We start from the raw sequence: 57,671 nt of genomic DNA, 5'->3' as shown, positions 1-57,671 counted from the left end.
ACACACATTGCTGTTGCGACGGTTGGTGTTGTTACTTTCTTTTGGACAGCGAAGAGGATAAAAAGCAAATCGATTGAACTTGGTGTAACACGAAGTCGTGAAGCTGGTCGTCTTTTTTCGGAAGGCTCGATTTTGCTACATGCTCCACATAATGACAAAAAATATGTCGGCCTTTCTTATCTGAATATGATTGCTGGCCAAAGTGGGGGGCCGCTTCAGAAAGAAGCCATTCGTTTAATGAAAGACTTTATTTTAAGCGCAAACGACGTCACAACCGCTAACAAACCGAGATTACGCACTATGGAGTATTTGAGTGACCGTTTGAAGGCCGATTTTTTGGATGATGACATTGATGAGCTTATTAAATTATCGTCAAGCGAGTTGACTGAAAGTAACGTGAATTATTGTTTTTCTCAGTTGAACGTTGTCTATGAAAATTTTAATTTTTCTAATGATAAAAAATATTTGCGATATCTACCACGTGAAGAAGAGAAAAATATCACGAAAAAAGATGAGAGCATGAAGAGGCTCATTGCTTATAGTAATTGTAATTTTGAAAATTTTTCCGGGCAAAATGGCATTGAAGAAATAATACAGATTTATGCCAACAATTGTCATTTCAAAAACTGTAAGATCGGTATTGTCAAAGGTTATTCAAAAAAATCGAAAACATTGCAGAACGTTGGTCAAAAAGGTGAATTCACCCCATCAAACAACAAATTTGAACAATGCGATTTTAGTGATTCTGACGGTTGGAATATTTTGCGCCCGTCCAACCGAATGGAAGGGGAAATAGCGGAAAATGAATTCGTTAACTGCTATTATTATTGGGGGCGTGAGCCCAGGGGTTTCGTTAAAGAACGTGACGGAGCGTTATTGACGGAAATAACTTCAAAAGAACAATTTGAAGAGTTGATCGGCAGTTCAACGTTTATGCATTATTTATCTCCTAACTTGTTTACTGTTCTCCGCCAGATGACAAAAATGATTTTTAAGAAAAAGTTTAATTTCTTAAAGCAATAGAACGAACTGTGACTATAGGTGCACGTCTTTTCTTAAAGTTGTTGTACTTCAAACAATTCACGGTGAACCCCACCGAAAATAGGCGGAGTGAATCTCCGTAAATTTTTTGCGTCGAAACAGATAACTTCCCTCATTAGAGACGAATAATTGTTATGTCACTGAATGCCATGAAAGCGGTTTCTATTTTTGTAGAAAAAAATTAAATGGGAAATTGAAAAATTTTTTTGTAAAAACCAGCGCGGCTTTTTCCCCGCTGCGTTCTAAGCTTTTCGCCTGCACCCGCACAACTATTCAAATAGTGATAGAGAATATGAAATTAAAAGAACTCAAGAGAATGCGTGCTTTTTCCTGCACTTTATTTTTTTAGCCTTCCTTTCGAGATTCATCTATTACCACTGAACTCCGTTTTTGCCGCTTTCCTCATTTTCGCGGAAGCTCGCAACAATAGACAAGCAAACACATCACACAAATAGCGGTTGCAAAAAGGGGAAAAACACATCCTATCATTGCTTTTGTTCGAGTTTTTGGCATAAATCGCTAGGGTGAGAGAGTGGGAAAAAGCGGAAAATGCCTTCAAATATCAATACCGATAAACAGATCGATAATCTTGAACAAACAAGTAAAGCAGATGAAAAATTCATTGCCTTTAAAAAGCGCATGTTCCGGCTTGGTGTTTTCTTTTTAATTGCAGCAATAGTTCTCTCGCTCCCGATTTATTTTTTTCTCGGAACTGCTGACAACATTCTTGGAGCGGTTATTTTCTTATTCGTTGTTTTGGCGGACATACTGATCTTGCTTCCCGCAATCATTACGAAAGAAACAAGCTGGCCTGCGCTTCTTGTCTCGACTATTTTATGTGTTGTTTTCCTCTGTCTATCGGTTTTTTATCCATTTCAGGACTTTCAATATAGATTGAAAGTTATCTCTCTTGTTGGCATTGTCGCAACGCTTTTATTCGTGATTTTGAATGGCTGGATTAATGCTGCCTTTTTCCCGTCGAAAAATGCCGATATTCGCCAAAGTGTCGATTTTGCCAGCAACCGTTTTGCGGTTGATGTTTTAAACGTTACTTTAATTCTTGGCACTTTGTTCGGGACAATTGCGTTTCTCTATTTTTATCCGGATAAAGACAATTCAACCTTTTTCGGTGGCATTGATATTAAAAATGTAGCGCTCGCCACTGCCGGCCTTGTTACCTTTTTCTGGGCTGCCAAAGCAACAAAAAACAAATCAATCGACCTTGAGCAAAAGAAAAGAGAGTTTGTACAAAGAAAGCAAGAATTTGAACAAAAGAAGCTTGAGTTTGAAGAAAAGAAGCGGGATGGTAAACGTCATGACGACGAAATTGCCATGGCAAAACAGCGTGATATCGCCCAGCTTATTGCAGAAGCATCGAAACTTTTAAGCAGTGAAAGCGATGCGCAAAAATATGCAGGTCTTTCCTTTTTGAATGCAGTTGCAAGTGACCCCGAAGGATCTCTCAGAAAAGAAGCATTTGATTTGATAGCAGATTTTATTTTGACCGCCAGTGACGTCAAAATAACGAATAAAGTTCGAATGCGAGCGATTCATTATGCGGATGATCTAGTCGGAAATAATCCTGATAAATTTCAAATCAATGAATTTATACAGATATCAAGTCTGCATAATAGAAAGGATATTTTAGATTCTATTGAAATTAAAAATTTATATGTTGTATATATCGGATTTGTAATTGTATCGTCATTATTTCAAAATGAAAATAAATTAAAGAGACCTTATCAATTTGCATTTATTGAATGTATCTTTAATGGAGCAACAGTTGTTATTTTTAATCGACGTTCTGGGGACATAGATGTTAAGGTTGATGGAGAACACATCTTAGAACTAAATAATATTTCAGTCTGGAATTGTGAAATTAACCGTTGTAAGATTAGACGACTTAATGTATCACATCTTGTTCGGATAAAGGAATATTCTACCAATAAAGTCCGTATTTTAAATTATGTACCTGAAAAGTATCGGTCGATTGATGGCCCTCAAGTTAGTACATTTCGTGTATGTGATTTTAGCGATTATCGAGATTTTAGTCTGTTTTTATTTGTAGAACGGAATTTTGATAAAAAAGAGATCTTTAAAAATTGCTATTATTATTCGGGTCATGAACCGGAAATTATCAATCAAGAAAGACTAAATGCTTTATTGATCGAACTTACTTCAAAAGAACAATTTGAAGAGCTTATCAAAAAGGATTACCTACAATATTCTCTACGGAAAAGAAGCAAACAAAAACAATCGCGTGCGCGTAAAAATAATTGAATTTCCGGTAAAGTTTAAATCTCTTCTATCTCTATCAACTCAAGTCGGGTGGTTATCTTGTCTATTCGTTTGGATTAAAAAGGCAGGTCGTTATTTTCCCTTTTTGTTCGGCGTAAAGAAGGTGGGCGAGGGGCGATTGATCGCTCTGCGAAGTCGGTAGTCTCGAAGCCGGAATTTGCAGAGCCGGTATTGGCGAAGACGCTCGTCCCTAAGCGGATATTTCCCGAAGCTGATGTTCTGGAATCTTGTGTCTGCGAAACCGCTTCCACCGCGCTGATGCTTTCCCGAACGCTATCTGCCCACTTCTGGTGATTTATCTGTTCTCCGGCTTTGAGTAAATGGCTATGGGCACCAAGCTGCCCTTTATCCTTGGTCTCATCGAGTGCAGCAACATAGGTCTTGCCTTCAAATTCACTACTGATAGGTTCGATCTTGCCGTTGTAAATTGTGTAGGCTAAATGGTGCTTTTTAAAGAGTTTCTTTAACTCAAATTCTATATCATTATTTTCATCGTCAGGGTCATGTGTTTCGAAATGTTCAGGGTTCTTCATCAGTTCTTCTAATAAATCAAATAATTTAAAAAATTCACAATTATCAATAAAACGAAAAAGAAATTTATTTACAAAACTCTTTTTTAATAAAAAATCATCATTGTTTACGTAATACTCCTGATAACTACCTCCGCAAATATTTATGAAAATATCTTTAAACATGTCTGTGCTGGAAATATCAATACTTTCATCGCCATAATCCGGAATAACCCAGTCCAGAAGTTCTTTTAACTCTTCTTTAAAAGCCTTTGGTATTTCTCCCAAAGCAAGCTGTTGAATAATCGGCATATAGCCATAGCGTTGGGAAAACGGAAGGTCGTCAGTAGAATTGCTCATAATTAAATTGTTATATGCTCTTTTGAATAGTGGAAATGTAATGCTACAGAAACACCCGAATATTAACCGATTCTGTGTGTCAAAAAATAGTTTTATTTTTTATTACTTCATAAAATCGACTACTTTTGTCTTGCGCTTAAACGACATTCTAAACGGAAACGACAATTCCGGCTTTGACCATAAGAAACTCATGCCACGAAATAATACCATAAATAGCCGTTAGTTATTCCCTTCCTCATTTTCGCGAAAGCTTGAAACAATAGACAAGCAAACACATCACACAAATAGGGGTTGCAAAATGGGGAAAACCACATCCTATCATTGCTTTTTTCAGCGTTTTTGGCATAAATCGCTAGGGTGAGAGAAGGGGAAAAAGCGGAAAATGCCTTCAAATTTGGATATTGATAAACAGAACGATAACTCACAAAAAAAGAGTGAAGCCGAAAAAAAATTTAAAATAATAAAAAAACGCATTCTTTTGTGCGGTATTATTTGTCTACTTACCGCAATATCTGTTTATGCAATAGCTTATTTTTTCTATCCATTTGATTCACTAACGATTAGGCTAATTATTTTTGTTTCCATTGTTCTGGCGGACATGTCGCTTTGGTTCTATTCAATGATGACGATGGACACCAACCGAGTTTTGTTTGTCAGTTTGTCCATTGCCCTTTTCGGGTTATTCCTTGTTTCTACTTTTTATCCCTATCAAGGCCTTCAAAAAAATCTGAACATCATTGCAGTTGTGGTATTGTCTGCCGCTGTTCTCTTTGTTCTGCTGTTTATCTTTATAAATGAATCCTTTTTCTCTTCAAAAAGCCCGGATATTCGCCAAAGCGTTGATTTTGTCAGTAACCGTTTTGCTGTTATTGTTTTGACCGTCACTTTAATTCTCGGTACCTTGTTCGGGACGATCGCTTTTCTCGGTTTTTATCCGGATAAAGACAATTCAACTTTTTTCGGTGGTATTGATATTAAAAATGTAGCCCTTGCCACTGCCGGTCTTGTTACCTTTTTCTGGGCTGCCAAAGCAACAAAAATCAAATCAATCGAGCTTGAAGAAAAGAAGCAGGATGGCAAGCGCCACGATAACGAAATCAAAATGGCAAAACAGCGAGATACCGCCCAGCTTATCGCAGAAGCATCAAAACTTTTAAGCAGCGAAAATGACGCGCAAAAATATGCAGGTCTTTCCTTTTTGAATGCAGTCGCAAGTGATCCTAAAGGTCCTCTCAGAAAAGAAGCATTTGATATTTTAACGGATTTTATCATAAATGCCAGCGATGTCACAACGGCGAATGAAGTGCGAATGCGAGCAATTCATTATGCGGATGATCTTGTCGGAAATAATTCCGATGAACTTTTTTCTAATGAATATATATACATATCGAACGCACATTCAGAACTGAATTATTTTACGCCTATTAAAACTAAAAATTTATATGTGGTATATATCGGATTTAAAATTGACGAGTCATCATTGTTAGAAAACGTTCAATTAAGAAAAACTAATCAATTTGCGTTCATTGAATGTTTCTTTAATGGATTAAAATACGACCGAAATACAGTTGAAATAGACAATATTTCAGTGTGGAAATGCACATTAAAATACTGTAAAATTAAAAGTGCTAACCCATCTCGTCTTATTCCTTTGCAAGATCCATCAGCGGAAAGTTCTTGGATTATAGATTATGTACCAGAAAAGTATTCGGATAATGGTGTTTCCAATTTCAATAGCTTCGAGAAATGTGATTTTAGCGATTGTTTATCGTGGCTTCCCATTAAAGGTTGCTTGACCGTTGAAAATGGGATGAAAGAGGCCTTTGACAGGAGCTATTATTATACAGGTCACGAACCCTTAGGTTTCGATAAAGAACAAGATGGTGCTTTATTAATCGAAATTACGTCAAAAGAACAATTTGAAGAGCTTTTCAAAGAAGAACGATTACCTTATTCCCCACCGCACGATAAAAAATAAGCGCAACCGTCGCGTGCGCGTAAAGATAATTGAATTTCCGGTAAAGTTTGATCTTTGTCATCTCTATCAACTAAAGGTAGGTCGTTACCTCACCTGTTTTCGCTTATCCCTATCATTGTAGAGTGATAAATTGTGCAAGGTATTTAAAAAGGCAGGGGAGTGCCTGCCTTTTAGAAATAGAGTTGGAAGTCGGGATAAAAAGGCGGGGTGGACTTCCGATTTGACGGGCGCCGCCCCGCATAAGTTACAAGCCAAGTTTGCTTTTTCAGGCTGTAATCTTTGCTAAAAATAGGTTTTTTACAAAAATAGTCTTTCCGGCCGAACAACAAATAGCAACAAAATCATAAAATTTCATTTGCACTATAAATTTCCTGCCTCCCAAGAAAATCCCTTTGCAAAATAGAATTCCCGTTGCGCCATCAAGGTCATTAAAAATTTAATGACCTTTATTGGCAAGAAAAAAATGCCGGTTTAGCGCATTGAGTACAAGCCTTGTTGCGCCGACAAGGTGCGGCAATTCGAGATCTTCCAGCACGATATATTGCAAGGCGGCATAAAGGTTATCAATTCTGTTATCGAATTGCGCTTCCTGAATGGCTTCTCTCGCGGCAAGATATTGCTTTTTTGCGCGCTTGCAAAACGCTTCATAAAGTTCGGGATTAGGCGTGCTGTTAAAATCATCGTAATAGGCGGCAGGCGAAAGCAGTGCCTTTTTATAATTGTTATCCACCTCGATAAATTTCAGCGCGGCATTGTACTGGTCTTCGCTAATGCCGCCGCATTCGGGGCCGGCCAAAAAAAGCCTGCCGATATAGGTGGAAGCGCGCGGGTCTTTTGCCTGTTTTTCGGAAAGGCCGGTGTGCTTTGCACGCATCAAAATAGCAAGACGGTCAATCGCCTCGCGCGGTTTTTTTGCGCGGCTGCGCCTGCCATTCGGTTCGCGCGCAATACCTTCGATACGTGGCCTTCCGCGCCCGCGCTTGAGCCGGAGTTTGCCCGCCTTTGAACGGGCTTTCAATCTGATAATTTCAATTTCCTGCATTGTTAAAGCCTTTCATGATTGCTTTTTATCGGGTTGTCGTTTGAAGTCTTGAGTTTGAAGTGTTGTTGTTTGAAATCTTGTGGTTCTTGCGCTTTTGAAAAAAACATTGGGCTTTTCACAGATGTTCCATATCGTCCCATATCGTCCCGCATTGTCCCGTATTGTCTCTTGCTGTCCCATTCCGTTTCATTCAGCTTCATTGAACGCGCATTTGTTTTGCGGGCGGAAAACTTGCCGCCCTGTTTTATGTTCTGTTGTGTTGTTTTCGCTTGCGGTCGTGGTTTTGTGGTCACAAGCCGGTTTTTCTTCCCGCGCTTCTGGAATTAAAACGTCGTTTTGTTCTTCTTCACCGGCTCTTAGAAGCCGCTCCACAGTGTCGATTTTCAACCATTCGGTTTTTTCGATATGTTCGCAAAAAGCGGCGAGTTCCGGCGCTGTCGGCATGAAGGTTTTGTTGAAGCCTTCCGCTTTGCCGCGAATAATCAAAAGCACCGATTGCATAATGGCAAAGCTGGAAAAGCCGGAAAGCGCAATCATATAGGATTTGGCCGCACTTTCCCCGTCTAAATCACGGGGCAGCCGCATACCGCCCGAAAGCAGCAAAAACTGTTCCATGATTTCGTCGCTTCGGGCCTTTTTTAAAAGTGTGTTTTTTGCTTCCTCAAGCGTGTGCCGGATTGTTGCGATTTGGACGTTTGTCGGTTTCTTTCCCGCCTTGAAGCGGGGCGGAAAGCCTTCACCTGTTGTGAGGGAAACGAGTTTGGCAAGCGTCAAATCGAGGTGCGAGACGGGCCATCGCATCGGTAACTTTTCTGGCTGTCGATCTTTTATCATATCCGAATTTTGCATTTTTTCGCTCCAGAACGGGGGCAGGTTGGTCATTCCAGCGTTCCTGATTGAGAAACGTTGTCGGGTTAAGCCAGGGGCGGTCGGGCGGCTTGTCTGCGATATAGCGTTGAAGCCCCGCCATAATGGCGGCAAGACTGTCTTTTTTGCGCGCTTTCAAAAACGCCGTTAGTGCTTTCGGCTTGCCGCATTTGTTGGGGAAAGACGGCCAGAAAATTTCATGAAATTCGGCTTCAAAATCACGTTTGTCGGGGCGGCTTATTGCAAGCTCTGGAACTTCGTTTTTTCCAAAATTCCGGCTTCCAAAAATTCCCGAAGGTGAAGGCAAAAGCGGCACGCCCGCGCTTTCACCGGAAGCTGAAATTGCGCCGGAAGCCTCGTCCTTTTCAGCCGCAGACAACGTTCCGATGCTTGCTGAAAGTGGAGCACTTTCCGCTTGCGGAAAAGCGGAATTTTCAGAAAAGGAACAAGCCTTGTCCTTGGGCAAACTCACGGCAAAAGAACAAGTTTTGTTCTGCTCGCACCCCGCGGGAAGTTCCGGTAAATTTCTATTTTGGCAAAGGGGAAAACCATGCCCGCCTTTTTCGTCTGTTGGCTCTTCGACAAGCGCATCAGAAGACGTTTCAGAGAAAGCGGGAAAGGGGTTATTTTCTTTAAGGGGGTGTGGGGGAACCTTTCTTTTAGGGGAAAGGGGTAATGTTTCCTTGCCGTTACAATTTTCCTCTTGTAACGTTACATTGTTTTTCCGTGTCAGCCTGAAACGGCGCACACGCTCGCGTGTACGGGCACGGCGCTGGTCTTCCCGCTCGTCTATATCGGCAAGAAGTTCAAGAATAGCCGACATTTGTTCGGTAGAAAGGTTCAAACCGGCAAGGCGGCGTAGTGTTGACGAATCCATTTTATAAAACTCTCTTCTCTGCCTTGGAAAATGTTGGTTGGCCGCACAATTGACGCGCAAAAAATTCCAATAATTCTGGAGAAAAACCGGCTTCAAAAACGCTTCCGCCATGAAGTGCCAACGCCTTGCTTTTTCGTGTCACATCTTTGATTTTTTCGTTTACGCTTTTTGCGGACAAGCAGACTTTTGTTGCGCTCGAAACACTGCTTTTGAAAATTCGGTTTGATTTTTGTTGTCCCGCACGGGCAAAAAAAGGTGCGCTCAAACAAAGCCTTTTCCCGAAAGCGGTAAGGCTCACCGGTTTAAAAATGGCGATTGCTATTGCCTTGATAAAAACAACAAGTTGTTTAACTATTTCATCAAGTGATTGATGAAAGACAAAGGAAAAAGAATGCCCGTTATTAACCCGATAAGATCTGCAACTGTCAATGCAGCAGCCACACCGGAAGAAGTCGCATTCCGTTTGTTCAGTATTATTGCCGGTGCTTCTGAAAATACGATTGATAGCAAGGATGTTCTGCCGCTTTTCGCCAAATGTATGATCGCTGTCGGCAAACCGGAAAATTTCCTTGCCGAGCCGCAGAAATATGATGTGACACTCGAAAATACCAATGCCAGAAAGGCTTCCGCAGAAGGTGCAGGCTCGCCGGATGATAGTGCTTCCGACAGAGCCAAAGCCGAATAAGCATAATTTGCTTTTTTTGGGAAAAAATCGGGCTAAAGAAGATGGGCTGCATAAAAACGTTCGGCATAATGAACGGGGCGCAAGCACCTTCTGCCCGCAACAGGTGCTTCCACCAGCATTTTCAAACAGGTTTTGGAAACTGCCGGAAGAAGGCGTAGCGCAAAAGTGGTATTTCAAGACCTGTGCGCTTTGTAAAATGCTTTTTAATGCGCCTTTATTATCTGCTGCTGGTATTTCGGTTGAAGCTTCTAAAGGCCAAGTCAACAGTGCAGGCTTGCGGTTAAAGCAGGTCAACGGTTGTATTTCATGCAAAACATCAGTGTCGAATAATCGTGACACGCCAATATCTGACAACACGCCAACATCTGACAACACGCCAATATCTGACAACACGCCAATATCTGATTTGTCCATTTGTTCCACCCCGAAACATGGCAAATACGCCGTCTAATAAACCTTGCAGGAAAACACACGCCGCACCTTCCTCAACTTTTTCGCCACCATTAAACATTTATCATGTTGTAATTCGCGTTATAATAGCGACAGGTTGTATAACAACATCATTTTACACCTATTGTCAACATGATTTATGTTTATTATTCTGACATAATCTATGTTATGGACACGATGGGACAAAGATTACGCGAGGCACGGCTGAAAGCGGGCTTTTCATCTGCAACGAAAGCTGCGGATGCAATTGGTGTGAGCCATTCGACCTATCGGGCGCACGAAAACGGGCAGAATGAATTCGGGCCTGAAGAGGCTGCCATTTATGGCCGCAAATTCGGCGTGAGCGCCTCTTATCTTTTGACGGGCGAGAATGGCGCAAAACGCAAGATGGTATCGAGTTTCGATCCCGATATTCCTGACCGGATTGATAGCGATGTCAAAACAAGGTCGCAATTGAAAGACGGCGAAATACCCGAAATTGATGTCAAGGCGGGCATGGGCGCCGGCGGGGAAATTATGATCGTGAACGGTGCCAAAAATGCTGTTCAGATTTCGACAGAAGTAATACGGGATTTTTGGCGTTTACCCGAAAGCCTCTTGGCAAAACTCAATGTTGTAGCGTCCAATGTTGCCGTTCTTCCCGCTTATGGGGATAGCATGTCGCCCACCATTCATGATGGCGATGCGGTGTTTATCGACATATCGCACCGTGTTCCGTCACCTCCGGGAATTTATGCGCTGGCTGACGAGCTTGGCGGGGTTATCATCAAGCGGTTGGAAATCGTCTCTCGCCCCGGTGCCGATGAAATCGAGGTCGAGGTCATATCGGATAATCCCCACCACAAACCGCGCATTCTGAATTTGAGCGAAATCACCATTCTTGGCCGCTATATCGGCCGTTTTACCCGTTAAAACCGGAACATTTTACAAGACATTGGCATATCGGATGTGCCGACATGTTGCAAAATGTTTCAATCGGTAGATTTTTGCGGCAAATCATTTTCGCAACCCGATCGACCGAATAAAGATGTGTTGGTGCTTCAGTTGTAAACAGCAACAACAATTGTGCGGGCTGATCTGATGAAACCGGATTTGCGCTGACCAATTTTCGCAAATTATATTGCTTGGCAGGTGATTTATTCAGTATCCGATGCACTTCAAACCAACCTGCTATTGCGGGATTTTTTATGCCAAAGGTGGGCGGGGCTTATCCTTGGCGCCCGAATATTGAACGCCGAATGGTTTAATAATTGAATAGTCTAACATTCGATACTTGCATGGTTTAGCACGTGAGTTACCGGTGTGCGAAACACTTTTGCCGGTTGAGGAGAAGCGCTATTCTTATCGCCGCTTTCGCTTTGTCAGCCGCCTTTTCATTTCTTACCGCATGACGTTTGTTTATAGAAATTCACCCAATTAACGCCGACAAAAACATTTAAAATTCTTCATAAAAGGCAATAAAACAATTTAAAATTTTTGTTATTTTATCGTTTTTGTTTTAAATTTTTAAAATCATAAAGAGGCTTTTCAGTCGCTACTTTTCTGAACCGAACATTCGTCCGGTTTTAAATAGAAGTGATAAATCATTTTCGGAAAATCTTAAAAAAACAACATGTCGTCTAGGTCAAACGATTCGTTTGATGAAGAAGTCTAATAATTTTCAACATAAAAAATGTTGACATTAATCATGTCATTTTTTTACGATTCCCCCGTTAAACGTGTTGAAGCTTATGACGTTTCTTTTTTAAACAGCGCGGGGTAGGCGGGATGAAAAAGACTAAAAATCTTGGGAAAACTTTAAAGCCGAAAGCCGGATTCCTTCGCCAAGCTGATGACCAAAAAGACCAGCCGGAGAATAGTTCACGTTTTTATCAAAAAACACAACCGCCTTCCGGTAAAGCCGATGGGCGTAGCAAAAAAACAGGTCGCGCAGAAATAGATCAAGAGCAAAGTAAATCTGCCAATGTAACAAGTAAAACTTTGGATAGCCAAAAATCCGAAGGGCTACATCAAAAAAAACCGGTTAGCCAAGCCGACAATGCAGGAAAAAAACAACAGGAAAAAGAACACTTCTCGTGGGGCGATATAAAGCCTTTTTTGAAAAGTTTAGAGCACCATTCGCGGGCAGAAAAAGTTGTGGCATTGACTTGGAAACTTTATCGTTCAAGCCCGATGACGGATGAGACATTCGAGCCTTTGCGATTTGCCCTTTTCATGCGCACGGCTCAGGCAGAAGTGGAGCACGAAAACGACCCGCCAATCACTATGAGCCGTGAAGAAATCCTCTTTATCGGTTCTGATTGCGCCACCAGACCGGACGAACATTAACGGGTAGCGCCTTTCGTTTCTATAGATATATTCGATTAAGATCATTACTTTATTTATTCATCTGCAAAAAAATAAAATAAAACCCTCAATGTTATAAGAACAACTTGTCAAAAAATTGGATTCAACGTTGCATACCTATAGCTATTCCCGCTATTACAATTTTAACGAGAACGATTCCGGCGCATTGTTATTGATATGTAGGGAGAGAGATATGACTGTATGTGTAGGTTTAGCTGTCAACGATTGTCTTGTTTTCGCCGCCGACAGCGCCTCAAGCATTGTTCAAACTACCGTTGATTCAGAAGGTAATAGAACTACCGGCGTTATAAATGTCTATGAAAATGGCGACAAGGTGTACAATCTCTACAGAGGCCTGCCAATTTGTGCGATGACTTGTGGTATGGGCAATATAGGCTCTGCTTCAATAGGCACGTTAGTAAAGAAACTCCGTAAATCACTTGAAACGAATAGCTGCTCTGATTTTGATAAGGAAAACTATAACCTTGAGGGCGTAGCAAAATTGACCCGGGATTTCTTTTGGGATACGTATCAAAAAGCTGACAATCGCAGTCCAGATTCATCCTTTGAATTTTGGGTTGGGGGCTATTCATCGGATGAAAATTCGTCGCACGAGGTTTGGAAAATTAAGATTGAAAACGATTCATGCGACGATAACCCAGAAAAAATAACAGATAATGGAAGCGCAAGTCTATTCTTTGGCGGGCAACCCTTACCCATACATCGGCTTATTTTTGGGGTTGACCCCAACTTTGAAGCCTATCTTTGTTCAATTGGTTTCAAAAAAGAGGATGCATATCGCCTTGGTACTGACATACGGAACCATTTTAGTTCGGAACTATTTATTAATTCCATGCCCGTAAAAGATGCTATAGATCTTGCGACATATCTTGTAGACTTAACAAAAAGTTACTTTCGATTTTCACCCGGTGCCGATATAGTGGGAGGCGAAACCGATGTAGCTGTTGTAACAAGGTATGAAGGGTTTAAATGGATAAAACGTAAATACTTTTATTCTAGGGAATTAAACAGATTGGAAACAGGTCATGTCTAATCAAACGCGTGGAAAAAGGTTAACGGCGTCTCTCGGCACAACATCAAAGATGCCAAAATATGAATATCAAAAATCGCAAACAGGAAGTTATGTTGTAAAAGAGCGGTCTGGTAATAAAGACAACTCACGGATAAAAATTAAACTACCTACGTTGGTTAATTTAAAATTGGGATGATATTCCCAAACTTCGCAAACGGCCACCGCGTACTTACCTCGCTTCGGCGAGGTTTTTATTGTTTTACGTCAGCCTCCTATAACCGCTTAACAAGTTTAGCATTCGCGCTTGTATAAAAATATCTGAAAAATAACTTTTGCTTTTCATTGTGAACAGTTTGACTGGGCAAATAATTTATATGAAATTGATTGAACACCACGAAGAAATGAAAGCCGATCAGGCATTATCGGGGCAATGAACATATCTGCAATAAACCGGAATAATCATTTGCTATCAACGTCATAACCGAATTGGTAAAATCTCCAATGTTTCCGGAAATCGTTTTCTTGAGGTAATAATAAGCCTTATCTGAAAAGCCTGAAGAACCATTCGCGGGTAGAAAAAATTACCGAGCTTGCATAAAAACTCTATCGTTAAAGCCCGAACAGCATTTCCTTAATGCCGGTGTTTTGCTGCTTTTTACGGCTCGTTTTTCAGTTTTAAAAACTTAGTTCCACCGGTTTCCGGTTTTCACCCGTTCCGGCCGTTCCGCTTTGTCTTGGACACAGAGTTGCTGCCATTCCTCACACCGATTTCTAATGTGAAAACACAAGCATTCGGAAAATGCAGTTTTTAAAAAAACTAGCAATCGCCTGATGAGTGCTATAAAAGCAATTACCTGCGCGCTGGCGGGAAGCTTTTCGGCATATAAGTGCCGGTCGGCTGATCGGTCAAAATCCTGTTTGGCACTGAAGCATTGGATGATGCATTGCCAAGTTGTTCGGCTGCTTTTTCGCTTGCTGAAGTGTCGCCGTTCTGATTGAGAATTTTTTTAATATCGTCCAGTTCACTGTCAACCTCAGAAGAGGCTTCACCATCTTTCCCGAAATAGACATCAAGTATTTGGTCAACTTCTTTCGCCTTTTTCGACGATGGGTCAGCCATTGCCTCGACAATGTCTTCCGCCTTCAAGCCTAATTTATCAAGGCCGAGGCTTTTAAGGATGTCTTCCATAAATTCTTCATAACCTACCGGGTCTTGAGATTTCATGTAAGCCAATTTGTAGCGGATAAAATTGGCCAGACGTTTGAGATCTGTTCCACCTTTTTCAATATCAACGCCGAGCCTCCTTGCTATTTCTTTCAGTATTTTTGCTTTGAATTCGCTTTTGCTCATACGGCTATTATCAAATACCGTAGCGCCTGCAATCTTGCTCCGTATTTTGTCATAAGTCGACTTTTCTTCCGCTTTCAAAGGAGAGCCTGTTTCTTTGGCTTTAAAAATCTGTTCCGTCGTCGTGGGAGCGCGTTTGGCTTGTTGTTCGACCTGATCAATCCTCTCTTGCAAGATTTTGACAGAAGCGAATTTCAAATTCTGAACCGGCGTCAGTGCCATGATAGTCTCTCCCACAATTTACTCGTGTACAGTATTCGGTCTACATCAATCTGTTAATAGATCATGTAGTATTAGATTATTATTTTACATGATAATTTTTTGAAGTAAAGTTTCAATATAGAACAGAACATTTCGCTGCTAACAGTGAATTTAAAAACAACATATCGAGAGAAATGTTTAACTCTTCTCATTGATTGCAAAAATCTATTTCGCCAAAATTTTAACCGACACTATGGCTTTTTGAATAAAAACAGAAGGCCAGAAAGCCGCTTTTCAAAAGCAATAGGATAATTTTTAGAATATCAATCAAAAACAGAATGTTAAGGAATGTCTGAATGGAAAATGAAAAAGTTCCTTGTGTGAAAGCCGGAGCAATCTTGAAAGGCGGGATAGATTGTCGGAGCACAGTTTTACAGGCGAAACAGTGTCAGGTCACGGGCGGAATTCTTCCCGTTACATAAATTTTTGAAAATGCCGTTTTTTAAAAGCTAAACAATCGCGTAATTAATGCTAAAACGTGATGAGTGCTATAAAAGCAATTACCTGCGCGCTGGCGGGAAGCTTTTCGGCATATAAGTGCCGGTCGGCTGATCGGTCAAAATCCCGTTTGGCACTGAAGCATTGGATGATGCGTTGCCAAGTTGTTCGGCTGCTTTTTCGCTTGCTGAAGTGTCGCCGTTCTGATTGAGAATTTTTTTAATATCGTCCAGTTCACTGTCAACCTCAGAAGAGGCCTTACCATCTTTCCCGAAATAGACATCAAGTTTTTGGTCAACTTCTTCCGCCTTTTGTGAAGATGGGTCAGCCATTGCCGCGACAACGTCTTCCGCCTTCAAGCCTAATTTATCAAGGCCGAGCCGTTTAGTGATGCCTTCCATAAATTCTTCATAACCTACCGGGTCTTGAGATTTCATGTAAGCCAATTTGTCGCGGACCAAATTGGCCAGATGTTTGAGATCTGTTCCATCTTTATCAAGATCAATGCCAAGGCTCCTTGCTATTTCTTTCAGTATTTTTGCTTTGAATTCGCTTTTGCTCATACGGCTATTATCAAATACCGTAGCTCCGGCAATCTTGCTGCGGATTTTGTCATAAGTCGACTTTTCTTCCGCCTTTATAGAAGAGCCTGTTTTTTTGGCTTTAAAAATCTGTTCCGTCGTCGTGGGAGCGCGTTTGGCTTGTTGTTCGATCTGGTCAATTCTCTCTTGCAAGATTTTGACAGAAGCGAATTTCAAATTCTGGACCGGTGTCAGTGCCATGATAGTCTCTCCCACAATTTACTCGTGTACAGTATTCGGTTATATCAATCTGTTCATAGATTATGCTCTACTATAGAACAATATTACATGATAATTTCACCAAGTAAAGTTTCAATATAGAAAAGAGAATTCCGTTTCAGGAAGATAATTTAAGAGCAATCTAAATAGGATGAAATATTCAACTCTTCTGAAAGATTGCGAAAATTTATTTAGCCGGGAGTCAAAACGGCATTATGGTTCTTTAAAAAATGCAGAAGATTAAAAAGGCGCCTTCTGAAAGCAGCAGGATAATTTCAAGAATATCTTAGAAAAACAAAATGTTAGGTAATGCTTGAACTTCAAAGGAAAAGTCTTTTTTGTAAAAGCCGCTAATGTCTTGAAAAGAGAGACGGATTGCCAAAGCTCGGTTTTTCGACCCGAACAGTATCAGCTCACGGGAGGATTTCAGCCGGTTACACAATTTTGATGGAGCGCAATTATTTTTCATTGAATAGAAGAAAGACTGCCCACAATTCACCATTTTTACCGCACATGACATGAGCAGAAGTAGATTGTCATAAATTTGGCAGGAATTTTCAGAAGTTCGTTTTTGTTTATCTTATTGAAACTGTTCATTGCTTAAATGGCGTGGCATAGTTTTTTCTGAAAGGTTATCGAGAGTGGAATCGGTTGTCGTGATATTGATATTGCTGGTCGCTGTCATCATCAGCGGCGCAATATCACGCGCACTTCCATTGCCCATTCCGTTACCGCTTATCCAGATTGCTGTCGGCGCGGTGGTTTCTCTTGCTGGCGACATGGGGGTAAAATTACGGCCGGAAATGTTTTTCCTGTTGTTTTTACCGCCACTTTTATTTCTTGACGGTTGGCGCATTCCCAAAGACGGTTTGAAGCGCGACCGCTGGACAGTGCTTGAAATGGCACTGGGGCTTGTTGTCTTTACGGTTTTGGGTGTCGGTTTTTTCACTTATTGGATTATTCCGGCCATGCCGCTTTCGGTGGCTTTTGCACTTGCCGCCATTGTTTCGCCAACCGATCCGGTTGCAGTCAGTGCAATTGCAAAACGTTCTCCCATCCCGAAGCGCTTGATGCATATTCTGGAAGGTGAATCCCTGTTGAATGATGCATCCGGCCTTGTCAGTATGCGCTTTGCTGTGGCAGCGGCTATGACAGGAAGTTTTTCGCTTGTTGCGGCTTTCGGAACGTTTTTGTGGACTGCCGTTGCCGGTGTTATTATCGGGGCGGCAACCACCTTCTGTGTCACCTGGGTGAGCAATTTCTGGAACCATAAATTCGGCGAGGAAACCGGTTCCCATATTCTTATAAGCCTGCTTATTCCTTTTGCCGCCTATCTTGCCGCCGAACAGGTGGATGCATCGGGAATCCTTGCCGCCGTTGCCGCCGGTATTTCCATGAGCTTTACCGAAGACAGTCTGCGCAACCTTGCTTTGACGCGCATTCGCAGGCTTGCTGTCTGGGACACTGTGCAATTTGTTGCCAATGGTGTCATTTTCGTCATTTTGGGTGAACAGCTTCCCCATATTGTCAGCGGTGCGGCAATTGTGGTTCAGGAAACCGGACACCATGAACCGGTCTGGCTTGTGGTTTATGTCATTGCAATCAATGTGGCGCTTGCCGTACTCAGATTTATCTGGGTTTGGGTCTCTCTGCGTTTTACGCTTGCACGTGCTTACCGGCGCGGCTTGAAACCCTTTGTGCCGAGTTGGCGGCTGGTTGCTGTGACATCGCTTGCCGGTGTTCGCGGCACGGTAACCCTTGCCGGTGTTTTGACCTTGCCGCTTTTTCTTCCCGACGGTTCGCCATTTCCCGCCCGCGACCTTGCAATATTTCTGGCAACCGGCGTTATTCTGATTTCGCTTGTCATGGCAAGTATTTCATTGCCATTCCTCCTCAAAGGTCTGGAATTGCCGCCCGAACCTTCCCATCAGAAGGAAGAAGAGCGCGCCCATATTGCGGCTGCCGAAGCGGCCATCAAAGCGGTTGAACAGGCAGTGCACAATTGGGGTGAAGGCCGCAGCGATGCCGACCTTTATACAAGTGCAGGCGCGCGCGTCATGGCGAACTATCGTGAAAGATTGGCCGACCAGAATATTTCGGATGCGGATGCAGGCAATACCCAAAAGATTGCCGAAATCGAACGGCGTTTGCGCCTTGAAGCTTTGAAAGCCGAACGTCAGACCTATTTTGCTTTCGGCCGTCGTCACCAACTTTCGGAAGAGACAACTGCAAGATTGATCCGCGAAGTCGATCTTCTGGAAACACGTTTTTCAAACGGCTAAGTGGCAGAGCTTTGAAACGGCTTATGGGACAGGCGGTTCAAGCCGCGAGGCCCGCGGGCTGTGGCTTGAATGCCAGAAAAGAACGGCCTAAAAAGAACCGCCTAAAAAAGGTCTAAAAAGAACAGCCTAAAAAGAACAGCCAAAAACAGAAAGCAGACTTTATGATTTTTTATGTTTTCCGCTTGTGAGCCTCAAGCCGCCGGTCAATACGGCGAGTAAAAAACAGGTTGTGCCGCACCACAAAGCATAGCGCGAGCCGTAATGGGAAGAGACAATCAGGAAAAATGCAACAAGTGTGCTTCCCACCGATTGGCCGATAAGCCTTGCCATGCCCATAATGCCACCGGCTGCGCCACTTCTGTCGGCGGGGGCGGAAAGCATAATAACGCGCTGGTTGGGCGCATTGAAAAAGCCCATGCCGCATCCACACACCATCATGCAGATCACAATCACAAGAACCGGCGTTCCTTCACCAAGAAGGCTTAAAGAAAACATTCCGCTTGCGCATAGAAACATGCCGATAGCAACAAGAAGAACCGGTGAAAAATGGTCGGAAAGCCTGCCGGTAAAGGTTGAAGTGAGTGCCGCGCAAGCAGGCCACGGTGCGATCAGAAAGCCGGTGGCAAACTGGCTTTTATGCATGAGCATCTGGAACGAGAAGGGAAGCGCCACAAAAGCAATCCCTTGCGCGATAAAGGCAAAAAGAACGGCAAGAATGGAAAGGGTAAAAATCCGCGAGGAAAAGAGATCGAACGCCAGAAACGGGGCAGGGTGGTTTTTCTGGCGGATGATAAGTGCGGCAATTGCAACAAATGAAATGACAAAGGTCGGAATAATCATGGAAAGTGGCTGGCGGTGCGCACATTCACCAATGCCGAAAATAAGCGCGGCAAAACCGATGCCGCAAAAACAGGCGGCAAGATTGTCAAAGCGGTAGTGGCTCAAGGGCGTTTTTGGAAGCGAATGGAAGGATATGGCAAGTGCCACAATACCGAGTGGAACATTCATCAAAAACAGCCAGTGCCAGGTGGTAAACCACAAAATAAGCGAGGCGAGTGTCGGCCCTAAAGAAAAGCCCACTCCCATGCAAATGGCATTGATACCAAGCCCGACACCGAGTTTCTGTGGCGGAAAGGTAAAGCGGATAAGGGGAAGGTTGGTGCTCAATATTCCGGCCGCGCCAATACCTTGCAAAATGCGTGCGCCAACCAGTGTTGGAAGTGACCATGATAGCCCGCAAAGAAGCGAAGCGAGGGTAAAAACCAGAAGTCCGACGATGAAGATAATGCGAAAGCCGATCACCTCGCCAAGGCTTGCGAAGGGCAGTGTCATTGCAATCATGGAAAGAAGATAGGCCGTCACCGCCCAAACGGTTGAAGCTTCGCTGGTTTTGAATTCCTGTGCGATTGTGGGAAGGGCGGTATTGGTAATACCGGTGTCGATCATAGCCATGATAACGCCGAGGCAAATCGCAAAAATAGCGGCCAATTTATAGGATTTTGTCACTTCAGCATTTCTATTCACTTGCAACGTCTCTTTAACAATGCGGACTTCAATCTTGTGTCAGCCGTCTTTTCAGGCCAAGCTTCGTCCCCATGACTATAAACATGAACGCGCTTCAAATGCATAAGAATATTTTTGTGAAGAAACGCATTCCAACACATTTTTCAGGCAATTGCTTTTTGCCCTTATTTTCTTATGTCTTATTGTTCTTCCCGCGTTTTATTGTCTTTACACGGTTTTTGGTTTTTTACACGGTTTTTGTTTTTTCCTCACCTTTCCCGCTCATTGCTTTTGATTTCTTCGAGCAGCCTTTTCTTACGACTTTTCAGTTTGTCTCTACACCCCCGAAGTTTTCGGGTGGCAGAGTTTTTTTAAAAAGTCGATCTAGCGGTAATAAACAGCGATTTTCTGCCCGTCTATATCTTTGACCTTGATGTCGATGTCATAAATTGCCGAAAGGATTTCATCTTTCATGATATTTTCGGGTGCACCGGAATAGACGAGTTTTCCTTCTTTCAAAGCAATAATGAGATCGGAATAGCAGGAGGCGAAATTGAGATCATGCATTACCATAATTATGGTTTTGCCCAATTCGTCGGCCGCGTTGCGAAGCCGCTTCATCATTGAAACGGCATGGCGCATATCAAGATTGTTCAATGGCTCGTCAAGCAGGATATAATCGGTGTTTTGAGAAATCACCATGGCAACAAAAGCGCGTTGTCTCTGCCCGCCCGACAATTCGTCAAGAAAACGTTTGCGATAAGGGTCCAGCCCCAGATAGCTTATGGCATTATCGACAAATGTTTTGTCTTCTTTTGTCAAGACACCATGTGAATAGGGGTAGCGGCCGAAGCTTACAAGATCTTCCACGGTGATGCGCGCTGTGAGAGTGTTTTCCTGTCGCAAAATAGAAAGCCGTTTGGCAAAATCGGAGCCTTTGGCCTTTGTCACATCAATTCCGTCAACGGTAATTGTGCCCTTTGTGATCGGCAACAGGCGGCTTATCATGGTTAGAAGGGTGGATTTACCCGCACCATTGGGGCCGATAATCGAAACCATTCCACCTTTAGGGATTTCAAGTGACAAATCCTCGATAATGCTATTGTCGTCATAGCTTTTGGATACATGGCTAATTTCAATCATCTCAATTTTCCCTTGATGAGCAGGGTCAAAAACACAATGCCGCCGACAAATTCGATAATAAAGCTCAACCGGCTTGCCATATTGAAAAGCTGTTCGAGAATGAATTGTCCGCCGACCAGGAAAATAATCGAAAGCAGAATGGCAACCGGTAACACGCTCATATGTTTGGCTGTCGGCGTAAACTGGTAGGCAAGGCTTGCAACCAGAAGGCCGAAAAAGGTGACCGGCCCCACAAGTGCAGTTGAAACGGCAACCATAATCGAAACCAGCACGAGAATGCGCGTGACAGCCTGTTTATAATCGACACCGAGATTGATTGCCATATCGCGCCCTAACGCCAGCACATCGAAAAGATAGCGCATACGCCAGCCGAACAGGGAAACAATCACAACAATAATCACTGCAATGCCGATCAGATTGGTGTTGAAGCGGTTGAAATTGGCAAACATCACATCGGTGAGATTGACCGCTTCATCGGGGTTCAGTTGCAGTTGCAACAACATGCGCAAGCTGAAAAACAGGCCGCCAAACACAACGCCGATCAAAAGCGTCATATGCAGCCCCTTGATGGTTCCCGAAAAGAGCCATGTGAAAAGGCTTGTCGAAAACAGTGTCAGAATGAGCGCCACAACGATAAAGCGCACTTCGTCGCTCACCCCGTAAATAACGGTCGAGCCGACAAAATAAACCACCACCGTCTGGATGAGAATATAAAGCTGGTCAAACCCCATAATCGAGGGGGTAAGAATCCGGTTGTTGGAAACCGTCTGGAAAAGCACTGTTGAAACAGCAATGGTATAGGCAATCAGAATAAGCGAAACGAGTTTACCCAAACGGAACGGCCAGATCACAACCGACATATTCCATGAAAGGTAAAGCGCAATAAAAATGGCAGCAACAACACCAAGACCGATGAGAAGCGGCAGTGTCGAGCGGATTTTTCTTGAATGTCCGGTTTTGCTGAAGCTCAAATCTGCGGAACCACTGCCGGTAATAGCCGTTTTGGAAGAATTTGCTTCATCCGTGCTGATAAAGCCGGATAAAGCTGCGGCATTTTCCTCGCTTGCTTTCTTGCCTTTTTCTCTGCCTGCGTCCCCGTTTGCTTCTCTGCCTGCGTCCTCGTTTGCTTCCCCGCCTGCTTCTTTGCCTGCTTCCCCGCTTGCGTCCCTTTCCGCTTCCTTACCCAAATCCCTGTCCGCTTTCTTGTTCGGGATTTTTACTTCGTCAAGGCCTGCCTCGCCAATTCCGGCTTCGCCAATATCTTTTTCGTCAATTTCCGCTTCGACAATATCGGCTTCGACAATCTCATTTCTTTGATTATCCGGTGCGCTGGTATCCGTTTCGATAATTTCTGTTTTTGTAAAATTATCCTCACCAATTGCTGTTTCGATATGATCTCTTTCAAGAAGGTCGGGCGTGGACATGCCGGACTTCACCGGATTTGTTCCGGCAACGTCTTTTCCGTCAGTCTGTGGCCTCTCGCCTTTTAAAGCGGGCTTTTTATTTTCCGGTATTTTTCTAGCCAAGGCGCTTTCTCCATTTCAAGAGAAGTGCAATGAAAAGCACACTGCCAAGCACACCCATAATGGTTCCAACCGGTATTTCGGCCGATCTGCTCATCAACCGTCCAAGAATGTCGCATGTCAAAACTAGTCCCGCACCGGTTATCATGACAAAAGGTGCTGTGCGGCGCATATTGTCGCCCATGACAATAGAGACGATATTGGGCACGACAAGGCCGATAAAGGGGATCCGCCCGACGGTGCAGATAACGGTTGCCGTTATCATGGAAATAATGACAAGCCCGAAAAGCATAACTTTTTTATAATCAAGGCCGAGATTACTGGAAAAATCCTCGCCGAAACCGGCAACGGTAAAACGGTCGGCCGCAAGATAGGCAACAAGGCAAAGCGGCAGCGACAGCCATAATAGTTCATATTTGCCTTCAACCACCATGGAAAAACTGCCAAAAAGGTAGGATTGCAGCGATGGCAACAGCATTTCCTGATCGGCAATGCCATTTGTGAGCGCGCCAATCACATAGCCGAGCATGATACCCGTTAGCGGCACAATCAGCACAGATTTAAGCGGTATTTGCCGCAATAAAAACATGAAAATGAGCGAGCCGAAAAGCGCAAACAGGGCTGCCACCAGCATTTTCAAAATCACATCGAGACCGGGGGCAAATATCATCACCACAAGGATACCGAGCGAGGCCGATTCAACGGTTCCCGCTGTCGAAGGTTCAACAAAACGGTTCCTTGTCAGCATTTGCATAATCATGCCGGCAAGGGCAAGGGAAGCGCCCGAAAGAATAAGTGCAATGGTGCGCGGAACGCGGGTTTGAAAAAATACAAGAAAGCTGTGCTCGTCACCGGCAAGAAGGCCGGAGAGGGTGACACTGGAAAATCCCAGAAACATACTGATAATCGACAGGACGATAATAACCGTTATGCCAATAATAAGAGAGCGCACGTCAATCTTTACCCGATTAAAAAACATCAGAAGCCGGCAGACCAATCTGCTGCTTCCGATGTTTAAGCGTTAAAGCTTGAAACAATCAACCCGTTTCATGACTTTTTCAGTCAACAACAGGCTAAATGCTTATTTTGCTTTGGAAAATACGTCATCAAGTTGATCGGCTGTCTCATGAAGACCCGAAAGCCCGCCGCCGATAAGATACCAGTTTTGCGGGTCGAGATAAACGATATGCTTGTTCTCTGCCGCTTTGGTTTTGTTGATAAGGGCATTATCGAGCAATTTTGCAGCCGATTCCCCTTCGCGGCCAATGGCTGCATCACGGTCGATCACAAACAACCAGTCGGGATTGGTTTCCAAAATAAATTCTGGTGAAATCATCTGCCCGTGATTTCCCACTTCCAGTTTGTCATTGGCCGGTTTGACACCGAAACCGGAATGCAACAGGCCGAAACGCGAGCCGGGGCCGAAAGCTGAAATTTTGCCACCGGTGGTCAGAATAAGGAGACCTGTTCCTTTGTCAGCCGCAAGCTTCCTTGACCCTTCAAGCTTTTTGTTAAGACTGTCAATTTCGTCTTTGGCTTCTTTCTGTTTATTAAAAATCTGGCCTAAAATTGTCACATTGCGATCAACATCGGCAAGATAGTGATTATTGTTGACTGACAAATCGATTGTCGGGGCAATCTTTGCAAGATCGTTGAATTTCGGAGCCGAACGGCCGGCAATAATAATAAGATCGGGGCGCAGGCTTGCCACTGTCTCGTAATTGGGTTCAAACAAGGTTCCGACCTTGGTGTATTTTGCATCATTATATTGCTCAAGATATTTCGGCTTTATCCCTTCCGGTACACCCACAATATTGTCGATTTTTAACCGATTCATATTGTCGAGCGTGGCAAGGTCGAACACCACAACACGTTTCGGACTATCGGGAATAGAGGTTTCACCGGCGGCATGTTTGATGACAACATCGGCACTTGCCGGTGATTGGAATGACAGAACGGAAGCCAGTGCACCAAAGAGCAGTGCGGCGAGAGTATTGCGTCTATTAATCATTTTTACCTCATTTCTTTTCGACTGGTTGAAGGGAGTTTGCGGGTGACCTTTGTGGTTTGAAATTTTTCGCATTCAACGCGAATTGCAGACAATCTTTGATCGCAGGCGCAAGCATTGTGCCGTGGTTTTTATCGGAAAAGCTGTAAAACGTGTTGTCAACTGCCTTTGTCTTTCTCAAAATCTCTGAAACATCTTTGCCATTCGGGCCGGAATGTAAATCCTTAACCGGCTTTTTATCCGGCTCAGTCACACTCTTATGATGGGTTTTAATTCCCGATGTTTCAATCAATAGCCGCGTTTTTAACCCCTCCGGCTTGTTATAAGCGGCAAGTTTTTCCATAAATTCATGCCCGTTCCACCAGATAGACGGGTCGGCAGCGCAATAGGTGGAAAAACCGTGATTGCCCGCCGATAAAAAACTCTTCATCACAAAAAGCCCGCCAAGCGAATGACCAAAGAACGTGACATTGTCGCGATTGACCGGCAATTCTATCAATATTTCCGGCAAAATCTTTTTTTCAATAATGCTGCGAAATTCTTTTTCACCGCCGGTTTTTGGCGCTTCCATGCCTTCACGCAGCGGAATTTTATCGGCCGGTGCATAAGAGGTGAGGTCATAAAAACGGCGTTTCACAATCTCTTTTTTCTCGTCTGTCGGATAACCGATCGCCACAATTACGGCATCGGGCGCTTCCTCGATTGCGGGCTTGAATGTTGTGTTGCCATCAAGGAGTAAAACAAGCGGAAAGCCCTCTCTTGGTGCTTGCTTTTCCGGCACAGCGATAAACAGGCGATAGCGCCTTATCTCGCCGTTTTCGCTACCCTTTCCGGCCTTGTTTGTTTCTTCATTTGTTGCCTGTGCGGTGTTTGTCCCTTGAGCACTTTTTTCATGAGCATTTTCAGAAACCACGCCGCCCGAAGCGTGACTGTCGGCGCCATTAAACCCGTCGCTTGTTTTTAGCTCGTCCGACTTTTCCCTGCCGGTTTTTGTCAGGCTTTCTGTGTTGTTTTCCTTTTCATCTTGTTTGTTAGCGGCCGGAATTTTTGCCGCTTCAGGTGGTAACAAAGCAATATTTCCATCCACAAAAGAAACTTCTATATCTTTGGTGAGGATGCGCATTTTTTCTGTATTGTCGTTTTCCGCATTCGCAAAACTACAGGAAAGGCCAAAGAAAAGACTGGCAACAAAAAGAGCAGGCATTTTCAAGCGGGAAAGTGAAAAGCGGGAAAATGGAAAGCTGGAAAATGACAAACCGGACAATGGAACGCAGGAAAGTGGAATGCGGGAAAGTGAAAAGCAGGAAAATCGCAAGGCTTGCAAGCTGCAAGCGCCCGCCCGTTCTGCCCGAATATCTCCTGCCTTTTCAGCCGTAACAATTCCCGTCCTTTCAACCAGAACATTTTTTGCCCGTTTAGCCGGAACATTTTCTGCCCGTTCTGCCGGAACAATTCCCGTCTTTTCAGCCGTAACAATTCCCATTCTTTTTACCCGAACATTTACCCCCTGTTTTTCCCTCACAAAGCGGGGGCTTGAAATAAACCGGCGTGTTCCGGAGAAGCAGCGTTCCAAACTTCCGGCTTCCGCCAAACTTTCAAGTTTTGCCAAAGCCAAAGATTTTTCACGAACAAAAACATTTTCCGGAAAAAGAGCGTTTTCCGGAGTTAAAGAATTTGCCGGAGCAAAAACATTCTTTGTAAAAAGAGCATTTGCCGGAAACAGGGAAGGCCGGTTTTTAAAAAACCGGCGCATGATGTTTTTGATGTTTTTCATCAGCCATGAACTTTCAAAATTAATTCTGTCCTTCAAGAGTTCATCCTGGCTTTAAAATTGCGAGTTCATGCTCAGCCAGAGGCGGCGGCCTTCCACCACATCATTGAACTGGTCAACACCCACACGCTTGTCAAACAGGTTGTAGATTGCGGCATTCAGTTTGACATTTTCGGAAAAAGCGTAAGAACCGCCAATATCGAAGGTGAAATAATCGTCATATTCACGGCCTACAACTTTACCATCTTTGTAAACCGCCTTACCGGCCGTACCGGTTCTGAAACCCGCATTGGTTTCCTTGCCGTGATAGGTTGCGGCAGCAAAACTTTCGAGCTTTTCAATCGGCGTTTGCCATTCGGCACGCACATTCGCCATGTGTTTGGGCGTTCTTGCCAAAGGCAGTCCCTCATAATCGCCGCTCTTCTGTTCCGAATGGGTGTAGGTGTAGTTGGAACGGAAGGTCAAAACATCAATCGGTTTCCATGAACCGGTAAGCTCCACCCCCTGCATCACAGCATCATCGATATTGAGGTTTTCATAAAGCACATAGTTCGGGTCAACCGACCATTCAACCTGTTTGCCATTGGCGTCGAGAACCTGCCGGTTGGTGATTTTGTCTTTGAAATCGGTGTAGAAATAGGTTGCCCCCAATTCGAGATTATCAAGATTGTCCCAAATGGTAGAAAATTCATAAGAGGTACTTTTTTCCGCTTCCAGATTGTCGGCACCGATAATCACACCGCAGCGGTTGCGCCCTTTCGGGGGATTGCGCCCGTAAAAACAGTTACCGCCACCGGTTGTATAAGCATAACCGGGGGCAATTTCACGAATTTCCGGTGCTTTGAAGCCGGTTGAAACACCGCCTTTGAAAACAAGATTGTCGGTGGCATGCCAAACAGCATAACCGCGCGGGCTCCAATGTTCGCCATAAATCTGGTGGTGGTCCATACGCACCCCGCCGGTTAGCGAGAATGTATCGGTCAACCACCATTCATCTTCGGCAAAACCCGCCCATTGTTCAATGGTGAACTCTTCATCAAGTCCGGTGCGCATACCGGGGTTCTGGTCGGTCAATGCCCCACGGTTGAATTGCCCGCCGGTTACCAATGTGTGGCGGCCAAAAATGTCGAACGGGGTGGTAAATTTGCCATCCACCACGGTGTTTCTTATTTCCGGCGAACGCAAATTGGCAACATAATCGTGGGTCGGGCTGTCCCATGTGTAATTGGTACGGTTTGCGGTTTCCTGCAACACGGAAAAATCGGCAGTGGTAAAGCCGTAACGGCCGGTATAGCCGATAACCCAATGGTCACGATCATTCTTGTTATAGGTATCAACCGGTTTGCGGCTGATATTTTCGGTTCTTTCGATATTGTGCCCCACCGAACTATAGCGGCGCAACCTTGTGTGACCGGCTTCAAAGGTGAGGTCATTGTTTTCGTTCGGCGTTACAGTAACCTTGCCCGTAATGTCGATTTCCTTTTTCTTCGGCGAACCGGAAATAATATCATCTTCTTCGCGTCCCAAGCCTCTTCCCCAAAGCTGCATTCCCACAACATCGGGCGCCAGAGGGCCGCCAACATAATAGCTTCCTTGAGCTGTATTGCCGAATTTGCTGTACTGGTTTGCCGTACCGTCAAGGGTAAAGGAACCGGTCCATTTATGCGGTACTTTTCGGGTAATGATGTTGATAACACCGCCCATCGCATCCGACCCGTAAAGCGAAGACATCGGCCCGCGCACAACTTCAATCCGCTCGATAGCCGCCGCCGGTGGAATGAAACTCTGCTCGAAACCGGAATTGCCATTGGTGCGTGCTTCACGCGTGCTCTGGCGTTTGCCATCAACCAGAATAAGCGTATAAGCACCGGGAAGACCGCGAATGAATATATCCTGTTCGGCGGCTGTCCCTGTCACGGCAACGCCCTGAACATTCTTCAATGCGTCGGTCAAATCGCGGAACGAACCTTTTTCGATTTCCTCGCGCGGAATAACCGAAATACTGGCAGGCGCATCTTTCACATTCTGCTCGAAGCCGGTCGCACTCACCACCACTTGGCGTAACATCGTGCCTTCATTGGCAAGTGGCGCATTACCGGAAGAAGCCGCAGGAGAAGCAGAAGAAGAAGCTTCAACAGTCGCCCCGCCGTTTTCTTTCGCCGCATTGTCTTTAACAGCTTTCTGTTTGTTTTGTGCACTGACAGGCTTGCTCTGTTTGCCATTATTGGCAATTTTCACTTCGTCATTGACTGTCTCGGCAAGGGCTGCGCCATCAAAAAATAGGCTCATTGAAAAAATTGTGCTGCAGCTAAGTGCAACCAACATTTTCCGGCTTGCGCCGAAACCTTTTCTCTCCGAGAAGCTTTGACCCGCACCGAAACTCTTTGCCCCACTGAAGCTTTGACCCGCGCTGAAACCTTTTCTCCCACAGAAGCTTCGACCCGCGCCGAAACCTTTTGCCTCATTGAAGCTTCGACCCGCACCGGATTTTTGCCCCCAATCCGTTTCGTTTTCCGCTCTGAAACTTTGGGCAGCCATGTCCCTTTGGCCATCCAGAATTTTCTTCTCCGTCATCGAATTCTGACAAGCCACGAATCCCTGATCGTTTGAAAAATGTTCTCCTTCACTGCGTCCGATCGACATAAACAATCCCTCGAATTTAAAGTTGAATAAAAAAGTATAGAATTAACAAACAGTTTAGAGAGACATTAAAACCTAATGTCAATACTCAAGTTTTAGAATAGTTCAAATATACTGTAAAAAACATTTAATAATAATCACTTAGAAGCGGAAAAAAATAAAATTATAATATATTAAATGCAACTTCAGGCATGTGAAAAGTTTTTCAACTATCGTTATACTATTTATTTATAGGGGTGAAATAAAATATATTTGCGAATCGGAACGGGAATCGCCGTTCTATTCGAGATCAGACGCGAAATTTATTGAACAGAATGACTGTTATTTTGTTGAAATATTATGAACAATAATGAAGAAAATTAGCGAAAAACGGCGAAAATCAGAGCTGAATTGAAAGAAAATCCGTGAAAAGAGCCGAAGATTTCAAGCCTCTTTCATCCGGCATTATCTGTTGTTTCCCGTTCTTGTCTGTTAAAAAATCGGGGCTTTGCCCGCCGCAAGTTTGCAACATGACAATTGATTGGATTGGTTACGGATCGGCTTTGGAAAAACAGGCGGGCGGAAAAGCAAAATATGAAGCGGCTTTTCAAAGTTTTGAATGTTCAAAAAACCAGCGTTTTAAAAAAACGACTTTGAATTGATGCAACACGCATTGAGGGCGAGGGGCTTTCAGAATGTCAATTTTTCTTTCCGGCAAGAAACTTTGTAACAGTTTCCAAAAAAACAAGAAACTTTGTCACACTTTTCAAGAAAACTTGCGCAGCATCTGCCCCCAAAGGGGGGCAATCAAGTTTCTTGCCGGTTTTGTAGCATTTTATGAAGTAACAGTTTTGATGAAATGGAGAGTTTTGAAATTTTAGTTTGTTTTTATTGTCCCTTATATTGCTTGTCGGTCACTTCTTCCATCCAGTCGGCACTTTTGCCATCTACCGTTTCCTGTATGGCATAATGTGACATTGCTGTATCGGGCGCTGCTCCATGCCAATGTTTTTCATTCGGTTCAAACCAGACAATATCACCGGCGAAAACTTCTTTCACTTCTCCATTTTCACGGCCGATAAACCCGCGCCCGAAGGTGATAATCAAAGCCTGTCCCTTCGGGTGCGTGTGCCAATGCGTGCGTGCTCCCGGCTCGAAGGTGACATGACCGGCAAGAAGGTTAGACCCCTCATGCGGGTCGATTGCCGGATCAAGTCTCACCCGACCGGTAAAAAATTCTTCCGGAACTTTGCCGGAAGGGCGGCTTCCACTTCTTTTGATTTCCATTGTTTTATTTCCTTGAAATGGGGTTTCGTTATCAATTCCGGTTTTTTTGAATGAATGTTTCAATGCGCTGCCAAAAAAAATAGTCTTCCAAACATATTTTCAAAGCACATGAACTTTATTGTTTGAAAGCACATGGGCTTTGCCGGTTGAAAGCACATGAACATTGCCCGCTCGCTGAAATCGGGCGTCAACAGGGCTTGTTGTGAGCGGGGCTAATAACAAGCCCCGCTTTCTCGACTGAAAACCGTTTTCCGGAATTAAATTTTTAGAACACAAGCGTTTTCAGAATGACGCCATGTCGATGACAAAGCGATATTTCACATCGCTTTTGAGCATGCGTTCATAAGCTTTGTCGATTTCCTGTGCCTTGATAAGTTCTATATCGGCGGTAATGTTGTGTTTGCCACAAAAATCCAGCATTTCCTGTGTTTCGGCAATGCCGCCAATGGCCGAACCGGCAAGCGAACGACGTGCTGTAATGAGGTTGAAAACGCCAACCGGCAAAGGTTCGGCCGGTGCACCAACCTGCACCAATGTGCCATTGACTTTAAGAAGGTTGAGGTAAGCGTCGATATTGTGCTTGGCCGCAATGGTGTCGATAATGAGATCAAGCGTTTTTGCCGCTTTTGCGAGGTTTTCGCTGTCGCGTGTCAAAACCACATGATGGGCACCAAGACGACGCGCATCGGCTTCTTTGGAAGGCGAAGTGGTAAGCATCGTCACATCGGCTCCCATAGCGTGGGCAAGTTTCACCGCCATATGTCCCAAACCACCAAGACCGGCAACACCCACTTTCATACCTTTACCGGCTTTCCAGTGGCGCAATGGTGAATAGGTGGTAATGCCTGCGCAAAGAAGCGGTGCTGCTCCTGCAAGATCAAGATTTTCCGGCACTGCGAGAACAAAATTGTCGTTCACCACAATGCGTTTGGAATAGCCACCGAAAGTATAACGGTCTTTTCCGGTTTCAGGGTCGGGGCTGTTATAAGTCAAGGTATTGCCCTTTTCGCAATATTGTTCAAGTCCCGCACGGCAGCAATCGCAAGTTCCGCAGGAATTGACCATGCAGCCCACGCCCACCGTGTCACCCTCTTTGAAACGGGTTACTTTTTTGCCCACGCGGCGCACCTTGCCGACAATTTCATGACCTGGCACACAAGGATAAATCGTGCCCGCCCAGTCACTGCGCGCCGTGTGAAGATCGGAATGGCAAACGCCACAATAGAGAATTTCAATATCCACATCATGGTCGAGCGGGTCACGCCGTTCGAATGTGAAAGGGTGGAAGGTCTGGTCAGCCCCGTCAACGGCAAATGCATCACATGTAAACATATAGGGAATTTCCTTTTGAATATTTGTTTTACTATCGGTTTTTCTTCATTTTGCTTTTTTAATTTCCGGTGTTTAATATTGTTTTTACTTCTCCGGTTGTTTAAAGCGTGAGCGGTGGTATTTCATTTAGAATTGAAATCATCCGGTTTCTTCCTTTTTTCTTGCCCAAACAGTCATTTTCTTTTTTTAACGGTTTTAAAAGACGTAATTCTTGTTTAAAAAAATCGGGTCTTGTTTAAAAAATTTTAGGTCTTTTTAAAAATCCGGCTTTTTTAAAAATCCGGTCTTCCCCGGAAAATCACGGTCAAGAATGAAACAATTTAACCGCAAATAGAAAACCTCCATTCTATTTCCGGTTGTTTCGGGTTCAATTCTTTTTCCTGTTGATAACAACTATATTCTTCAAGACGAGTTTGATAAACTCTATCAGGATCATTGGCCTTATGAATATTTTTCATAAAAGCAGACTAATCGAAAATAATCGGGCAGCAATACGGAAAGCAGCAATACGGAAAGCGGCAAAACAGGGAGTGGCAAAATGGCAAAAGTGGCTTTTATCGGTTTGGGTGTAATGGGCTATCCCATGGCAGGGCATTTGAAAAAAGCCGGTCATGATGTGACGGTTTATAACCGCACGGCCAAAAAGGCTGAACAATGGGTAGAGGAGTTTCACGGTAAAAAAGCCGATACACCGGCCGAAGCGGCAAAGGGGCAGGATATTGTTTTTGCCTGTGTCGGCAATGACAATGATATAAGAGAAGTCACAACCGGCAAGGATGGCGCGTTCAAAACAATGGCAAAGGGAAGTGTTTTTGTCGACCACACGACAGATTCGGCAAAAGTTGCCCGCGAGCTTGAAGGTGAAGCCAAAAAATGCGGTATCGGTTTTATCGACGCGCCGGTTTCGGGTGGTCAGGCCGGTGCCGAGAATGGCAAACTCACCATTATGTGTGGTGGTGAGAAGGACATATTTGAAAAAACCGCCGATGTCATGAAAGCCTATGGTATTTCGGTGAAGCGGCTGGGAAAAAGCGGCAGCGGGCAATTGTGCAAAATGATAAACCAGATTTGCCTTGCCGGTGCTGTTCAAGGCCTTGCCGAAGGGCTTGCTTTCGGTAAAAAAGCCGGCCTTGATATGAACGAGGTTCTCGATGTCATTTCCAAGGGGGCTGCCGGTTCATGGCAAATGTCGAACCGCGGCAGTACCATGGTTGAAGGCAAGTTCGATTTCGGCTTTGCTGTCGACTGGATGAGAAAAGATCTCGGCATCTGCCTTGATGAAGCGCGCAGTAATGGCGCGGTTTTACCCGTCACCGCTTTGATCGACCAGTTTTATGCCGATATTCAGGCAGAAAATGGTGGTCGGCTTGATACGTCAAGCCTTATCAAGCGGCTCCCGCAATAATTCTTTAGCAGCCGTTTATCGGTTATAATTGTTTGCGGGGGGGCGTCAGGGTGATTGCGCCATGCTTTCATCGCGCCTGTCAAATAACAAGCCGCCTGCTTTGCTTGAACCTTTCTTGCAAGCGGCGGTGTTACTTGCCGGTCTAACTTTTATATCAACCGGTTGAAGCCGTGCGGCTTTATTGAAGCATTTCAATTTCTGCCACATAAAGTTTCATCAAAAGCGTAGGCGAAAGTGAATCATCATGGCGTGAACCAAATTCCCGAACCGTCAAATGTGCCAAAAGAAGAAAGCTTCTGCCTTATTTCATTTCTTTCATATTGTGGTCGGGCAGGCTTTCAAGGTCGAACCGCGAACAATCAATTTGCTTTTCAAAACGGTTTGCAGCACCGGTTTTAACGGGTTTTCGAGCCTTTCCATCAAACAATGATAGGCTTCGCGGGCAATGTCGCCAACCGGCTGGGCAATGGTTGTAATACCGTTAAAGACAAGTTCCATCCACGGTTCGTCATCAAAGGCTGCCAAAGCCAGTTGATCGGGCACAACAATACCGGCTTTGTTTAAAAATGCCGCTGCTTTTAAAGCGAGAACCCCGTTGGTGACGATGAGCGCATCAATTTGGGGATTTTTTGCAAGCGCATTTTTTAAAGATTTCGCCAGATTATCTTTTCCGTGTTTTATGGCTACACTTTCACCGGAAAGGTGAAGTGCCTTGATTGCTTCATCAAAGCCTTTCTGCCGCTCAAAGCCGGTTCGGCTATCAGCTCCATAAAGGCAAAGAATGTGTTTTCTGCCATTTTCATAAAGGTGATGCACAAGTTTTTTGGCGGCAGCAATATTGTCGATAAGCACGGAATCATAAATCATTTCATCAGGCCTGCGATCAACAAGAACAAGCGGGCGTTGGAGTTTTGCCGGTCTCGTTTTGCGGCTTGTTATGTGTTTGTGGCTCGTTAAAAGCGTGGGAGCAAGAATAATACCGGCAACATTTTCTTCCTCCATCAAATCGAGATAAGCCTTTTCCTGCTCCGGATTTTCATCCGTATTGCATAAGATCACATGCTGGTTGCGGGTTTTGGCAATGTCGTCGATTGCGCGGGCAAAGCGGGTAAAAAACGGGTTTCTGATGTCGGCAATGATAAGGCCTATCATATCATTGCTATGTCCCCGCAAACGGCGGGCGGCAAGGTTCGGTCGGTAACCGGTGGCAAGGATTGCCTCTTCCACTTTGCTTTTCAATTCATGGCTCACAACTTTGCCGGAAATCGCACGCGAAACGGTGGCAACCGAAACACCGGCAAGTTTTGCAACATCCTTGATTGTGGCAGCCATTCGATTTTTCTTTCTTTCTTGGTGCACTCGCACATGAACGAGACGTTTTTTCCTTGAAAACGTTTCCAGAATTTGCTGTAGAATTATATGACAGAATTAAACAGTTGCTTGATATTTTTCAAGAAAACGTTTTCAATTCATTTTGAAAAGCCCAAGGGAGGAAACCCGTGGCAGCAGCATCTGAAAAGACAGCAATTCTTTCCGAAAATGCAATTTTGTTGAATGCGGATTTTCCCGACAAGGAGTCGGCCATTCTTGCCGCAGCTCAACTGCTTGTTGATGAAGGCGCAATTGAACCGGCTTATGGAAAAAGCATGTTGGCGCGTGAAAAGGTTGCCAATACGTGGCTTGGTTCGGGCGTTGTCATTCCCCATGGCATGGTGGAAGACCGCAACCTTGTCAACCGTGATGCGATTTCGGTTATTCAGGTTCCAAACGGGGTGGACTGGCAAAATGGCGAAAAGGCAAAATTGATTTTTGCTATCGCCGCCAATTCCGATGGTCATATCGAAATTTTAAAAAGGTTGACCCGTCTTCTTAGCCATCCCGACGCGTTGCAAAAACTTGAAACGACGGGCGACAAATCGGCCATTATGGCAGCCCTTGTCGAAAATGACGATGCACCGGAAAGTGAGGCCGCCGATCTTCAAGTAACCAAAGAATGGGTTCTTGATTATCCGTCGGGTCTTCATGCGCGTCCGGCGTCGATCTGGGTGGAATTTGCCAAAAAAAGCGGGCAAAAAATTCTCGTCCGCAATGGCAATAGTCAGGCCGATATGACAAGCCTTGCCGGTCTTTTGCAACTGGGCGGGAAAAATGGTGACACGCTTGTTTTTTCAACCGACGCGGAAAATGGTGAAGAGCTTCTGGGTGATGCGGTTTTAATGGCAAGAAAAATCACCTTGAGCGAGAAGGAAGCAGCCGAAAAAGCGGAAGTGAAACCGAAGAAAATTTATGGCTTCCGGCCACCTTCAGGAAAAACGGGAATTGACGGCCTTTCGGCAAGCCCCGGTCTTTCGGTTGGTACAATTTTCATTCTGGAAAACGGGGCGGGTGAGGTCGAAGATAAGCCCGGCAAACTTTCTGAAGATGCCGCACGGCTTGAAAACGCTTTGGGGCGCACCAAAGACAAGATGAAAGCGATTGTCGATGATGTGACCCGTCGTATCGGCGCGTCGGATGCTGCCATTTTCAAGGCACAGGCCACCCTTCTTGATGATGATAATCTTATCTCTTCTGCCTGTCATTTGATGGCGGAAGGCCATGGCGTGGCATGGAGCTGGAACAAGGCGGTCGAAGAGGCGGCCAATGCGCTTCAACATATGGATAATCCTTTGCTTGCCGCCCGCGCGGTGGATTTGCGCGATGTCGGCGGGCGTGTCCTTGCCGAGATCGACCCGCTTTATGCCAAAGGCTCGTTCGAGAATATCGGTGAAGGGGCAATTATTGTTGCGGAAGATTTAACACCCTCCGATACGGCCAATCTGAACCCTGAAAAAGTCCACGGTCTCATCACGGCATCGGGCGGGCCAACCTCGCACACCGCCATTCTTGCGCGCACTTTGGGAATCCCTGCGCTGGTTGCGGCGGGAAACAAGGTTTTTGAAGCAAAGAATGGCGAGAGCGCGATTGTCGACGGCTATAACGGCATTTTATATCTTTCGCCCACGAAGGAAGATGTCGAGGCTGCACAAAAGCAAATCGTCAAATTGGCAGAAGAGCGTGAAAAAGAAGTTGCCGAACGCGCCAAGCCCGCAAAAACCACCGACGGCCATGTGATCGACATTGCCGCCAATATCAACCGCCCCGATCAGGTTGCCTTTGCATTGGATGAAGGGGCTGAAGGTGTGGGGCTGATGCGCACGGAATTTTTGTTTCTGGAAAGCACCGAAACGCCCGACGAGGAGACGCAATATAAGGTTTATCGCGATATGCTTTCGGCATTGGGCGGTAAATCGCTTATTATCAGGGCGCTCGATATTGGTGGCGACAAACAGGTTGCCCATCTTGATTTACCGAAAGAAGATAATCCGTTTTTGGGCGTGAGGGGCGCGCGGCTTTTATTACGCAGAAAAGATCTGCTGGTGCCGCAATTGCGCGCAATTTATCGCGCCGCCAAAGAAGGCGGGGATCCGTGGATTATGTTTCCGATGATTATGTCGGTGAACGAAATTAAAGAGTTGAAAACGCTTGCCGAAGAAATCCGCAAAGATCTTGCTGCACCGGTGTTGAAAATCGGCATTATGATCGAAGTACCGGCGGCTGCCATTATGGCCGATATTTTTGCCCCCCATGTCGATTTCTTTTCCATCGGCACCAATGATCTCACCCAATATACCATGGCGGTTGACCGGCAAAATCCCGATCTTGCGGCCGAAGCCGACAGCCTTGACCCTGCGGTTTTGCGCATGGTGGAAAGAACCGTTTCAGGGGCAGAAAAAGCGGGCAAATGGGTAGGCGTTTGCGGCGGCATTGCCGGTGACCCGTTCGGGGCGATGTTGCTTTCCGGCCTTGGTGTCAATGAATTGTCGATGACCCCGCGTGATATTGCAACCGTCAAGGCAAGGCTCAGGGCAAAAAGCCTTGCCGATATGCGCAAGCTTGCCAACAAGGCTTTGCAATGTGAAACCGCCGAAGAGGTTCGCGCCCTTGACGAGGCCAAGTCATGAAAATTGCAACACTCACCGTCAATCCGGCAATTGATGAAACAATCCATTTGAAAAAGCTTGAACGCGGGCATGTCCACCGTGCCGAAGAAGCACGTTTCAATGCGGGCGGCAAGGGTATTAATGTGGCAGCCTGTCTTGCCGATTTTTCTGTTGAAACGGCGGTCACCGGTTTTCTTGGAAGCGCCAATAGCCGGCTTTTTGAAGAGCTTTTTCAAAGCCATCATATCGAAGACCGCTTTATCCGCTATGAGGGGGAAACGCGCACCAATATCAAAATCGTTGACGAGGGCGAAACCACCGACATCAATTTGCAAGGCGTAAGCCCGACGGTGGAAGAAATCGCAAAATTGCAAAATATTGTCGATGATTTCATTGCCGAAGGCGCGCTTATTGTCATGAGTGGCAGCCTTCCCCCGAAAATGGATCCGCGTTTTTATAGAAACGAGGTTGAAAGGGCGGCAAGTAGCGCAAAAATCATTGTCGATTGCAGCGGAAAAGCGCTTCAGGAATTGTTGAAAGCGGAAAAACTTCCCCTTGCTATCAAACCCAATATTGACGAGCTTTCGGCCTTTTGCGGTCAAAAGCTTGAAAATGAAGGCGAGGTTTTAAACATTGCCCGCTCGTTGATTGACCGTGGAATGAAGCTTGTTGTTGTCTCTATGGGCGAAAAAGGCGGGCTTTTTGTTTCCCGTGAAGGGGCAATCCACGCGCAATATTTGCTTTCGGGCGTCAAAAGCACAGTCGGGGCGGGTGATGCCATGGTTGCAGGCATTGCAAAAAGCATTTCCGACAATGCAAAACTTGAAGATATTGCACGCCTTGGCACAGCCTTTGCGGTTGGCAAACTTCAAAAATTCGGACCGGCTTTGCCGGAAAAGACGATAATCGAAAATTTGGCTCAAAAGGTAGAATGTCGGCGGGTCGGTTGATCGCCGCATTTGAACGAGGAGAAGAACATGACTTTGATAGCCTTGATAGATGGTGCGGGCGGTGGTGTGCATAGTTTGCTTGCTCGCGAAGTTCTTCAAAAAGCCGCAAGCGAAAGGGGCGCAGTTTTAAGCCTTGAAATCGTCGAGACGGGAACTTTGCCGCGCATTCCCAAAGATGCCGGTTCCGATACATTGCTGCTTGTCAGCAACAATCATGATTGGCAAAGCGATCATATCAAAAGCTTCAAAGGGCAATTGCAAAGGGTCACATTTGAAGAACTTTTCAAAAACCCTTCTGCCATTATTTTCGGGGGGGCTGGCGAAAATGGTCGGGCAAAAAACGGAACAGAAAAAACAGCCGGTTCCGATGATTTTCGTCAGGATTTGAATGGCGCCAATCGCAGTCTTAAAATTGTTGCTGTGACATCCTGCCCGACAGGCATTGCCCACACATTCATGGCAGCCGAGGGGTTGACAGAAGCGGCCAAAGCTTTGGGCCATGAAATCAGGGTTGAAACGCAAGGGTCGGTTGGTGCCGGTACACCTTTGACAGCAGCCGAAATAGCCGCAGCCGATCTTGTTATTATTGCCGCCGACCGCGAGGTTGACCGCACCCGTTTTGCGGGAAAACGCGTTTATTCCTGCCCGACAAAACCGGCTATCAATAATGGTCAAGCTTTAATAAAAAAGGCCATTGAAAGCGCCGAAGTGCAAAAGCAGAAAGCGGTTCAGGAAGGGGAAAGCGCTGAAAGCAGTGAAACGGCCGGTGGTGTCTACAAGCATTTGATGACCGGTGTCTCCTACATGCTTCCCTTTGTTGTTGCCGGTGGCCTGTTGATTGCATTGTCCTTTGCCATTGGCGGCGTTGGTGTCACCAGTCAGGAAGGCACATTTGCCAATGCACTTTTTGTCATCGGCTCCAAAGGCGGTTTTGCCTTGATGGTGCCCGCACTTGCCGGCTTTATTGCCTATTCGATTGCCGACCGGCCGGGCATTGCACCGGGAATGATCGGCGGGTTACTGTCGCAAAATATCGGCGCCGGTTTCATTGGAGGCATTTTTGCCGGTTTCATTGCCGGTTATTCGGTTCGCCTTGCAATCAAATGGATAAAATTGCCCAAAAGCTTGCAAGGCTTGATGCCGGTTCTGGTTTTGCCACTCATTGCCACATTGATAACCGGCCTGTTGATGATGTTTGCTATCGGAACGCCGGTCGCAGCACTTCTTAATTTCTTGACCGAATGGCTCAAAGGCCTGCAAGGCACCAATGCCTATCTCCTCGGTGCCATTATCGGCGGCATGATGGCGGTTGATATGGGCGGGCCGGTCAACAAGGCAGCCTATGCAACTTCGGTTGCACTCATTTCATCTGGCGTTTACGGGCCGATTGCCGCAACCATGATTGCCGGTATGACTCCGCCCATGGCTTTGGCACTTGCTGCATGGATTTTCCCCAACCGCTTTACAACCGACGAACGCTCCTCGAAAGTATCAACCTTCATTCTGGGGCTTGCTTTCATCAGCGAAGGATCCATTCCTTTCGCCGCACGCGACCCGTTCCGTGTCATTCCCGCGCTTGTTGTAGGCTCGGCTGTTGCCGGTGCTGTCGCTTTGGGGCTTGGCACGGGCCTCCGCGCACCCCATGGCGGCATATTCCTTGCCTTTATTCCAGGTGTCGTTATCAATTATATCGGCTATTTTGCAGCTCTGATAATTGGTACAATTGTTACCACGATTGTGCTTGGCATTTTAAAACAACCGCTTGTTGCGGCAGAAAAAAAGGCCTGAACGGCACGCATTCCTTTCCGCCATATGGTTTTATGGCGGAAAATGTTTTCATGCGGAAAGCGGTTTCATGCGGAAAGTGGTTTCATGCGGAAAGTGATAGATTAAAACGAGCTTTTCAAAATTTTGTTTCGGGCCTGTGGTCACAAACCGGAACCGTTTTTTTAAAAAAAAGCGCCTTAACGGTGACACGCTCAGAGTTCTTCGCCGGTCAGACCTGCTTTCAATCGGCACGAGTAAATCCGGCATTTCGGCGATAGTCATTTAGAACAGCTTATCTGAAAAAAGTTTCAATCCCTTCATTTGGTAGGCCAAAAAAATTCGTTCCACTCAATTCATTTTGTTTTTTAAAATTGTCATTTTGTTTTTTAAAATTGGGACGCGAGAGTTTATGACCGGCATTAAAAATGTCCGGTCTTTATCCTGAGCTATAGAAGCGCAATTCTATAATTTCGAGTTGTGGAAACGTTGTTGAATAAAGAAATACAATGGAAACATTGCCTTTACTTGCTTTTTTTCCGGTGAGAGATTTTATTAAACGGTGCGCACCGTGGCGGGCTTTTGAAAAAGCATTGAAAACGCTAGCCATAAAGGCAATCTGAAAGGCAAAATTGATGACAAATAACAAACCGGAAATGGCAATCGCCTATGACTTTGATGGCACATTGGCCGACGGTAACATGCAAGAAGCGCAATTTTTGCCCAATATCGGTATGAAGCCGAAGGACTTCTGGGAAGAGGTCAATCAACTGGCAAAGGAAAATCAGGGCGATAATGTGCTCATCTATATGAGCCGGATGCTCCGCAAAGCCGATGCCGCCGAAGTTCCGGTGCGACGTGAAGATTTCAAGAAACTTGGCGAAGCAGTCAAATTGTTCAAAGGTGTCGAAAGCTGGTTCCAACGCATCAATGTTTACGGAAAATCAAAAGGTGTGGAGGTTAAACATTATCTGCTTTCTTCAGGGAATTATGAAATTATTGCCGGAACGGCGATCGCAAAAGAGTTTACTGAAATTTACGCATCCAAATTCTTGTTCGACGCAAATGGTGTTGCTTTTTCACCGGCCTTGGCCGTCAATTACACAACCAAAACACAATATCTTTTTCGCATCAACAAAGGCGCGTTCGATCTGAGCGACGATGTCAAGGTCAATCAATATGTGAACAAGGCAGACCGTCCCGTTCCCTTTGAAAATATGGTCTATATTGGCGACGGAACAACAGATGTTCCCTGTTTTCGCCTTGTCAAAGATCAGGGCGGGCTTTCTATTGCGGTTTATAAAGCCAATAAAAATGGCGCACACGAAACGGCGTCGAAATATATAGCGGATGGTCGTGTCCAATGTGTCTTACCGGCAAATTATTCGGAAGGCAGCAAACTTGAAGAAGTCATCAAGGCAAATATTGACGTTGTTGCCGCACGCTCTGCCCTTAAAACGCTGCTCTATCATAAAAAACAGCCGCGAAAAGCCCGTGCTACAAAGAGCGATCAATAGCCGGTTCTTTTCAAAAAACCGAAATTCTGCCAATCCCGCCAATTTTGAAAGCGGGAAATGTTAGTCAGAACAATCCAATCTTTTTGGTTGGGGTGGGGGAAAATCTTTCCGGAAAAGCCACTTGAAAATTGCGCTGCAAAAGTCTTTTAAACCCTTTCAACTGTTTTGCGATTGTTTGTAGCTTGCCTGATTTTCAAAAAACCGCAACAAAATGACCTTGAGCAAAATCCGCTTCTTTTTGCCAAACACGCAACGCCTCTTCAAACAAAATGTCGCGCCTCTTCAAACAAATCGGAACATTGTCTTCAAACCGATAAAAACTCATTTGAACAGCGGAAGGTCATCGGGAATATCGTCAAGTTTATCGCGATAAAGGCTTACAAAAGTTTCAAGGTCACAAAGACTTCCAAGTTCAAGAGCGGCATTTTTCGTACTCTTATTTTTTTCAGCTAGTCGAGCGTTATCCTGTTTCTCTAGTACTTCAGCACTCTTTGCTTTTTCCTGCGTTTTACCCCCTTTATCGTCCATTCTGTCTTTTTCATCTTTTCCGGATAAACTGCATTCCGGATTGGTATAAATTTCGCGGGCAATCGGGTTTTTCTCGGAAAGCGGCGTTAGAAACCGCCATTCATCAAGTGTTCGGGCAGCAAATGACAATTGCACGGCTAAACGGCCGGTTTTGTTATTTTTATAACGCTTGAATATCAGCATGCCACCGGGGGGAATATCGTCTGGCGGATAGGAAGCAAGTTTCCAATGAAAATCCAATATGGTTTTGATTTGTGAAATATTGGTGTCATGGCCGACAAATATAACAAGGGGGAACCCGAGTTCCGGAAAGCTCTCTTTGTTTTCCGCCACGCTACCGGCAGTAAGGCTGTCAGTTATTTCATGCATTAAAATATTGCCGCCGGTTCTTGCAATTTCCATTGTATTGTCGAGAAGATCATATTTTGCCGCATGGAGGCTCATGAGTTTCAACACATCGCCCGCATTTTTTACGTGCCCGAATGCCACCTCTTGAAGGGGCAATCCTTCACTATATTGCAAGCGGATTGTTTCCGAAATTGCACTGGCAGCCGAGACCGGGCCGGTCAATTTATATTTTCCGGATTTTGTCTTTTTGAGGCCCCATTTTTCATCAAGAAATTGGCAGTCTGTCACGCCTGTGCCACACACGGATTGGCGCAACCACTCCACATCATCGGCATATTTTTGTGCCGCTTTTTCGGGCGAACCGCCCATAGCTTCCATCACTTCATCTTCAACTTTTTTCGGGTCGGGTTGCGCTAACCCCATTTCCACAGCCTGAAAAAGCGGGTCTTTTTTTTGAAGCGGCAAATGGCTTGGCGTTATACCGCATCCGGGAAACATACCGTCGGTTAAAGCTTGCGCTGTTGCAACAGTCCGCTCGATCGGGCTTGCCCGGATAAAGACTTCTCTTGTCGTCGGACAAGGGGAAGAGGGTGCAAGGCCTTCGCTTTTCCAGTTTTCAAACATATAGCGGGATTGGTCGACAATTCCCGCATAGCCATGACCGCTCAAATTGCCGTCGGGAACTAACCATTGCGGCCATTTCTTGCCGGTTGCTTGATCGAGTTTTGCAGTGTCGTTTTGCGGGCGCACGCCATGGCGCATTAAAACCACCACCTTGTCCAATGTGTAATCGGAAAAATCCTCACCGGCTATCGCTTCCGGCTTCGATATAGACAAACTCAACAACAGAACGACAATGAAAACCGCCATCAAACAATATAGTTTAGGCCACAAAAAACGGATTGTCGTCATAGACATGTCGGTTGATTTTTTCATGTGGTGATCGCCTGCCAGCTGCTGCTTTAAAAAATTGTCGTTTTACGCAAAAATGTCGTCAATTTCACAAATAGTCATTACGCGTTTTTTTGACAGGAAAGAATTTAAAAAAAGCCGGATATTTACCGCCGGTTGCGTCAGCAAAACGCATTGTGATTCAAAAATAAGTATTTAAAAAAACGGGCCCACAAAACACGTGGAAGTTATAATCATAGGCAATAAGGTTGAATACTATAACTCTGGCAATGATTGAAGCGAGTAAATGACGACTCTTCCAACGTCTGCCGAATGTGATCGCTGAAGCGTTTTCTAAACATTTTCCATGTCGTCATGAAAATATCAAAAGCAATGCGTTTGAAAAGAAAACGACGCATAATGATTAGTGAGATAAATGGTGAAGCAAATTTTCGGCGCGTTTGAACCGACTTACCGGAATAGGTCGCATCAAGATGCCCGCCACAAAAATTGCTGATATCCATAAATCTATAGTTGTGTCGATTTAATTATGTTGAATGTGTTCGTTCAATAAATCGCAATTTATAAATATTTATAATATAAATTTCTTTTCAATACATAAAATGATAATTTAATTGCAATAATACAAAAATTTTAAATTATTATTTTTATCTTAATAGGAAAGATTCAATATATATTTATTAACAAATTTAAAAATAGATATAACAGGATGAAAGAAGACAAATCTATTTGAGTTCCGAGAAATTTTTGCGATTGCGATGAATGCAATTCTCCTTTATAGCCTTTGCAAACGAAACCAACTAAGGCGGTATAGCTGTGCGAAAAAGTTACCTTGACGGTTTAAGAGGTTTAGCAGCTTTTTCAGTTCTCCTCTTCCATGCAAATGTCTATATTGCGATGGCACTGCCTTGGGAAGTGACCGGTCGCACACATCAATATCTGATGCGTTTTTTTAACGGTAATTTTGCGGTTTGTATTTTTTTCATATTGTCGGGCTATGTCCTTTCTTTCGCGGCAACAAAAAGTGATAAATATCACCATGCCGGTGAAATGATTATCAAACGTTATTTCCGGTTGACACCAACGGTCTGCGTTTCGGTTATACTTGCATATTTCTTATGGAAGACAATTGGTTTTTATACGTCCGAAATGGCAACTTATGCCCCGGTTTTCAATTGGATGGCTCATGAATATCAGTTCAAGCCTTCATTTTTATGGGCGCTCTATGAAGGTTTGATTGGTGTTTATAAGGGACAGAACAGTTATAATGGCGTTTTATGGACGATAAACATCGAAATGTTCGGTTCGATCATTGTCTATGTCATGATCAGACTTTTTTGGGATTATAAGAATTTCATTCCAATTTCTATTGCAACTTTGGTATTGATGTTTGTCGTTGTTTATAACGGCAATACTTATTATTTTGCATTGTTTATTACCGGAATGATGTTGAGCCGGCGCAGTCCGCCATTACACTGGATTTTTATAATACCGGCAATTTATCTGGGGTCAGTTGACCAATGGGCAAAAGACGCGCTTGATTTATGTAATTTGGTTGGTATCCAAATTGACAGCTTTGAAAAAACTATACCATTTCATGCTGTCGGAGCGGTAATGCTTTTGATGTGCGTTTTATCGAATGAAAAAATAAAAGAATTTTTATCTTTGATGCCATTCCGCTTTTTGGGCAGAATTTCATATTCCTTGTATGCGGTTCATGTTATTACAATATTTTCGATGGGGAATTTCATTTTCATTAAATTGGCCGGAACATTTTCACATATTACATCCGGCATATTGTCACTCTTGGCCGTAATCGTAATCAGTTTTATCATCGCTTATATATTTACGCGCGTCATTGATGAGCCAGCGCAAAAATATGCTGGTAAAATCGCGAGATTTATATTGAACGGCAGGGGATCGGCCAAAGTGGCAGCGCCATCGGTCGAAAAAGATTAACAGTCTGACAGATGAAATATCATACGATTTTGTAAAAAATTATCGGTCAGAATGCAGTCTTTTTTTGATCGAGATTGGCACCATACCCACCGCAAGAACGAAGTAAAACTATAATAATCAGGTAAATTGCGGGTGAAAAAATCAAACCGGTCAAAACCGGCTGCGGTCAGAAATAACGCTGATATTCTATGCCGGAAATTATAAAAACCCGTCTCATAAGTCCTGATCTGTCATAAAAGTTACGTTCGGAAAGAGGCGGCATTTTAATCCGTTTGAATATGTTTCTGATTTATCTCATCCGCTAAATAAATAATACGTCAATAAGCACGAAGCTCGCCCACAAATAAACTCAAGAATATAATAACATCAGTACAATAAAAAACAGCCCCCGAAGGAGCTGTCTTATTTGGTGCATATCTAGCTTGTTAACAGCCAGACCGCATTTTCTAATCTGTGAACATTAAATTATATGAAAATAACCAGTTGTCAATAGTTTTTTATTCTTGCTTATTTTTTCTTCTTGTTTAAATTTTTCAACGATTTTGCGTGAGGGGAGCGGTTATGACTGCAGAAAATTATTCCAATGTTCGTTTTTCTTTCGATATTGGCACGAATTCTATCGGCTGGGCGGTTTTTCAATTAAATAACAAGCAGGAAGCGGTAAAAATTCTCAATGCCGGTGCACGTATTTTCAGCGATGGTCGGGATCCGCAAAGTGGCGACCCGTTAGCGGTCAGGCGGCGTACCGTTCGTTCGGCTTCCCGCATGCGCGACCGCTATCTCCGTCGCAGGAAAAGAACATTGGATAAATTGATAGGCTATGGCCTTTTGCCTGAAGATAAAGCCGCACGTGATAAAATACTTGTTGAAACAAATGACAAACCCTCCGGTTCTACAGATAAAAAGACCGACCCCTATTCGTTAAGAGCACGGGCACTTGAAGAAAAATTACCTTTGGCCTATGTGGCGCGCGCGCTTTTCCATATCGGACAAAGGCGCGGCTTCAAATCCAACCGTAAAGCCGACCGTAAAAGCAATGAAAAAGGCAAAATTGCTGTCGGTATTGAAGAATTGTCAGGCTTGATGCACCAAAGCCACGCACCGACTTTGGGCGCTTATCTTGCCAAACGGCGTGAAGAGGGGCATGTTGTGCGCCTTCGGGCCAATTCCGAAGCGTTAACGGATAAGGCTTATGCCTTTTATCCCGAACGCTCCATGCTTGAAGACGAGTTTCACAAAATCTGGCAAGCGCAGGCAGAATATTATCCCGATGTTTTAACAAAAGAGCGGGAAGAAGAATTGTTCCATGTCATGTTTTTCCAGCGCCCGCTTAAAGAACAGAAGGTGGGCTTCTGCACCTTGGTTGAAGGCGAAACAAGGCTTGCCAAAGACGACCCGCTTTTTCAACAATTCCGCCTCTATAAAGAAATCAATGAATTGGCGATTATCCTTCCCGATCTGTCGCAACGCAAATTGACCATGGAAGAGCGCGATACACTCATCACATTGATGCGACCGGCCAAAACAAAAACATTTGCGGCACTTCGCAAAGCGTTGAAAATTCCGGCAGGCGGGCGCTTTAATAAAGAAACCGAAAATCGCAAGCAGCTAACGGGCGACGAAGTCTATTCGGTCTTTTCAAAACCGGAACTTTTCGGGGCCGATTGGGGAAAATTTTCAATAGAGCAACAGCGCGAAATTATTGACCAACTCAATAATGAAGAAAATCCCGATAAACTCGAAGAATGGTTGAAGGGCAAATTCCCGAAACTGTCGGATGAACAGCGGGCTGAAATCATCAATGCCAATCTGCCTGACGGTTATGGGCGTTTCGGGATTACAGCAACATCCAGAATTCTGGAACAATTGAAGAAGGATGTGATTAGCGAAGCCGAAGCGGCCCATCGTTGCGGTTTCGATCATTCATTGGCAAATCGCAATTGGAAGGGATTGGACGAGTTGCCACGCTATCAGGAGGTTCTGGAACGCCATATTGTTCCGGGAACCGGCGACAAGAATGATATTTATGACATTTATAAGGGCAGGCTCACCAATCCCACAGTTCATATCGGGCTCAATCAGGTTCGTCGCCTCACCAACCGGCTCATCAAGGCTTATGGCAAGCCGTGGCAAATTGTGGTTGAACTTGCGCGCGATCTACCCTTGTCGCAAGAGCAAAAACGTAAAGTTAATAAAACGATCAAGAATAACACTGATGCAGCTATAAGACGGTCCGAAAAGCTTGGGGAAATTAGCAAAAGAGACAATGGTTATAACCGTCAATTGCTGAAACTCTGGGAAGAACTTGATGAAAATCCTGAGAATAGAGTTTCAATTTATTCTGGTAAGCCGATCAGTATATCCATGCTGTTTTCTGGGGAAGTGGAAATCGATCATATATTGCCTTTTTCAAGCACGCTTGATGATAGTAACGCCAATAAAATTCTTTGTCTGCGCGAAGAAAACAGAGTGAAACGCAATCGCGCTCCGGACGAAGTTAAAGAGTGGCAAGATCATTATGATGAAATCATTGAGCGGGCTAAAAAATTGCCAAAAAACAAGCAATGGCGTTTTACACGCGGTGCAATGAAAAAAGCCGAGGAAAATCGGGACTTTCTTGCCCGTCAATTGACCGATACCCAATATCTGGCAAAGCTTGCCCGCGAATATTTTGATAGCCTTTATCCGGGGGAAGAGGCGAACGAGGATGGCGAGTTCAAAAAAGTTCAACATGTATGGGCAATTCCCGGCAAGTTGACAGAATTGCTTCGTCGCAATTGGGGGTTAAATTCTCTGCTTGCAGCTGAAGCTGATGAAAACGCAAATCATCCTAAAAACCGTAAGGATCACCGCCATCATGCCATTGATGCCATGGTGATCGGCGTCACAACGCGCTCGCTTTTAAAACGTATTGCAACGGCTGCCGGAAGGTTCGAGGGCGAAGATTTCGAGAATTTTGTCAAAAAGGCAGTTTCCGAAATTTTGCCGTGGGAGAATTTCAGGAACGACGCGAAAGACGTTGTCGACAAAATCATCATCAGCCATAAGCAGGATCATGGCACAATAAGCCGTGCCGGTTACGCTCAAGGCAAGGGTAAAACCGCCGGACAGTTGCACAATGAAACAGCCTATGGCCTAACCGATGAAAAGGATGACAAGGACAATAAACTTGTTGTCACGAGAGAGAATTTCTTGTCGCTCGAAAGTAAAGATATTCCAACAATTCGTGACGAGAATTTACAAGCCGAGCTTTATAGTGCAACGCAAGGTTTGGACAAAAAGGAATTTCAGGAAGCTTTGCTCCGTTTTGCTCGTGACCATAAGCTTTATAAGGGTATCCGCCATGTCAGGGTGCTCCTGCCTCGTAATGTCATTGAAATAAAAGACAAAAATGGCAAAGCTTATAAAGGCTATATGGGAAATTCAAACTATCGCTATGATGTTTGGGAAACTTTGGATGGCAAATGGAATAGCGAAGTTGTTTCAACGTTTGACGCGCACCAACCAAAATGGAGTTCGCAATTCCATAAAGATAACCCCACAGCGCGCAAAGTGTTGAGCCTGCAACAAAATGATATGGTGGCTTATAATGATCCGGAAAAAGGACATGTGATTGCCCGCATTGTCAAATTCGGTCAAAACGGTCAAATATTTTTTGCTCCCCATAATGAAGCGGATGTATCGGCGAGGGATTCCAACAAAAACGACCCCTTTAAATTGACTGTTAAAACAGCAACGGGGTTGAAAAAAATGCAATTCCGGCAAATTCGTGTGGATGAAATGGGGCGCGTTTTCGACCCCGGTGCGCAGGACAGAGAGTCCAAACAGGCAAGGTCATAGGAAATTAACCCTGTTTATAAAAAACTGTTGAGAACATGCCGTTTTGCGGCATGCTCTTTTCATGGAAAGAATAGTTGACATTACTGCCGATGGCTTACACCTTGCCATAAAAAGAGGTTTTTTAACCATTTCCAATCGAGAAGCGGAAGTGGGGCGGGTTGCGCTTGATGATATTGGAGCCTTAATTACTCATTCTTATGGTTTGAGCTGGACAAATCACGTCTTTATCGAATTGTCCGAACGTTCTATTCCAATCGTTTTATGTGGAAATAACCACCGTCCGGTTGCTATCGTTTGGCCGGTAGAAGGCCATTCTGTTCAAGCTGTGCGGATGAAAGCGCAGGCTTCGGCACCAAAGCCGATACAAAAACAGATTTGGGCAGAAATCGTTCGTTGTAAAATCAGGCTACAAGGCGCAGTGCTCAAAGCTTGTGGCAAAGAGGGGGCGGCTTTTGTCTCCATTGCCCGTCAGGTGCGTAGCGGTGACCCGGAAAATAAGGAAGCACAGGCCGCCCGAAAATATTGGAAAGCATTATTCGGAACCGCCTTCAAGCGTGACATAGCACAAGGAGGTGTCAACAGCCTTTTAAATTATGGTTACATCGTTCTACGTGCACTTGTTTCACGCGCTATTTGTGCTGGTGGCCTCCATCCAACATTGGGCGTTTTTCATTCACATCGTGCCAACGCCTTCGCGCTTGCTGATGATTTGATGGAACCTTATCGTCCTTTTGTTGATCGCCTGGTCTTCCACCTGCTTACCCAAGGAAAAACAAAAGTTGATGCCGAGGTAAAAACTTATCTTGCTTCACTTTCAACACTTGATTTGAAAAGTCATGTGGGAACGTCGCCTGTCAGCCAGCAAGTTCAATACTTTGTACATTCGGTTGCGGAAAGTTTTGAAACGGGAAAGGTCAAGTTGGCTTTACCTGATGAGCGTTCAATTTTTTCTTTGCAAAACGATCCGGTCCAAATTGATGACGCATGGGGAGAAAATGACAATTATGACAGCCTATCTTGAGCGTGCAACATCGGGTCCTAAACATTTAAGCGGGTATCGATTAATGTGGATATTAGTTACTTTCGACTTACCGGTAGAGACAAGAAAACAGCGCCACGACGCAACGAAATTCAGACAATTTTTGTTGGATATTGGCTTCGAGATGAGCCAGTTCTCGAATTATCTGCGTTTCTGTAACGGAAAAGAACAATTCGAATCTTATGTCAGGAAGATCGAATCCTCCTTGCCTGAACGAGGGAACATCTATATTTTCCAATTTACCGACAAGCAATATGAAAATATCGTAAGATTTTCCGATCAAGCACGTAGGAAACGTCAAAAAAATCCCGCCCAACTGGTGTTATTTTAATGAAAAACAGCATTTTTTTTAAAAAAAATGTCCACTTAAACCTTATAAAACAAAGGGTTAAGTGGACATCGGTTGTAACAGATTAGAAAATGCGGTCAAGCCGCAACTACAGGATACTTGAAATCAACCATGCGTTTGTTGTAACAGATTAGAAAATGCGGTCAAGCCGCAACTCGCCCGACAGGGGGGGTTTTATTACTCCCGTTGTAACAGATTAGAAAATGCGGTCAAGCCGCAACCTATCAAGCTTGTTCGCCGTTACCGGTTCAGTTGTAACAGATTAGAAAATGCGGTCAAGCCGCAACTAGAATATTCAGTAATCAATTCAGCTTTTGGTTGTAACAGATTAGAAAATGCGGTCAAGCCGCAACCAGAAGCAGTGATAGTGACGAGACCTACAGGTTGTAACAGATTAGAAAATGCGGTCAAGCCGCAACTCATACAAGAAGGTTAGGTATAATCCACCAAGTTGTAACAGATTAGAAAATGCGGTCAAGCCGCAACCATGGGGTGACGCACGAATAGTCATGACAGGTTGTAACAGATTAGAAAATGCGGTCAAGCCGCAACGTTAAGCTTCTCGCAATAATCAACCGCTTCGTTGTAACAGATTAGAAAATGCGGTCAAGCCGCAACGGTTTTGCAGCGGTGCAGTTAAGCAAAATTGTTGTAACAGATTAGAAAATGCGGTCAAGCCGCAACACGCGAGACATCATCGTTATTCCTTTGTTTGTTGTAACAGATTAGAAAATGCGGTCAAGCCGCAACTAGATCAGGCGCGTCTCAGACTGTTGAGCACGTTGTAACAGATTAGAAAATGCGGTCAAGCCGCAACCTAAAGGCAGGGGCATCAATGGCATTCCATGTTGTAACAGATTAGAAAATGCGGTCAAGCCGCAACACATGCGCCAAAACAATCCATTGGAAGCCGGTTGTAACAGATTAGAAAATGCGGTCAAGCGCGGCCATTCCGAACGGGTGCATAACTAAAGAAGTCGTTTCAAAAGAAAAGGAAAATCATGGCGGAGAGGGAGGGATTTGAACCCCCGATAGAGTTGCCCCTATGCCGCATTTCGAGTGCGGTGCTTTCAACCACTCAGCCACCTCTCCATAAAGGCGAACTTTATTTGATAAACAAATATCCGAGCGCGTTAGCGGCTAAATAGCTGGCAATTGGCTTTGACACAAGCCCCTTTTTTTAATTTTTGGAAAATTCCGTTCACCCTTTCAAATCTGTTTTGTTCATTTTGCGCGAGGCCACGGGCGCGTTTTTTTAAAAGCATCAGAGTTTTCCGGCTCTTTTGCTGTTTGCCCGACAAAAAATGGTTTGTTGTCAAATGCATCCGGTTTTTCGCCATGATTGCCGGTTAATTCACAAAAAGCTTTCCGGTTTTTTAAAGCTGGTCGATTGACAAGTGAAGAAAACTTCTGCATAAATCGGCCAAAGGCGTAGTGTGTCTACATTTGTGTAAAGAAGTGTATCTGCACTTGTCTAAAATTATGCCGGTCGGTTTTTTAGGGCTGGCAAATTTTAAAAGACTGATAATTTTAACGACTGATAAAAAGACGGGCTGTCTCATCGCTTTGAAAGTGTTGGACAAGATCCGGATGGAACGAAAGGGTAAAAAATGTTCGCAGTCATCAAGACGGGTGGTAAACAATACCGTGTTTCCCCCAGCCAACTTGTGAAAGTTGAAAAGGTCGCTGGCAATGCCGGTGATATTGTGGAGTTCAATCAGGTTCTCGTTGTTGGCGAAGGTGAAACAGCAACAATCGGAACTCCTGTGGTTGCCGACGCGTTGGTAACAGCAGAGGTTGTTGAACAGGCACGTGCACGCAAAGTTATTGCTTTCAAAAAGCGCCGCCGCCAGAATTCAAAGCGCATTCGTGGTCATCGTCAGGAATTCACCACAATTCGCATTTCCGAAATTCTTACAGGTGGTGCAAAGCCTTCCAAGGCTGCAACAAAGCCGGCTGAAAAAGCAGCAAAACCGGTAGCCGCCAAAGAGGCAGCACCAAAGGCTGAAAAACCGGCTGCAAAGAAAGCCAAAACAGAAACAACCGAAAAAAAAGCAGCGCCGAAAAAGGCAGCCGCTAAAAAGTCGGAAGAGTAAGAGAGATTAAAGGAGAACAACCATGGCACACAAAAAAGCTGGTGGTTCCTCGCGTAACGGTCGCGATTCAGAATCAAAACGCCTAGGCGTTAAAAAATTTGGTGGTGAAGCAGTTATTCCGGGTAACATCATTATCCGACAACGCGGCACACAATGGCACCCTGGCGAAAATGTCGGCATGGGTAAAGACCATACATTATTTGCCCTTAAAGCGGGCAAAGTATCTTTCTGCGTCAAAGCGAATGACCGCTCCTATGTGTCGGTGATTCCGATGGCGGAGGCAGCAGAGTAAGCCGGAGCTCTTAAATAAAACCGGCGTCCCATTGGACCCCGGTTAGCTTCCAAAGCAAATTAAAGGGAAAGATGGGACACCATCCTTCCCTTTTTCTATTGCTCCAGGAGGTAACTATGAGCACTGAATTATTAGAAGAAATAAGAAAGAGGCCGCCCAGAACCTTGGATTGCCCGGTTCTGGTAACTGAAAGGCTTGTTTTACGCGCACCCAATGTAGAAGACATGGACGCCATTGCCGATCTCGCCAACAACCGGAATGTATCTGCCATGCTTCAATCTGTGCCTTTTCCATTCACACGAAAACATGCAGCAGAATACATTCTTCGTTCGGTGGCGGGCGAGATGGGCTATTGCGCCTATGCCATTACAAAAGCCGAGGATGGCGCATTTATCGGCGCCTGTCATATCAAGGACCGCGAAGAGGGCGAAGGCCTGAGCCTGCGTTACTGGATTGGCAAACCCTATTGGAATAAAGGTTATGCAACAGAAGCGGTTGGCAGCCTGATTGATGCCGCTTTCCGCGCAACCGATATTGATGCGCTCTATGTCTCGAATTTTGCGGCCAATAAAGCTTCCCGCCGCGTTATCGAAAAACAGGGCTTTGAATATATCGGAACATCCGAACAAAACTCGCTGGTTTCCGGTCTGGTTATCGCCGACAATTATGTCCTCGAACGCGAAAAATGGATCGGCCAGTTGAGCAAATGTGCCTGAACATGCCCGCTTCAATAATGAGGCCTTAAAAGCTTGGCTGAACAAGCAGGCCTTAAAAGCTTGGTTGAACAATCAGGCCTTTTATAAAAAAGGCCTGATAAGGCCGTTTTAATCGAGCCGATTGGGTTAGACTGGCCGAGTGGTGCAGGCTCGTTCAGTTTTAGCCACGCATAAAAATTGACAAAAGCAAACCGGATGCGACAAACCGGTTTAACTCGCTGTCTTAAGGTTTATCATGCTGTCTTAAGCCCACTTTATCAAAGCGGGCTGCTTGTTAGGTAGCACGGCGCATTCACCAGCATTTTAACAACGGAAAGCTTTCTTAAAAAAGTCGAAACAGCGGTTCACTAAATTGCTTGAGGTCTTTGTAAAAACAAGCCCGAACATGTCGGCTTATCCTGTATTGGTAAGCCCACTTCTACCTTGCCCGAACGATGAAAGTTCGATATTTTTTTTGCCTTACGGGACAAGCAAATTGATCGTGTGCTTATGTGAAAATATTGTTAGATTTTCAGACAAAACGTGGAAGACACGCCAAAAAAAATCGAAATTTATTGGTGTTATTTTAATGAAAAACAGTATTTTTTTACAAAAAAATATCCACTTAAACCTTATAAAACAAAGGGTTAAGTGGACATCGGTTGTAACAGATTAGAAGATGCGGTCAAGCCGCAACACCTCAGCCATTCGCTTGTTTTTTGGTGAAGTTGTAACAGATTAGAAAATGCGGTCAAGCCGCAACACGCGGCCCATCGGCTATCTGGTATAGATACGTTGTAACAGATTAGAAAATGCGGTCAAGCCGCAACACCGGCGTCAAGATGGTTTCAGCTTCGTCAGTTGTAACAGATTAGAAAATGCGGTCAAGCCGCAACGTATCGAAATTAACGATGTTTCTTTGGAACGTTGTAACAGATTAGAAAATGCGGTCAAGCCGCAACTCACGCATGAAGCGACGTTCGAAATTTTCGGTTGTAACAGATTAGAAAATGCGGTCAAGCCGCAACAATCAAGACGTAACGTAACTATACAGGTTAGTTGTAACAGATTAGAAAATGCGGTCAAGCCGCAACCGACTAGCTAGCCTTAATTCTATTAGCTCGGTTGTAACAGATTAGAAAATGCGGTCAAGCCGCAACACCACGTTTTGTTTGCACGACGCACCCATCGTTGTAACAGATTAGAAAATGCGGTCAAGCCGCAACTAGTTGCGATAAATGTATAATAGCCGCTTGGTTGTAACAGATTAGAAAATGCGGTCAAGCCGCAACACAATTGCAGCCGGTATCATGATAACCGCCGTTGTAACAGATTAGAAAATGCGGTCAAGCCGCAACGGGTCATTCGCGTGGGCAGCATATATTTTGTTGTAACAGATTAGAAAATGCGGTCAAGCCGCAACATTCCTAGTACTCGAAGTAATTTTCGCAACGTTGTAACAGATTAGAAAATGCGGTCAAGCCGCAACTTTCGTTGCCGATTGTTAAAATCGCGTCAAGTTGTAACAGATTAGAAAATGCGGTCAAGCCGCAACTGTAAGGGTAGGGGAATAGTTGGCAGTACTAGTTGTAACAGATTAGAAAATGCGGTCAAGCCGCAACGCCTTGGCAATTGGTATTGCCGCATTGATGGTTGTAACAGATTAGAAAATGCGGTCAAGCCGCAACTAACTTGCGCGATTATGAACCCGCACTAAGTTGTAACAGATTAGAAAATGCGGTCAAGCCGCAACAAAATCGCAAATATTGATAGTTGTAACAGATTAGAAAATGCGGTCAAGCCGCAGGTTATTTCATCCAACGCTTGCGACGGAAGTAGCGTTTAACGGCGATATAGACAATTAACCAAAAAGTAAGGGCAATCGGTGCTGTATCAACGTGAAATGGAACAAATGCAAAAAACGGATTAAGCAAATATAATCCCCACATAAACACAGCGAACATGTTTAAGATTAAGAATAATGGATCAAGAAAACGAAACAGTAACATATTCAGTAGCTCTTGTTTGGGGCATTGCGGAGTTTAACCGATAAAAACGCTTTTGCGGCTTCTTCTTGCTTTTGTTTTTCTGACTTTCCAAAACCGGTAATTATAACGGATTATGTTGTTATACGAGAAATTGTTATAAGAGATGCGACAAGTTTTTCATTGGTTACCCCGATTTAAAGTCAATATTACTATGATGGTTAAATTATATTAGATTAGCAAATGGGGGCAAGCAGCGACGCTAGTGTGTGTAAATGTTCAACCGGTGTTGCATTGCAAGGGGAGGAACAAAATGGATGTGATAGTGAGCATATGGCTTCTGGTTGGCTTTATACTGTGTTGCGTCGCTGCAATAGCGAAGCTTGGGCACGTGATGAAACAGCGTACCAATCACCGCATCAATCCCGAACCATGGCAGAATTATCAGACCAATCTAATTGATACTTCCATCCGTCCCGACAATTTAGAATTTGTTACACGGGTCGAGGCAATGAACCGTCGCATTAATGGCGGTCTTGAATTTATGATTGAATATGTTGACAGTGACGGCGTGATAACCGAGCGTGTAATAGAGCCTCTGAATATCTATCGAATAGCCGGCAAAACAACAATCTATATTGACGCCTTTTGCACCTTACGCAATGCTATGCGCAGCTTTCGCAACGATCGCATTCTGGCGGCACGCGACATGCAAACCAATCAGGAAATTGCTAACCTTGGACGCTATTTGTGGGAACGATACTGAACTTATTATCTTCATGTGTTCGCTCCACAACTCGCGGGCTGGACAAACTCCGACTTGACGGGAATGCCCTTGCAAACAGTCGTGCCCTTTTTACTTTCCAAAATCGCCGCGTGTTGTTGTTTGGCAAAGTATGGCCAACGTTTTCTTTTGGAACTCGGATTTCCCATGGCACGAAAAACACACGCCGTTAACTACCGTTCGATGTGTTGTCAATGTGCGGCTAGTGATTGCCCGATTGGGTGATTTTGGATTGTGCTGGTAACAGATAAGAAAATGGGGTCAAGTTGCGACGGAACGCCGCTAAAACCTTGTTATACTTGATATTTACTTTGTTAATTACGTTATTCGTTGATTTGCTTCTCTCGTTTTGTTATATTGAGAGCGCGCCGAGTAAGGAACACCATGGCTTTTAGCGATGTGGGGATTGCATTTCCGGCTCCCCGGCGTGTTACTTTCCTTTCTGTGATATACTTCTTTTGCTGATTTTTATCGGGATTTGTTTGTTTTATACGTTGTAAATTGTCATGGCTTGCGGCAGGTTTCTTCTGTATCGAATGTCGGTTATCCGTTTTTTGCCTTGATGCTCGCTCATCATTATCAATCTCCCGATTTTATGGGGTATGCGAGTGACTTCCGGAACAGCAGAGACGATAAGGACTGATTATAGGTTGCTCATTGTTACTAAATGCCAATTACAGGAGGTGTTTCAATTAGTGAGAGACTAACCACCTTTCTGAATTGGCAAGCAATGTGAAAATCTTGCAAGATTTTCAGGAAAAGCTTGGAAGATACGTCAAAAAAATCGAAATTTACCGGTGTTATTTTAATGCAAAACAGCATTTTTTTACAAAAAAATATCCACTTAAGCCTTATAAAACAAAGGGTTAAGTGGACATCGGTTGTAACAGATTAGAAAATGCGGTCAAGCCGCAACATACAATCTATCGAGGGCGGATTGATACTGTTGTAACAGATTAGAAAATGCGGTCAAGCCGCAACATAACGTCAAACGTCAATATCAAAGCACGAGTTGTAACAGATTAGAAAATGCGGTCAAGCCACAACTGTTTTCAACAGATATAACAAAACAATACAGTTGTAACAGATTAGAAAATGCGGTCAAGCCGCAACGTTTTGACGATACAGGGCGTTGGGGGTGGAGTTGTAACAGATTAGAAAATGCGGTCAAGCCGCAACAGAACAGCAAAAGCGGCATCGGGCTTTTTTGTTGTAACAGATTAGAAAATGCGGTCAAGCCGCAACAAAACGACGCTTATGACACATTTATTTATGGTTGTAACAGATTAGAAAATGCGGTCAAGCCGCAACTAAAATGGGGTTTTTACAAGCTTTCTGATAGTTGTAACAGATTAGAAAATGCGGTCAAGCCGCAACAGGCGGCGATATCCAGTCCGGTGAAAAAGAGTTGTAACAGATTAGAAAAT

General features: G+C 44.5%; 40 protein-coding genes, 1 tRNA gene and 3 CRISPR repeat arrays (1 of these 44 running past the window's edge). Of the genes, 23 read left to right on the top strand and 18 right to left on the bottom strand.

The window, feature by feature from the left end:
* Together H3S94_RS10160 and H3S94_RS10155 are read left to right on the top strand one after the other, a co-directional pair.
* Positions 1–1,023, top strand: the 3' portion of a protein-coding gene (locus H3S94_RS10160) for a hypothetical protein (protein ID WP_198240959.1). Its footprint begins 261 nt before the window's first position; only the last 1,023 of its 1,284 coding nucleotides appear in the window; its start codon lies off the left edge, out of view; its stop codon occupies positions 1,021–1,023.
* 567 nt (positions 1,024–1,590) lie between these two features.
* Positions 1,591–3,321, top strand: a complete 1,731-nt coding sequence (locus tag H3S94_RS10155) for a hypothetical protein (RefSeq protein ID WP_198240958.1) — start codon at positions 1,591–1,593, stop codon at positions 3,319–3,321.
* Positions 3,322–3,395: 74 nt separating this feature from the next.
* Here H3S94_RS10155 and H3S94_RS10150 read toward each other — a convergent pair whose 3' ends face one another.
* On the bottom strand, positions 3,396–4,208 hold the full coding sequence (locus H3S94_RS10150; RefSeq protein ID WP_198240957.1) for an AbiJ-NTD4 domain-containing protein: 813 nt from the start codon (positions 4,206–4,208) through the stop codon (positions 3,396–3,398).
* A 382-nt stretch (positions 4,209–4,590) separates the two neighbouring features.
* Here H3S94_RS10150 and H3S94_RS10145 point away from each other — a divergent pair, with 382 nt between their 5' ends.
* A complete protein-coding gene (locus H3S94_RS10145; RefSeq protein ID WP_198240956.1) occupies positions 4,591–6,186 on the top strand; it encodes a hypothetical protein in 1,596 nt (531 codons plus the stop codon).
* 436 nt (positions 6,187–6,622) lie between these two features.
* Here the strand turns inward: H3S94_RS10145 and H3S94_RS10140 are convergent, their stop codons facing one another.
* From H3S94_RS10140 to H3S94_RS10130, 3 genes are all read right to left on the bottom strand, one after another.
* On the bottom strand, positions 6,623–7,228 hold the full coding sequence (locus tag H3S94_RS10140) for a hypothetical protein (protein WP_246786473.1): 606 nt from the start codon (positions 7,226–7,228) through the stop codon (positions 6,623–6,625).
* Positions 7,229–7,414: 186 nt separating this feature from the next.
* The gene (locus H3S94_RS10135; RefSeq protein WP_198240955.1) at positions 7,415–8,029 is read right to left on the bottom strand and encodes a hypothetical protein; all 615 of its coding nucleotides are present in this window, start codon (positions 8,027–8,029) and stop codon (positions 7,415–7,417) included.
* On the bottom strand, positions 7,965–9,083 hold the full coding sequence (locus tag H3S94_RS10130) for a hypothetical protein (protein WP_198240954.1): 1,119 nt from the start codon (positions 9,081–9,083) through the stop codon (positions 7,965–7,967). Before H3S94_RS10130 ends, H3S94_RS10135 begins: the two co-directional genes overlap by 65 nt.
* 280 nt (positions 9,084–9,363) lie before the next feature.
* On the opposite strand from H3S94_RS10130, the gene H3S94_RS10125 reads away from it, so the two are divergent.
* The 5 genes from H3S94_RS10125 to H3S94_RS10105 all read left to right on the top strand — a co-directional run bounded on the left by H3S94_RS10125 (position 9,364) and on the right by H3S94_RS10105 (position 13,507).
* Positions 9,364–9,657: a hypothetical protein gene (locus tag H3S94_RS10125; protein ID WP_077993227.1), complete on the top strand. Its 294-nt coding sequence runs from the start codon at positions 9,364–9,366 to the stop codon at positions 9,655–9,657.
* The gene (locus H3S94_RS10120) at positions 9,623–10,108 is read left to right on the top strand and encodes a hypothetical protein (RefSeq protein WP_198240953.1); all 486 of its coding nucleotides are present in this window, start codon (positions 9,623–9,625) and stop codon (positions 10,106–10,108) included. Before H3S94_RS10125 ends, H3S94_RS10120 begins: the two co-directional genes overlap by 35 nt.
* Positions 10,109–10,284: 176 nt before the next feature.
* A complete protein-coding gene (locus H3S94_RS10115) occupies positions 10,285–11,019 on the top strand; it encodes a LexA family transcriptional regulator (protein ID WP_246786474.1) in 735 nt (244 codons plus the stop codon).
* A gap of 855 nt (positions 11,020–11,874) precedes the next feature.
* Positions 11,875–12,435: a hypothetical protein gene (locus H3S94_RS10110; protein ID WP_198240952.1), complete on the top strand. Its 561-nt coding sequence runs from the start codon at positions 11,875–11,877 to the stop codon at positions 12,433–12,435.
* A 211-nt stretch (positions 12,436–12,646) separates the two neighbouring features.
* Positions 12,647–13,507, top strand: a complete 861-nt coding sequence (locus tag H3S94_RS10105) for a hypothetical protein (RefSeq protein ID WP_198240951.1) — start codon at positions 12,647–12,649, stop codon at positions 13,505–13,507.
* An 829-nt stretch (positions 13,508–14,336) separates the two neighbouring features.
* On the opposite strand, the gene H3S94_RS10100 is transcribed toward H3S94_RS10105, so the two are convergent.
* Positions 14,337–15,056 (bottom strand): hypothetical protein, encoded by a 720-nt coding sequence (locus tag H3S94_RS10100; protein ID WP_198240950.1) that lies wholly within the window; start codon positions 15,054–15,056, stop codon positions 14,337–14,339.
* 335 nt (positions 15,057–15,391) lie between these two features.
* Here H3S94_RS10100 and H3S94_RS12015 point away from each other — a divergent pair, with 335 nt between their 5' ends.
* A complete protein-coding gene (locus H3S94_RS12015) occupies positions 15,392–15,517 on the top strand; it encodes a hypothetical protein (protein WP_255520167.1) in 126 nt (41 codons plus the stop codon).
* 78 nt (positions 15,518–15,595) lie between these two features.
* Here H3S94_RS12015 and H3S94_RS10095 read toward each other — a convergent pair whose 3' ends face one another.
* Positions 15,596–16,315 carry a hypothetical protein gene (locus H3S94_RS10095; RefSeq protein ID WP_198231524.1) on the bottom strand — a complete coding sequence of 240 codons (720 nt, stop codon included), beginning with the start codon at positions 16,313–16,315 and terminating at the stop codon, positions 15,596–15,598.
* A 659-nt stretch (positions 16,316–16,974) separates the two neighbouring features.
* Between H3S94_RS10095 and H3S94_RS10090 the strand changes: the two genes are divergently transcribed.
* On the top strand, positions 16,975–18,615 hold the full coding sequence (locus H3S94_RS10090; RefSeq protein ID WP_077993213.1) for a Na+/H+ antiporter: 1,641 nt from the start codon (positions 16,975–16,977) through the stop codon (positions 18,613–18,615).
* 159 nt (positions 18,616–18,774) lie between these two features.
* On the opposite strand, the gene H3S94_RS10085 is transcribed toward H3S94_RS10090, so the two are convergent.
* The 9 genes from H3S94_RS10085 to H3S94_RS10045 form a co-directional block, all read right to left on the bottom strand.
* Positions 18,775–20,139: an MFS transporter gene (locus H3S94_RS10085; RefSeq protein WP_198231523.1), complete on the bottom strand. Its 1,365-nt coding sequence runs from the start codon at positions 20,137–20,139 to the stop codon at positions 18,775–18,777.
* 363 nt (positions 20,140–20,502) lie between these two features.
* Positions 20,503–21,261, bottom strand: coding sequence for an ABC transporter ATP-binding protein (locus tag H3S94_RS10080; protein WP_077993208.1), 759 nt, complete (start codon positions 21,259–21,261; stop codon positions 20,503–20,505).
* The gene (locus tag H3S94_RS10075; RefSeq protein WP_198231662.1) at positions 21,258–22,121 is read right to left on the bottom strand and encodes an iron chelate uptake ABC transporter family permease subunit; all 864 of its coding nucleotides are present in this window, start codon (positions 22,119–22,121) and stop codon (positions 21,258–21,260) included. Before H3S94_RS10075 ends, H3S94_RS10080 begins: the two co-directional genes overlap by 4 nt.
* Positions 22,122–22,779: 658 nt before the next feature.
* Positions 22,780–23,763, bottom strand: a complete 984-nt coding sequence (locus H3S94_RS10070; protein ID WP_210328017.1) for an ABC transporter permease — start codon at positions 23,761–23,763, stop codon at positions 22,780–22,782.
* Positions 23,764–23,865: 102 nt separating this feature from the next.
* Entirely contained in the window at positions 23,866–24,795 is a 930-nt protein-coding gene (locus H3S94_RS10065) for a siderophore ABC transporter substrate-binding protein (protein ID WP_198231522.1), read from the bottom strand.
* Positions 24,796–24,802: 7 nt separating this feature from the next.
* Positions 24,803–26,602: an alpha/beta hydrolase gene (locus H3S94_RS10060; protein WP_198240949.1), complete on the bottom strand. Its 1,800-nt coding sequence runs from the start codon at positions 26,600–26,602 to the stop codon at positions 24,803–24,805.
* Between the two features lie 15 nt (positions 26,603–26,617).
* Positions 26,618–29,206, bottom strand: coding sequence for a TonB-dependent receptor domain-containing protein (locus tag H3S94_RS10055; protein WP_246791217.1), 2,589 nt, complete (start codon positions 29,204–29,206; stop codon positions 26,618–26,620).
* Between the two features lie 864 nt (positions 29,207–30,070).
* Positions 30,071–30,469: a cupin domain-containing protein gene (locus H3S94_RS10050; protein ID WP_198240948.1), complete on the bottom strand. Its 399-nt coding sequence runs from the start codon at positions 30,467–30,469 to the stop codon at positions 30,071–30,073.
* Between the two features lie 282 nt (positions 30,470–30,751).
* Positions 30,752–31,801 carry an NAD(P)-dependent alcohol dehydrogenase gene (locus H3S94_RS10045; protein WP_198240947.1) on the bottom strand — a complete coding sequence of 350 codons (1,050 nt, stop codon included), beginning with the start codon at positions 31,799–31,801 and terminating at the stop codon, positions 30,752–30,754.
* Positions 31,802–32,339: 538 nt separating this feature from the next.
* Here H3S94_RS10045 and H3S94_RS10040 point away from each other — a divergent pair.
* Positions 32,340–33,206, top strand: a complete 867-nt coding sequence (locus H3S94_RS10040; protein WP_198231517.1) for an NAD(P)-dependent oxidoreductase — start codon at positions 32,340–32,342, stop codon at positions 33,204–33,206.
* A gap of 315 nt (positions 33,207–33,521) precedes the next feature.
* On the opposite strand, the gene H3S94_RS10035 is transcribed toward H3S94_RS10040, so the two are convergent.
* Positions 33,522–34,538 (bottom strand): LacI family DNA-binding transcriptional regulator, encoded by a 1,017-nt coding sequence (locus tag H3S94_RS10035; RefSeq protein ID WP_198240946.1) that lies wholly within the window; start codon positions 34,536–34,538, stop codon positions 33,522–33,524.
* A 167-nt stretch (positions 34,539–34,705) separates the two neighbouring features.
* Between H3S94_RS10035 and ptsP the strand changes: the two genes are divergently transcribed.
* The 4 genes from ptsP (at position 34,706) to H3S94_RS10015 (ending at position 41,417) form a co-directional block, all read left to right on the top strand.
* On the top strand, positions 34,706–37,207 hold the full coding sequence (gene ptsP / locus H3S94_RS10030; protein ID WP_198240945.1) for a phosphoenolpyruvate--protein phosphotransferase: 2,502 nt from the start codon (positions 34,706–34,708) through the stop codon (positions 37,205–37,207).
* A complete protein-coding gene (pfkB, locus tag H3S94_RS10025) occupies positions 37,204–38,136 on the top strand; it encodes a 1-phosphofructokinase (protein WP_198240944.1) in 933 nt (310 codons plus the stop codon). The genes ptsP and pfkB overlap by 4 nt, the downstream gene beginning before the upstream one ends.
* Before the next feature lie 27 nt (positions 38,137–38,163).
* Complete coding sequence (locus H3S94_RS12010) at positions 38,164–39,924, top strand: PTS fructose transporter subunit IIC (protein ID WP_198240943.1); 1,761 nt, start codon at positions 38,164–38,166, stop codon at positions 39,922–39,924.
* A gap of 611 nt (positions 39,925–40,535) precedes the next feature.
* Positions 40,536–41,417 (top strand): HAD family hydrolase, encoded by an 882-nt coding sequence (locus H3S94_RS10015; protein WP_198240942.1) that lies wholly within the window; start codon positions 40,536–40,538, stop codon positions 41,415–41,417.
* A gap of 321 nt (positions 41,418–41,738) precedes the next feature.
* Here the strand turns inward: H3S94_RS10015 and H3S94_RS10010 are convergent, their stop codons facing one another.
* Positions 41,739–43,229 (bottom strand): histidine-type phosphatase, encoded by a 1,491-nt coding sequence (locus H3S94_RS10010; protein ID WP_198240941.1) that lies wholly within the window; start codon positions 43,227–43,229, stop codon positions 41,739–41,741.
* Between the two features lie 792 nt (positions 43,230–44,021).
* Here H3S94_RS10010 and H3S94_RS10005 point away from each other — a divergent pair.
* The 4 genes from H3S94_RS10005 (at position 44,022) to cas2 (ending at position 50,374) form a co-directional block, all read left to right on the top strand.
* A complete protein-coding gene (locus H3S94_RS10005) occupies positions 44,022–45,164 on the top strand; it encodes an acyltransferase (RefSeq protein WP_198240940.1) in 1,143 nt (380 codons plus the stop codon).
* Positions 45,165–45,725: 561 nt separating this feature from the next.
* Complete coding sequence (cas9, locus tag H3S94_RS10000) at positions 45,726–49,004, top strand: type II CRISPR RNA-guided endonuclease Cas9 (protein WP_210328016.1); 3,279 nt, start codon at positions 45,726–45,728, stop codon at positions 49,002–49,004.
* A gap of 61 nt (positions 49,005–49,065) precedes the next feature.
* Positions 49,066–50,025, top strand: a complete 960-nt coding sequence (gene cas1, locus H3S94_RS09995) for a type II CRISPR-associated endonuclease Cas1 (RefSeq protein ID WP_198240939.1) — start codon at positions 49,066–49,068, stop codon at positions 50,023–50,025.
* Complete coding sequence (gene cas2, locus H3S94_RS09990; RefSeq protein WP_246786476.1) at positions 50,009–50,374, top strand: CRISPR-associated endonuclease Cas2; 366 nt, start codon at positions 50,009–50,011, stop codon at positions 50,372–50,374. The genes cas1 and cas2 overlap by 17 nt, the downstream gene beginning before the upstream one ends.
* Before the next feature lie 71 nt (positions 50,375–50,445).
* Positions 50,446–51,341: a CRISPR direct-repeat array (repeat unit 36 nt; unit sequence GTTGTAACAGATTAGAAAATGCGGTCAAGCCGCAAC).
* Between the two features lie 53 nt (positions 51,342–51,394).
* On the opposite strand, the gene H3S94_RS09985 is transcribed toward cas2, so the two are convergent.
* Positions 51,395–51,484: transfer RNA gene (locus H3S94_RS09985), tRNA-Ser, on the bottom strand.
* Positions 51,485–52,002: 518 nt separating this feature from the next.
* Here H3S94_RS09985 and rplU point away from each other — a divergent pair.
* From rplU to H3S94_RS09965, 4 genes are all read left to right on the top strand, one after another.
* Entirely contained in the window at positions 52,003–52,488 is a 486-nt protein-coding gene (gene rplU, locus H3S94_RS09980) for a 50S ribosomal protein L21 (protein WP_075914085.1), read from the top strand.
* A gap of 22 nt (positions 52,489–52,510) precedes the next feature.
* Positions 52,511–52,780 carry a 50S ribosomal protein L27 gene (rpmA, locus tag H3S94_RS09975; RefSeq protein ID WP_075868982.1) on the top strand — a complete coding sequence of 90 codons (270 nt, stop codon included), beginning with the start codon at positions 52,511–52,513 and terminating at the stop codon, positions 52,778–52,780.
* A gap of 116 nt (positions 52,781–52,896) precedes the next feature.
* Complete coding sequence (locus H3S94_RS09970; RefSeq protein WP_225868304.1) at positions 52,897–53,496, top strand: GNAT family N-acetyltransferase; 600 nt, start codon at positions 52,897–52,899, stop codon at positions 53,494–53,496.
* 640 nt (positions 53,497–54,136) lie between these two features.
* Positions 54,137–55,283: a CRISPR direct-repeat array (repeat unit 36 nt; unit sequence GTTGTAACAGATTAGAAAATGCGGTCAAGCCGCAAC).
* A 490-nt stretch (positions 55,284–55,773) separates the two neighbouring features.
* On the top strand, positions 55,774–56,226 hold the full coding sequence (locus H3S94_RS09965; protein WP_198240938.1) for a WYL domain-containing protein: 453 nt from the start codon (positions 55,774–55,776) through the stop codon (positions 56,224–56,226).
* Positions 56,227–57,124: 898 nt separating this feature from the next.
* A CRISPR array of direct repeats spans positions 57,125–57,621; the repeat unit is 36 nt; unit sequence GTTGTAACAGATTAGAAAATGCGGTCAAGCCGCAAC.
* Positions 57,622–57,671 lie beyond the last annotated feature (50 nt).

Origin of the sequence: Bartonella sp. B10834G3, assembly GCF_016102505.1 — a bacterium.
In the GTDB taxonomy this organism is placed as follows: domain Bacteria; phylum Pseudomonadota; class Alphaproteobacteria; order Rhizobiales; family Rhizobiaceae; genus Bartonella; species Bartonella choladocola.
The sequence above is the reverse complement of the archived record's forward strand: the minus strand, read 5'-3'. Positions and strand labels throughout refer to the sequence as shown.

Excerpts from the sequence above, each read along its gene's own strand:
- H3S94_RS10155 (WP_198240958.1), top strand. The coding sequence starts at position 1,591 with ATGCCTTCAAATATCAATACCGATAAACAGATCGATAATCTTGAACAA.
- H3S94_RS10150 (WP_198240957.1), bottom strand. The coding sequence starts at position 4,208 with ATGAGCAATTCTACTGACGACCTTCCGTTTTCCCAACGCTATGGCTAT.
- H3S94_RS10145 (WP_198240956.1), top strand. The coding sequence starts at position 4,591 with ATGCCTTCAAATTTGGATATTGATAAACAGAACGATAACTCACAAAAA.
- H3S94_RS10140 (WP_246786473.1), bottom strand. The coding sequence starts at position 7,228 with ATGCAGGAAATTGAAATTATCAGATTGAAAGCCCGTTCAAAGGCGGGC.
- H3S94_RS10135 (WP_198240955.1), bottom strand. The coding sequence starts at position 8,029 with ATGCGATGGCCCGTCTCGCACCTCGATTTGACGCTTGCCAAACTCGTT.
- H3S94_RS10130 (WP_198240954.1), bottom strand. The coding sequence starts at position 9,083 with ATGGCGGAAGCGTTTTTGAAGCCGGTTTTTCTCCAGAATTATTGGAAT.
- H3S94_RS10125 (WP_077993227.1), top strand. The coding sequence starts at position 9,364 with ATGCCCGTTATTAACCCGATAAGATCTGCAACTGTCAATGCAGCAGCC.
- H3S94_RS10120 (WP_198240953.1), top strand. The coding sequence starts at position 9,623 with ATGATAGTGCTTCCGACAGAGCCAAAGCCGAATAAGCATAATTTGCTT.
- H3S94_RS10115 (WP_246786474.1), top strand. The coding sequence starts at position 10,285 with ATGGGACAAAGATTACGCGAGGCACGGCTGAAAGCGGGCTTTTCATCT.
- H3S94_RS10110 (WP_198240952.1), top strand. The coding sequence starts at position 11,875 with ATGAAAAAGACTAAAAATCTTGGGAAAACTTTAAAGCCGAAAGCCGGA.
- H3S94_RS10105 (WP_198240951.1), top strand. The coding sequence starts at position 12,647 with ATGACTGTATGTGTAGGTTTAGCTGTCAACGATTGTCTTGTTTTCGCC.
- H3S94_RS10100 (WP_198240950.1), bottom strand. The coding sequence starts at position 15,056 with ATGGCACTGACGCCGGTTCAGAATTTGAAATTCGCTTCTGTCAAAATC.
- H3S94_RS12015 (WP_255520167.1), top strand. The coding sequence starts at position 15,392 with ATGGAAAATGAAAAAGTTCCTTGTGTGAAAGCCGGAGCAATCTTGAAA.
- H3S94_RS10095 (WP_198231524.1), bottom strand. The coding sequence starts at position 16,315 with ATGGCACTGACACCGGTCCAGAATTTGAAATTCGCTTCTGTCAAAATC.
- H3S94_RS10080 (WP_077993208.1), bottom strand. The coding sequence starts at position 21,261 with ATGATTGAAATTAGCCATGTATCCAAAAGCTATGACGACAATAGCATT.
- H3S94_RS10075 (WP_198231662.1), bottom strand. The coding sequence starts at position 22,121 with ATGTCGGTTGTGATCTGGCCGTTCCGTTTGGGTAAACTCGTTTCGCTT.
- H3S94_RS10070 (WP_210328017.1), bottom strand. The coding sequence starts at position 23,763 with ATGTTTTTTAATCGGGTAAAGATTGACGTGCGCTCTCTTATTATTGGC.
- H3S94_RS10065 (WP_198231522.1), bottom strand. The coding sequence starts at position 24,795 with ATGATTAATAGACGCAATACTCTCGCCGCACTGCTCTTTGGTGCACTG.
- H3S94_RS10055 (WP_246791217.1), bottom strand. The coding sequence starts at position 29,206 with ATGTCGATCGGACGCAGTGAAGGAGAACATTTTTCAAACGATCAGGGA.
- H3S94_RS10050 (WP_198240948.1), bottom strand. The coding sequence starts at position 30,469 with ATGGAAATCAAAAGAAGTGGAAGCCGCCCTTCCGGCAAAGTTCCGGAA.
- H3S94_RS10045 (WP_198240947.1), bottom strand. The coding sequence starts at position 31,801 with ATGTTTACATGTGATGCATTTGCCGTTGACGGGGCTGACCAGACCTTC.
- H3S94_RS10040 (WP_198231517.1), top strand. The coding sequence starts at position 32,340 with ATGGCAAAAGTGGCTTTTATCGGTTTGGGTGTAATGGGCTATCCCATG.
- H3S94_RS10035 (WP_198240946.1), bottom strand. The coding sequence starts at position 34,538 with ATGGCTGCCACAATCAAGGATGTTGCAAAACTTGCCGGTGTTTCGGTT.
- pfkB (WP_198240944.1), top strand. The coding sequence starts at position 37,204 with ATGAAAATTGCAACACTCACCGTCAATCCGGCAATTGATGAAACAATC.
- H3S94_RS12010 (WP_198240943.1), top strand. The coding sequence starts at position 38,164 with ATGACTTTGATAGCCTTGATAGATGGTGCGGGCGGTGGTGTGCATAGT.
- H3S94_RS10015 (WP_198240942.1), top strand. The coding sequence starts at position 40,536 with ATGACAAATAACAAACCGGAAATGGCAATCGCCTATGACTTTGATGGC.
- H3S94_RS10010 (WP_198240941.1), bottom strand. The coding sequence starts at position 43,229 with ATGAAAAAATCAACCGACATGTCTATGACGACAATCCGTTTTTTGTGG.
- cas9 (WP_210328016.1), top strand. The coding sequence starts at position 45,726 with ATGACTGCAGAAAATTATTCCAATGTTCGTTTTTCTTTCGATATTGGC.
- cas1 (WP_198240939.1), top strand. The coding sequence starts at position 49,066 with ATGGAAAGAATAGTTGACATTACTGCCGATGGCTTACACCTTGCCATA.
- cas2 (WP_246786476.1), top strand. The coding sequence starts at position 50,009 with ATGACAGCCTATCTTGAGCGTGCAACATCGGGTCCTAAACATTTAAGC.
- rplU (WP_075914085.1), top strand. The coding sequence starts at position 52,003 with ATGTTCGCAGTCATCAAGACGGGTGGTAAACAATACCGTGTTTCCCCC.
- rpmA (WP_075868982.1), top strand. The coding sequence starts at position 52,511 with ATGGCACACAAAAAAGCTGGTGGTTCCTCGCGTAACGGTCGCGATTCA.
- H3S94_RS09970 (WP_225868304.1), top strand. The coding sequence starts at position 52,897 with ATGAGCACTGAATTATTAGAAGAAATAAGAAAGAGGCCGCCCAGAACC.
- H3S94_RS09965 (WP_198240938.1), top strand. The coding sequence starts at position 55,774 with ATGGATGTGATAGTGAGCATATGGCTTCTGGTTGGCTTTATACTGTGT.